We start from the raw sequence: 56921 nt of genomic DNA, 5'->3' as shown, positions 1-56921 counted from the left end.
TGCGAGGCTGAGAGCCAATACAGTTAGAGCACGACGGCACGTTCGCATGACGAATTACTTACGCAGTTCGACGCGACGGTTCTGAGCCCACGACTGCTCGTCGTTGCCAGTTGCAACTGGACGCTCTTTACCGTAGGAAACCAGTTCCAGTTGGCCTGGAGCAACACCTTGCAGTACCAGGTAGCGCTGAACGGCTTTCGCACGACGCTCGCCCAGTGCCATGTTGTACTCACGAGTACCACGGGCGTCAGTGTTACCTTCCAGAACAACGCGAGCGCCGTTAGCTTTCAGGTCCTTGGCGTGAACGTCCAGAGCGCGCATGGCTTCTGGCTTCAGGTCCGAACTGTCGTATTCGAAGTAGAAAGTGGTGATAGCGCGCAGAGCAGCTTCTTCGCTCAGGGAGCCGTCAACTGCACCAGTGTTAGCGCCGTAACCAGCGTTTGGATCAACAGCAGCGCCTTCACCGGCATTGTCGCCGCCTTTAGAGGAGCAACCAACGGCTACGGACAGAGCCAGAGCCAGAGCAGCAAACTTACCAAACTTCAGCATTTCCATCGTGAAACTCCTAATGAACCCCAGTGTGTTAAGTACTTCTTTTTGTAGCGCCGCGTCAGTTCAGGTAAGGGGACCAGGATGGTTCTCTGACTTCGCCTTGTGCGGTAGGAAGCGGGAGCCTTACGCGTCCGTTAATGGACACGAGCATCAAGACTCCCCGGCCCTGCTGGCGGGTGGCGTAGATTACCATGGTGCCGTTGGGCGCAACAGTGGCTGACTCATCAAGGTTGGTATCTGTAAGGATTTTCACGGTTCCGCGCTGCAAATCCTGGGCCGCAACCCGGAAATTAGTGAAACCATCCTGACGGTGAATCATCACCAACGTCTTTTCATCGGCCGAAAGCTTAGGGTTGGCGTTGTAGTTACCGATAAAGGTCACACGCTCAGCACCCCCACCGTTCACGTTTGCCTTGTAGACCTGAGGCTTGCCGCCACGGTCGGAGGTGAAATAGATGGTGGAACCATCTTTACCCCAGAACGGTTCGGTGTTGATACCCGGGCCGCTGGTCACGCGACTCAGTTGGCGCGAGGCCATGTTCATCACGTAGATATCCGGGTTGCCGTCCTTGGACAGTACGAAAGCCAGGCGCGAACCATCCGGCGACCAGGCCGGGGCACCGTTGAGGCCTTCAAAGTTGGTGATCTGCTCACGGCGGCCGGTATCGATGTGCTGGACGAAGATACGCGGACGGCGCTGTTCGAACGATACATAAGCGATACGCTTGCCGTCCGGCGCAAAGCGCGGCGACAGGATCGGCTCACGGGACTGCAGCAACGTCACTGCACGTGCACCGTCGTAGTCCGAGCGTTGCAAGGTGTAGCGGGTGTTGTCCACCGAGAAACGCTCAGCCGTTACATACAGCAGGCGTGTCGAGAAAGCGCCCTTGATGCCGGTGAGTTTTTCAAACGACTGGTCCGAGATGTAGTGGGCCATGTCGCGCAGTTGCTCGGCGGTACCCGATACGCTGCCGGTCAGGACCTGCTGCTCGGTAGCCACGTTGAACAAGGTGTACTGGATCTGCAGGCGACCGCCGGCCGGCGTGATGTTGCCGACCATCAGGTACTGCGCGCCCACGGCTTTCCAGTCACGGAACACGACTTCGCTGGCCTGGTTGGGCTGGCTGATCATGTTGCCTTTGGGAATCGGCGCGTAGTAACCGGAGTTACGCAGGTCGTCGCTGACGATCTGGGCCATGTCGTCCGGCAGCACGCTGCCGCCCTGCCAACCGAAGGGTACGACGGCGATCGGGGTGGCCCGATCGCTGCCGCTGGTTACCAGGATGTTCTTTTCATCCGCCGCCGCTATCCCTGCCATACAGCAAATAACGACAAGCATTCCTCGAAGAAGGTTTCTCACAAGGCTAGATCCTCAGGTGTGAATGTCATCTTGAATGAACGATAGGGAGCGAAGTCACTTGGTTTCATTCCCTGCATCTCGGTCAACCGGCCAATATTCTTGACCGCGGCAACCGCCGAACTGTCGAACGAACCGTCACCACTGGACTTGGCCACGCTGACCGAAGTCACCGTACCGTCCGGCAACATGCCGATCTGCAGCACTACTGTCATGCCTTTACGTGCCGAAGGTGGACGTGTCCAGCCTTCCGCTGCCCGCGCCCGAATCAGGTCGTCGAAACTGCCCGCGACTTCATCACCACGCTCATCGGCCAAGGCTTGCTGACGCTGCGGCGTGTCGGAAAGCAAATCTGCCAGGGCCTGGGCCTTTTTCTCTTCGGCGGATTTGCGTGCTGCTTCCTGGGCCTTCTTCTTGGAGGCGTCGGCGGCAGCTTTCTTCTTCGCTTCGTCGGCGACTTTCTTTTTCGCCTCGTCTGCTTCAGCTTTTTTCTTGGCGTCTTCGGCGGCTTTCTTCTTCGCGTCTTCGACTATCTTTTTCTTGGCTTCTTCAGCGGCCTTCTTCTTGGCCTCTTCCTCGGCAGCCTTCTTGGCTTCTTCTTCAGATTTCTTCTTGGCTATATCAGCCAGTTGTTTCTCTTCGGCCTTTTTCGCTTCGGCAGCTTTCTCGGCTTTCTTGGCTTCATCAGCCTTTTTCGCCTCGTCAGCTTTCTTGGCTTCGTCAGCCTTTTTCGATTCCTCGGCCTTTTGAGCCGCCTCTTCTTTCTTTTGTTCCGCAGCAGCCTTCACCGCTTCCTGCTCGACCTTCTTCTGTTCCATCTGCTCGACTTCAGTCTGGCGCGCAGCCGACTTCTGGGCCTCACCCGCAATCTTCTGATTGGTCTGGGTGGTGGCCTGGCTTTTCGATTTCAGCTGATACAGGGTCGCCTGCACGATCGGCTTGGCTGGCGGCAGGTCCGGGGTCATGGCGAAGCTGACGAACAGCATGCCGAACACCAGCACGTGCAGGGCAATCGCCCACACGCCAGGCCAGAAGTAGCTTTCCGAGGCGGACGGCTCTCGCTGTTGCTGCATCAGGGCGCCTCGGTAATCAAGCCAACGTTACCGACGCCGGCCTTCTGCAGCCCGCCCATGGCGCCCATGACGGAACCGTAGTCGACCGATTTGTCGCCGCGGATGAACACCTGGGTGTGCTTGCCGCCTTCGTTGCCGGAGCGAATGATCTTGGTCACCGCATCGGTCATCGCCGGCAAGGTCAGGGCCTTGTCCTGCTGCTTCTGGGTATCGACTTCGCTGCCAAGGTTCCAGTAGTAGGTCTTGTCAGCCTTGATCGAAATGGTCAGGACCTGAGTGTTGTTGTCCTGCGGCAAGGCTTCACTGGAAACCTTGGGCAGATCAACCTTCACGCCCTGGTTGAGCATCGGCGCGGTCACCATGAAGATCACCAGCAGCACCAGCATCACGTCGATGTAGGGCACTACGTTCATCTCGGCGACCGGCTTGCGCTTTTTGCGAGCTCGAGCGATTAAAGCCATTGGGAATTACCTGCTTATTCTTCGCTGGTGTGCACTTTACGGTGCAGGATCGCCTGGAATTCATCGGCGAAGGTGTAGTAACGGCCGATCAAGGTTTCGCTGGTTGCAGCAAAACGGTTGTAGGCGATTACTGCGGGGATCGCGGCGAACAGGCCGATCGCGGTGGCGATCAGGGCTTCGGCAATACCCGGGGCCACGGTGGCCAGTGTGGCTTGCTGGGCCTGGGCCAGGCCGCGGAAGGAGTTCATGATCCCCCACACGGTACCGAACAGGCCGATATACGGGCTGACGGAACCTACGGTGGCGAGGTACGGCAGGCCTTGCTCGAGCTTTTCTTCCTCACGGGAGATGGCCACGCGCATGGCACGGGCCACACCTTCCATCACGGCTTCCGGGTCAACCCCAGGCTGCTGGCGCAGACGCGAGAATTCCTTGAAGCCGGCGCGGAAAATCTGCTCGACACCCGAATCCGGGTCCGGGTTGCTGCCGGCCTGGCGGTACAGCTTGGACAGATCGATACCCGACCAGAAGCGCTCTTCAAAGCTCTCCAGGGCACGTCGACCGGCGCGCAGCATATTGCTGCGCTGAAAAATCATGACCCAAGAGGTAACCGATGCGGCTACCAGGGTCAGCATGACCAGTTGAACCACGACACTGGCATTGCTGACCAGGCTCCACATGGAGGAATGGTCGACGACGGTAGGTTCCACGCTAAATCTCCTGCTTTGATTGTTGACCCGCGCCGCTCACGGCAGCAAAGGCCGCACGTAGAGTTTCGGGAATGGCCCGAGGTTTCAAGCTGTTGGTGCGCACACACGCCACCAGGAACTGCCCCTCGCAGAGCAGCGTTGCATCCGTAGCCCGCCTGACCTGCTGTTTGAAGCGCAGGCTGGCACGGTTCAATTCGATGACTTCAGCGCTGACCAGCAACTCGTCGTCCAGTCGCGCCGGTGCGTGGTAACGCGCCTCGCTGGAATGCACGACAAATAACAGGTCCTCCCCTGCCAGCGTGGATTGGGCAAAGCCCAGCTCCCGTAGCCGCTCGGTGCGAGCCCGCTCCATGAACTTGAGGTAGTTGACGTAATACACGATGCCGCCGGCATCGGTGTCCTCGTAATAAACGCGACAGCGATGTGCGAACGACTGATCCCCGTTTTGCGCGCGCATACTCTAGTGCTTACTCCTCAGGTTGCCAATTGGCTGGGCAACTGTTTTTTCAATGCCTGACAACATTTTCCACTGCCTGAATGACGACACCAGACACTGGGACAGCACAAACTTCAGATAAATCGTCTGGCGTGACCTTTTTAATCGTCCACTGCATCGAGGAATTCGTCTACAGCAGGCATCTCCCCCAATCGTGACGGAATATTTAACCCGAAGTGCAGGTAAGCGTGGCGCGTGACCACCCTGCCCCGCGGCGTCCGCATGATGTAGCCCTGCTGGATCAGATATGGCTCCAGCACATCCTCGATGGTATGGCGCTCTTCACTGATGGCCGCGGCCAGGCTGTCCACGCCAACCGGGCCACCGTCGAATTTCTCGATCATGGTCAAGAGCAGGCGCCGGTCCTGGTGATCGAAGCCATGTTCGTCCACGTCCAGCAGGTTCAATGCCAGGTCCGCCACCGCCTTGGTGATATGGCCCTTGGCACGCACCTCGGCAAAGTCGCGCACCCGACGCAGCAAGCGGTTGGCAATCCGTGGCGTACCGCGGGCGCGGCGGGCGATTTCAAACGCGCCTTCCGGGTCCAGGGGCAAGCCCAGGATGCTCGCCGAACGGCTGACGATGGTCGCAAGGTCGGCAGTGCTATAGAACTCTAGACGTTGAACAATGCCGAAACGGTCTCGCAACGGGTTGGTCAGCATGCCCGCGCGGGTGGTCGCCCCGACCAGGGTGAACGGTGGCAAATCCAGCTTGATCGAACGGGCCGCCGGGCCTTCGCCAATCATGATGTCGAGCTGGAAATCCTCCATCGCCGGGTACAGTACTTCCTCGACAATCGGCGACAATCGATGGATCTCGTCGATAAACAGCACATCGTGAGGTTCAAGATTGGTCAATAGCGCCGCCAGGTCGCCAGGACGCTCCAGCACCGGGCCGGAGGTGGACTTGATCGACACGCCCATTTCCTGGGCGATGATATTGGCCAGGGTGGTCTTGCCCAACCCCGGCGGGCCGAAGATCAAGGTGTGGTCCAGGGATTCACTACGCCCGCGCGCAGCCTGGATGAACAGCTCCATCTGCTCGCGCACGGTAGGCTGGCCGATGTAGTCGGCCAGGCTCAGGGGGCGGATGGCCCGGTCCTGGACTTCTTCACGGTCACGCGGGCCGGTGGCCGCGATCAGACGATCAGCTTCAATCACTTAAATCATTCCCTTCAGGGCTCGGCGGATCATGTCTTCGCTGCTCAGGTTCTTGTCCTTGATGGCCGATACCGCCTTGCTCGCTTCCTGGGGCTTGTAGCCCAGGGAGATCAACGCACTGACTGCATCGCTTTCGGCGCTCGCGACCTGGCCTGCCGGCATATCCGGCTGGTTCGGTACCAGGGCGAACATGTTCGGCACCACCTCCCAGGCCTTGAAGCGGTCCTTGAGTTCCACCAGCAGGCGCTCGGCGGTTTTCTTGCCCACGCCCGGCACCTTGGTCAGGGCCGAGGTGTCCTGGGCGGAAACGGCACGTACCAGCTCATCCACTTCCAGGCTCGACATCAATGCCAGGGCTAGTTTTGGCCCCACGCCATTGAGGCGAATCAGCTCGCGGAAGAAATCGCGATCACGCTTGCCGATGAAACCATAGAGCAGTTGCGCGTCTTCACGCACCACTAAATGCGTGTGCAGGGTTATCGGCTCGCCGACCGACGGCAGCCGATACAAGGTGGTCATGGGCACTTCCAGCTCATAACCCAATCCATTCACATCCAGAATCAGGTGCGGCGGCTGTTTTTCAGCCAGGGTGCCGCGCAAGCGTCCAATCACGGTTCAGATCCTTAAGGCTTGAGGGTCAGGTCAGGGCCTGACCGCAAATAACGAATGCGCTGATGCTATCAGAGACGTAGCCGCCCGCCACGACTACGTGCGGTGCCCAAGCCGTGAGGCAACAGGCTGGAGCGGGTGTGCGCATGGCAAATGGCGATGGCCAGGGCATCGGAGGCGTCGATCTGCGGTTTTGAAGTGAGCTTGAGCATGTGCATGACCATCATCTGCACCTGCTCCTTGTTCGCTGCACCAGTGCCAACGACGGCCTGCTTGACCTGGGTCGCGGTGTATTCGGCGATCTCCATGCCCTCCTCGGCCCCCGCCACGATCGCCGCGCCACGGGCCTGGCCGAGTTTCAACGCAGAGTCGGCGTTCTTGGCCATGAACACCTTTTCGATGCCCATGGTGACCGGGCCGTAAGTCTGGATGACTTCACGTACGCCGCGATAGACGATCTGCAAACGCTCGGCCAACTCGCCGGCGCCGGTGCGGATGCAACCCGAGGCCACATAGATACAGCCGCGCGGGGTGTGCTGCACCACGCCAAAACCGGTGATGCGCGAACCGGGGTCGATACCTAGGATTAAAGTCATAACGCCTGCGGTTGGGGTAAACACATTTTTTGATACACAGAGACTCTAATGTGGGAGGGGGCTTGCCCCCGATGAGGGAGTGTCAGTAAGTAAATTTGTGACTGACTCCCCGCCATCGGGAGCAAGCCCCCTCCCACACAAGCCCCTCCCACATTGGGATCTACATCGTTCTTCAGCCTAGCTGTTCAGCCACCGATTCCGGGATGTCGGCATTCGAGTAGACATTCTGCACATCATCCAGGTCTTCAAGCATATCCAGCATCTTCAACACCTTCTGCGCTCCCTCCAGGTCCAGTTCGGCACTGGTGGTCGGCAGCATCACGATTTCTGCATCGGTGCCGTTGAAACCAGCGGCTTCCAGGGCATTACGCACGGCGTAGAAGCTGGCGAACGAGGTAAACACGTCGATGGAACCGTCTTCGTTGGTAACCACGTCGTCGGCGTCCGCTTCCATTGCGGCTTCCATCAGTGCGTCTTCATCGGTGCCGGGGGCGAAGGTGATCTGCCCTTTGCGTTCGAACAGGTACGCGACCGAACCATCCGTGCCGAGGTTACCACCGCACTTGCTGAACGCATGGCGTACAGCTGCGGCGGTCCGGTTGCGGTTGTCGGTCATGCACTCGACCATCACCGCCACGCCGCCTGGGCCGTAGCCTTCGTAGGTCAACTCGACCATGTCGTCGGTATCGGCCGCACCAGCACCACGGGCCACGGCGCGGTCAATGATGTCGCGGCTCATGTTCGCGCCCAAGGCTTTGTCCAGCGCCAGGCGCAGGCGCGGGTTGGAGCCAGGATCACCGCCACCCTGGCGGGCAGCGACGGTCAGTTCGCGAATCCACTTGGTGAAGATCTTGCCCTTCTTGGCATCCTGACGCTCTTTGCGGTGCTTGATGTTCGCCCACTTGGAATGGCCAGCCATAACACAACTCCGAATTCTCTAGAAACCTTATCAATCCCGCACCAGGCAGGACTTCCTTCTTTCTAAACGCAAAGGCGCATCCGAAGATGCGCCTTTTTGACTGCGTACAACCTTATCGCGCTTTCACGCCGCAGCCTTACTCAGCCTTCGGCGTCTCGCGCAGGCGAATGTGCAGCTCGCGCAGTGCCTTGGCATCCACCACACCCGGAGCCTGGGTCATGACGTCCGCAGCGCTCTGGGTTTTCGGGAACGCAATCACTTCACGGATCGACTGGGCGCCGGTCATCAGCATGACCAGACGGTCCAGGCCGAAGGCCAAGCCACCGTGGGGCGGTGCACCGTACTTCAGGGCGTCGAGCAGGAAGCCGAACTTCTCTTCCTGTTCCGCTTCGTTGATGCCCAGCAGGCGGAACACCGCTTGTTGCATCTCTTTGCGGTGGATACGGATCGAACCGCCACCCAGCTCGGTACCGTTCAACACCATGTCGTAGGCACGGGACAGCGCGCCTGCCGGGTTGGCTTCCAGCTCCTGCGGGGAGCACTTAGGCGCGGTGAACGGGTGGTGCAAGGCGCTGAAGCTGCCGTCGTCGTTCTCTTCGAACATCGGGAAGTCGACGACCCACATCGGTGCCCATTCGCAGGTCAGCAGGTTCAGGTCGTGACCGAGCTTGATACGCAGGGCGCCCAGGGCTTCGCTGACGATCTTGGCCTTGTCGGCACCGAAGAACACGATGTCGCCATCGACCGCACCGACGCGATCAAGGATCGTGTTCAGGTTGGCTTCAGGAATGTTTTTCACGATCGGAGACTGCAGGCCGTCAACGCCGTTGGCGCGCTCGTTGACCTTGATGTACGCCAGGCCCTTGGCACCGTAGATGCCGACGAACTTGGTGTAGTCGTCGATCTGCTTGCGCGGCATGCTCGCGCCGCCAGGCACGCGCAGGGCTGCAATGCGGCATTTGGGGTCGTTGGCCGGGCCGCTGAACACCTTGAAGTCGACGTCCTTGAGCTGGTCGGCCACGTCCACCAGTTCCAGCGGGTTACGCAGGTCTGGCTTGTCGGAACCGTAGCGGCGCATGGCCTCTTCGAAGGTCATGTGCGGGAATTCGCCGAACTCCAGGTCCAGCACTTCCCTGAACAGGTTGCGGATCATCTGCTCGGTCAGGCCCATGATCTCTTTTTCATCGAGGAAACTGGTCTCGATGTCGATCTGGGTGAATTCAGGCTGGCGGTCGGCACGCAGGTCTTCGTCACGGAAGCACTTGGCGATCTGGTAGTAACGGTCGAAGCCGGCCACCATCAGCAGCTGCTTGAACAACTGCGGCGATTGCGGCAAGGCAAAGAAGCTGCCCGCGTGGGTACGGCTAGGCACCAGGTAGTCACGTGCGCCTTCCGGGGTAGCCCGGGTGAGGATCGGCGTCTCGACATCGAGGAAGCCGTTCTCATCCAGGAAACGGCGAATGCTGGTGGTCATGCGCGAACGCAGGCGCAGCTTCTCGGCCATTTCCGGACGACGCAGGTCCAGGAAGCGGTAGCGCAGGCGGGTTTCTTCGCCCACGTCGGAGTATTCGTTGAGCGGGAACGGCGGGGTTTCCGATTCGTTCAGCACTTCCAGCTCGTAGCCCAGCACCTCGATGCCGCCGGAAGCCATGTTCTTGTTCACGGCACCGGCCGGACGCAGGCGTACCTTGCCGGTGATCTTCACCACGTATTCGCTGCGCACACGGTCGGCGGCGGCGAAGCTCTCGGCGCGGTCCGGGTCAAACACCACCTGGGCCAGACCATCACGATCACGGATATCGAGGAAGATTACCCCGCCGTGGTCGCGGCGACGGTGAACCCATCCGCAAAGGGTGATTTCCTGACCTTCCAGGGTCTCGTTCAGTTGGCCGCAATAGTGGCTGCGCATCATGGTCGTGGTTTCACTTCTCGTAATTCGAATTTCGGTGGCAGGCTTGCCTCGTCACCGTACATTAAAGCAGGGGACGGATAATGCAGGAGCCTGCGCGTAGAGTTCAACTCAGTCTGCTTTGTCGCCGCCCGCCAGGTTCTTCTTGGCGCCGGTCTTGAAATCGGTCTCGTACCAGCCGCTGCCGCTCAGGCGGAAGCCCGGCATGGACAACATCTTCTTCAACTCAGGTGCCTGGCAGGCAGGGCAATCGACCAGCGGCGCTGCGCTGATCTTCTGAATGGCTTCCAACTGGTGACCACAGGAAGCGCATTGATAGTCGTACATGGGCATGGGGATGTCTCGGCGATCAGAACGTTACAGCGCCACGCCCTGCCCTGTGCATAAAGCCCGGCATGCGCAGCAAAGCGCGGGATTATATCTGGTAAATCGAGGCAGCGCAGCCGGCTTTCTGCCCCTGGCCCGGCCCGCGAGGTTGAAGGGCCGGCCCCGAAGCCAGCGGGCTATTGCGCAAGCGTGTCCGCAGACGCGGCGGCGGCGCGGCCCTTGAGTACATGAACCACGCATACCACCCTCACCAACCCACTGAAGTTCTTCACTCCTCCGTAGCGCAAATGCACTTCCCGATCGACATAGGACAACAAGGCACTGACTGAGCAGGTATTGATCCTGGCGATCTCCGTCAGGATGTTCCAATAGATCTGCTCAAGCCGCAGGCAGGTAGAGAACCCGTTGAGCCTGACCGACCGTGACAATGGCTTGGCCATCCCCATATCGAACCCCTTATCGAAGGGGTCGATCTTTATCTTGTGAAAACCACCGGTTTCCATCACTCCCTTACCTATTCCACATGACATACACCTGACACTCCCTTGCCAAACAGCAGCCAATGGGCTTCTCCCATTGGGCGATGGGCCTATAAAACCGCAGGACGCGCGGAGCAGCCAGAAGACGGAGAGTTGTTAGTCGTAGGACAACGCCAGGAAGCGCAGGGAAACAAGCAGGCAGCGCCCAGAAGGCGCCGCCAGGGTTCGACAGTTACTGGTTTTCGAGCAGGGAACGCAGCATCCACGCGGTTTTTTCGTGGACCTGCATACGCTGGGTCAACAGGTCCGCCGTCGGCTCATCACTGACCTTGTCGAGCAATGGGAAAATGCCACGGGCGGTACGCGTGACCGCTTCCTGGCCTGCCACCAGTTGCTTGATCATCTCTTCGGCGCTCGGCACACCCTCTTCTTCCTTGATCGAAGACAAGCGGGCGTAGATCGAATAGGCGCCAGGTGCCGGGAAACCCAGGGCCCGGATGCGCTCGGCGATGGAGTCCACTGCCAGCGCCAGTTCGTTGTACTGCTCCTCGAACATCAGGTGCAGCGTACGAAACATGGGGCCCGTGACGTTCCAGTGGAAGTTGTGGGTCTTCAGATAAAGAACATAGGTATCGGACAGCAGCCGCGAGAGTCCGTCGACGATGGATTTACGGTCTTCTTCACTGATACCAATATCGATTGCCATGTTTTTCCCCTTCAATTGACGAGCATTCATTGATCAGGTGCAGGACCACTCTAGCAAGAGAGCGGGCCTCGTGCAGCCCCACACACCCGGGCAGCGTGCGGCAAATCGCCCCTGCACCGCCTGCAGACGTGAATTGGCAAGCCTTTCTCCCCGTAGGAAGCGTCTCTGTAGGCCACCAAAAAAACCTGCACCTGTCTAGGACAAGGGTTTGCCGCAGAAATGCCGTACCCGGCGCAACACGCCGAAATGCTTGATTTGAGTAGGCACGGCCTTTGCTGTTAAATAGACGCCGTGTGGCTGCCGTTTATTTCTGCGGCACGCCGCATAGGCTGATACCCGCGTACGTGCTCAACGCCTCCCATTGTTCAGAAGCGAACCGTGCCAGTCAGCTCTTCCTTGTGATCCGTCTTAACGTGAGTTAATCAAAATGTTGAAAATCGTCCACCTGCTAACGGGCGTTGCGGCTTTGCTGCTGTCCTTTATCCCGAGCCTGCAGCCTGAAAGCCTGCCCTACCTGCAACAACACGACGCTCTGTACCTGGCCTTGTTCGGCCTTCTTAACCTGACGCTCGCACCGGTAATCCCTTACTGGAACAAAGGCACGCGTCATCAACTGCAAAACCTGGTCAGTGCGCTGCTGGTGCTGACTGTTGTCGTACAAACCCTCACCCTCCTGGCGCCCATGCCTGAAGTCGGTGGCCATCCGGCTATCCTGCTCAGCCTGGTGATTGCTGTGGTTGCCATCGTTCTTCACCTGGCCATCAGCTTCTACCGTTCGTCCCCAGCGGCCGCGTCGCAAAGCTACGACATGACCAACCGGGATACCGGGACCGTCAAGTGGTTCAACACCTCCAAAGGCTTCGGCTTCATTTCCCGCGATTCGGGCGACGACATCTTCGTCCACTTCCGGGCTATCCGTGGCGAAGGCCACCGCGTCCTGGTCGAAGGCCAGCGCGTGGAGTTCTCGGTGATGAACCGGGACAAGGGTCTGCAAGCCGAAGATGTCATCGCTGCCCTGCCGCGTCGCTGATCCCAGCCTTCGCAGCAAAAAAAACCGCGATCCAGCGTTGCCTGGATCGCGGTTTTTTATTGCCTGCCGTTTCAATAGTGCGGCGGCGGCGCTTCTTCTTCGGACGACTCGAACTGCCCGCCCATTTCTTCCTGACGCTTGAGCAATGCCGTCATCTGCAATTGCAGGCGCTCGACCGCCCGCTGCTGGGTGACCAGGATGTCATTGAGGGTCTCGATGGTGTCGTCCTGGAAGGCCAGGCGGCTTTCCAGGTCGGTGACGCGATCTTGCAGGTCCATGGTTCAGTCCTGGGTAAAGATGAAGTCGGCGGGCAATAGCTCACGCAAACGGGCGCGCATCGCCGACACTTGCTCGTGGTTATAAGGTTGAGCGGGATGTTTGCCCCACACCGGAGCCGGCCAGGCGGCGTCATCGCGTTTGCGCACGATCACGTGCACATGCAACTGGCTGACCACGTTGCCCAGCGCGCCGATGTTCATCTTATCGGCGGCCAGCCCTTCATTAAGCAGCTGCGCCAGGGCCGTCGTCTCTTGCCACAAGGTTTGTTGATCTGCGACATCCAGTTGAAACACTTCGCTGATACCGTCGATGCGCGGTACCAAGATGAACCAGGGGTAGTTCGAGTCATTGGACAGCAGCAGGCGACACAACGGGAAGTCCCCAATGGCCAAGGTATCTTGTTGCAGGCGTTGATCTAGGGCGAACACGTGGGCACTCCGTTCGGCAGGTCAGTTTCAGGCGCCCAGCATACCTTCGAATGCCTACGCGTTCACGGCGAATGGGCACAAGCCTTGAGGCAATCGGATAAAAACTACGCACCCTTTCGAGGCAGGCGCACGGTCGAACACGCTACCTCGGGCCTCGGCGGCACGCACCAAAATGACTCGCTTGTGCATCAAAGGGATCCGCCAAGTACCCACTGATGGGGTGGACCGGTAACGTTTTACCCAGGCGAACGCTTTTGTGAATGAACGCACAGGTGTAACAGCCCGTCGCCAAGCTCGAACCAAAGGGTCTAAATGCCCCGTGTTTATGCGGTTTTTACACTCCCTTCACGCTTTTCACGAAAAAATGACATTCGGCTACCAGTTTGAGCACGCTTGTTGCATTCACCCTCATATCGTCGGCAACGGCACCCGTTTGGAAGCAGGTGTTTCGCGATAAAAACCAGCGGCGGTTCAATGCGCATCAAGGAAGCCTTCAAAGTTAGAAAGATGTAGGAAAAGAGCATTGAAGTTGTCAGCCCGGTTACATTCGGGCTGTGAATTTGCGACATGGATCTAGCGATTTACGACAGCCTCGTAAAGAAGCTGAAAGGAAAGATGGGTAAGTATCGTCATTAGAGTCTGCGTGATATAACTTTGCGCCGACACAAATAAAGAAAGAGCCGCCCAGATAAAAATACAGGTGGGACGGCAGTACTCTTCCTAAAACCAAAGGAGCAAATCACGATGCGCGTGATGAAGTGGAGCATGATCGCCCTGGCTGTTTCAGCAGGCACCTCGCAGTTCGCAATGGCGTCCGCCCAGGACGATTCCAAGGGCTTTGTTGAAGATAGTACTTTCAGCATCAACACCCGCTTGCTGAACTTCCGTCGGGACTTCCGCAACAACGACTCCGGCAAGAGCTACACCAACGAGACAGGTCTGGGTTTCAACGGTCTGTATCAGTCGGGCTTCACTCAGGGTACCGTCGGTTTCGGCGTTGATGTCATTGGCCTCTTGGGCGTGAAACTGGACAGCGGTAAAGGCCGTTCCGGCACCGGTCTGTTCCCAACCGGCTCCGATGGTCGTTCGCAGGATGAATACTCCAAAGGCGGCGGAGCGGTTAAATTCCGCATCTCCAACACTGTGCTGAAGGTCGGTGATCAATACACCACCGCGCCAGTGTTCGCCTCCGATGACAGCCGCTTGCTGCCGGAACTGCCTCAAGGCATCTCCATCACCAGCAACGAAATCAAGGATCTTAAGCTGGAGGCCGGTCACTTCACCTCGATTGTTGCTCAAGATCACACCTACAAAGACAGTATCTCCAGCGCCGAACCCGGTACCAGTACTGGCCTGCGAGACGCCAACTTCGTCGGTGGCGTGTATTCCTGGACACCAGAATTCACCACCAGCCTCTACTACTCGAAAGTAGAAGACTACTGGAAGAAACTCTACGCCAACGTGAACTGGACTCACGCCCTCAGCGATGACCAATCCGTTGCTGTCGATTTCAACATATACAGTACCAAAAGCGATGGTGCGGGCCTGACCCGCGCAGAAAAAGATGGCACCACCAAGCTCGACAACCGTGCGTTCAGCTTGCAAGGCGCATACACCCTTGGCGCCCACACCTTCACCCTGGCAGCCCAAAAGGTCAGCGGTGACGGCGATTACGCATACGGCGTAGACGGTGGCGGCACTGTTTTCCTGGCTAACTCCATCGCCCGTTCCGACTTCAACGCCGAGGGCGAGAAATCGTTCCAGGCGCGCTACGACATCAACATGGCAACCTTCGGCATTCCTGGCCTGAGCTTCATGACTCGTTACGTAACCGGTAGCGGCGCCAACACTGGCACCACGTCGAACGGTAAAGAGTGGGAACGCGATATCGAAGGCAAGTACGTGATCCAGAGCGGCCCAGCTAAAGACCTGAGCCTGCGTATCCGTCAGGCAACCTATCGTTCGTCTGATGGCGTTTACTATGGTTCCGCCTCTATCGACGAACTGCGTCTGATCGCGCAATACCCGTTGAACATCTTGTAATGACAGGTTTCGTTACAGCGATGACTTGAGGCTTCGGCCTTAAACAAAAAAGCCGCTCCCTGTTTAAACAAGGAGCGGCTTTTTTATTGCAGTTTTGTTTCAACCAAAAAAACAACTAGCAAGCTAAGTAACTAGTTTACCGAAGCTGACCTATCGGCCAAGTTCGGCAGCTTCACGCCAAATTATTTCGCCGCACTTTCCTGCATCACACGAATAACACGCTGCGGAAACGGAATATCAATCCCCGCTGCTTTCAAACGATCACGCGCCAGTTCATTAAACATGAACATCACGTCCCAATAATCCGGGGTACTGGTCCAGCAGCGCAGGGAAACCGTAATGGAGCTGTCGCCCAAGGTCGAAACAACCGCCACCGGTGCAGGGTCGGCCAGCACCCGTGGGTCCTTGGCCAGTTCCAGCAGCACTTCGCGAGCTTTTTGCAGGTCAGCCTCGTAATCCACACCGACATCAAACACCACCTTGCGGGTTGGCTGGCGGTTGGTGTTGGTGATGATGCCGTTGGAGAGGATGCCGTTGGGCAGGATCACCGTCTTGTTGTCGCCGGTACGCAGCACGGTGTGGAAAATCTGGATGCTGTCGACAGTGCCGGAGGTGCCTTGGGCTTCAATCCAGTCGCCAATGCGGAACGGGCGAAACAGCAGGATCAGCACGCCACCAGCGAAGTTGGCCAGGCTGCCTTGCAGTGCCAGGCCGATGGCCAGGGTCGCGGCGCCGATAGCGGCGACGAACGAGGTGGTTTCCACACCGATCATCGAGGCCACGCTGACCACCAGCATGACTTTGAGCACGATGTTTGCCAGGCTGGTAATGAAGTGCTGCAGCGCCAGGTCAGCGTTGCGCACCGCCAGCAAGCGGCCCACGCGATGGGTCAGTTTGTTGATCAGCCACCAGCCGATGGCCAGGGTCAGCACGGCCAGCAATACACGGCTGCCGTACTCCATGATCATCGGGATCCAGGACTGGGAGGCCTTGATCAAATGATCCACTTCTGCGTTTAAATCCATGTAGCTTCTCCTGTCTTCGCGGATATGCGGCTTGATTGACTGCCTGAAAACGCAATTGAGCCCCGTAGGGCTCAATTGTAGGCGCTGAGTCTGGGGCGTGGGACGTCAAAAAACCCCACAGGTTCCCCAAAGTGCCATCAGTCGCGGAAGTTATTGAACTGCAGCGGCATGTCGAAGGTCTTGGCGCGCAGGGCCGCGATGGCCTCTTGCAGGTCGTCGCGCTTCTTGCCGGTGACACGCACCTGCTCGCCCTGAATGGCGGCCTGGACTTTCAGCTTGGCATCCTTGATATGCGCGACGATCTTCTTCGCCAGCTCCTTGTCGATGCCTTCCTTGAGCACGGCTTCCTGCTTCATCAGCTTGCCGGAGGCGTAGGCGTCCTTGACTTCAAGGCACTGCACGTCGATCTTGCGCTTGACCAGGGCCAGCTTGAGGATCTCGATCATCGCTTCCAGCTGGAAATCGGCTTCAGCGGTCAGGTTGACGGTCAGTTCCTTTTCCTTGAATTCGAAGCTGCCCTTGCCTTTCAAGTCATAGCGACGGTCCAGTTCCTTGACGGCGTTCTCGACGGCGTTGGTGACTTCGTGTTTGTCCAGTTCAGATACCACGTCGAACGAAGGCATGTGATTTCTCCAATATAAGGGGCGGGCTCAGTAAAGATGGAGCGCGCCCGAGCTAAAATGCCGAGGCATTATAGCGGTTCTTTCGCCTCGTTCACTGTGAGCGACCCTACGGAGCACAAACTGATGTCGACCCCCTGGCATATTCTCGGCGCTGGCAGCCTGGGCACCCTATGGGCCACGCGGCTGGCGCGTGCCGGCGTACCGGTCAGGCTGATCCTGCGTAATGAGGCGCGCCTGGCCAGCTATCGCGCCGGCCAGGGCCTGACCCTGGTTGAGCACGGTGTGGAACACACCTATGCGGTGATTGGCGAAACAGCCGAAAGCCCGGAGCCGATTCATCGCCTGCTGGTGGCATGCAAAGCCTATGACGCCCAACGCGCTATCGCCCAGTTGCAACCTCGACTGGCGCCGGATGCCGAACTGATCCTGCTGCAGAACGGTCTCGGCAGCCAGGACGCCGTGGCTGCACAAGTGCCGTCGGCCCGCTGCATCTACGCGTCCAGCACCGAAGGCGCATTTCGCGATGGCGATTGGCGGGTAGTGTTTGCCGGCCATGGCTACACCTGGCTGGGCGACGCAAACCATCCCACCCCGCCGCTATGGTTGGATGACCTGCAAGCTGCGGGCATCCCTCACCAATGGGCCACCGATATCCTCACGCGGCTGTGGCGCAAGCTGGCGCTCAATTGCGCCATCAACCCGTTGACCGTGCTTTACCAATGCCGCAACGGCGGCTTGCAAGACCATCAGTGTGAGGTCGCCACGCTCTGCGCCGAACTGGCCGAACTGCTGGAGTGCTGCGGCCAGCCTGCGGCCGCACAGGACCTGCACAGCGAAGTGGAGCGTGTGATCCAGGCCACCGCCGCCAATTACTCGTCCATGTACCAGGATGTCGCCAACGCCCGGCGTACCGAAATCAGCTACCTGCTGGGCTACGCCTGCCAGGCCGCGGCCCGCCACCGGTTGGCATTGCCGCATCTGCAACAGCTGCAAGCGCGGCTGGTCGAACATTTGCTGGCACGCGGATTGGCCAGCGACTGAGGCACGCGCTACCCTGCCTACCTGTCTATCACCTGGGAAAACCCTGATGCCACTGCGCCAGCGTCTTGAAAATCTACCGGTAGGGCAGAAACTGCTGGTGGCCCTGCTGGTGCTATTGACCACGGTGTTGCTGGTGGCCAATCTCACATTTATCAGCGCCGCCTACTGGATCTCCCAGGAAAGCATGGCGCCCCAGGCATTGCAGGCCATTGGCCGACTGGTGTCCAACCCATCGCTCGCCGCCGACGCGCTCGAATCCCCGGCCAAGGCCGAGGCGCTGCTCAATGAACTGACCAGCTACTCACCCCTGCGCGCCGCCGCACTCTACGACGGTGAAGGCAACCGTCTGGCGCAGATGCAGCACGGCGACCGCCTGCACCTGCCGGACAATTACCGGCATATCGAGGCCTGGCGCCTGACCGAGTTTCGCAGCAACCAGGTCATCACCCTGCCCCGCGGCACCCAGCCTTCCGGGCATTTACTGCTGGTGGCCAGCAGTGAGCTGCCGGTGGCCTTCTATACCGGCACGCTGACCGCGAGCCTGGGCATCCTGATTTTCAGCGTGCTGTTGTGGCTGGTCATCGCCCGGCAAATCAAACGTCTGATCACGCGGCCCATCCATGAACTGGAAGAACTGTCGCGGCAGGTCACCCGTGAAGAGAACTACGCCCTGCGCGCCGGGCGTGGCAACCATGACGAGATCGGCAGTCTGGCCGAAGCCTTCAACACCATGTTGTCACGTATCGAAGCCCGCGAGCAGCAGCTCAAGCGTGCGCGTGACGATTCCCAGGCCGCTTACGACCAGGCCCAGGGGCTGGCCGAAGAAACCCGGCATACCAACCGCAAGCTGGAACTGGAAGTCCAGGTGCGCAGCAAGATCGAGAAAAAACTCACGGGCTTCCAGAACTACCTCAACAGCATTATCGACTCAATGCCCTCTGCGCTGATCGCCCTGGATGAACAGCTCTATGTCACCCAGTGGAACCAGGAAGCCACCGCCCTTTCCGGCACGCGCCTGGACGAAGCACTGAACCAGCCGATCTTCCTTGCCTTCCAGCCGCTCAAGCCGTATCTGCCGCAAATCAAGGCTACCGTGGAGCAACATACGGTGGAGCGGATCGAGCGGGTCACCTGGATCAAGGACGATGAACCCAAGCATTACGCCCTGACGTTTTACCCATTGATGGGTGGTGCCGGGCGTGGCGTGGTGATCCGAATCGACGACATCACCCAACGCCTGTCCCTGGAAGAAATGATGGTGCAGTCGGAAAAAATGCTCTCGGTGGGCGGCCTGGCCGCCGGGATGGCCCACGAAATTAACAACCCACTGGGCGCGATCCTGCATAACGTGCAGAACATCCGTCGCCGCCTGTCTCCGGAGCTGCCCAAGAACCTGGAGTACGCCGAGCAGGTGGGCATCGAGCTGGACACGGTCAATCGTTACCTGCAAGGCCGCGAAGTGCCGCAGTTGCTCGACGGTATTCAGCAGGCCGGGGCGCGGGCGGCGAAAATCGTCACCCATATGCTCAGTTTCAGCCGCCGCAGTAATCGCCAGATGGCACCCTGCGACTTGCCGGCCTTGATCGACCAGGCCGTGGAAATCGCCGGCAACGATTTCGACCTGACCATCGGCTTCGACTTCAAGGGCCAGGCGATCATCCGTCAGTTCGACCCGCAATTGGGCCCTGTGCCCGGCACCGCCAACGAGCTGGAACAAGTGCTGCTCAACCTGCTGAAGAACGCCGCCCAAGCCATTCACCTGCGCGAAGACGACAGCGAGCCGGGGCGTATTATCCTGCGCACCCGCCTCAACCCGCCGTGGGCAGAAATACAGGTGGAAGACAACGGCATCGGCATGAGCGAAAACGTGCGCAAGCGCACCTTCGAACCGTTCTTCACCACCAAGGAAATTGGCCAGGGCACCGGGCTTGGGTTGTCGGTGTCGTATTTCATCATCACCAACAACCACAAGGGCCAGATGGAAGTGCATTCCACCCCAGGCCAAGGCACCTGCTTTACCTTGCGCCTGCCCCTGGCCGGCAGCCAATTGTCCCCCACAGAACTCACCCAACTGGAGCACTGACCATGGGCTTTCGCCTGTCGAAAATCTACACCCGTACCGGCGACAAGGGCGAAACGGGCCTTGGTGACGGCCGCCGCGTGCCCAAGGACCACCCGCGCGTGGAAGCGATCGGCGAGGTGGATACGCTGAACAGCCAGTTGGGCCTGTTGCTGGCCAACCTGGAAGAACAAAGCGGCAAGCACCCGGCGTTAAATGATGTGATTGAAGTGCTCACGCCGTGCCAGCACCGTCTGTTCGATCTGGGCGGCGAGCTGGCGATGCCGGTGTACAAGGCACTGAACGCAGCGGAGGTGGATCGGCTGGAAGCGGCGATTGATCGCTGGAACGAAGAAGTGGGGCCGCTGGAGAACTTCATCCTGCCCGGTGGTTCGGCGCTGATCGCCCAAGCCCATGTGTGCCGTAGCCTGGCGCGCAGCGCTGAGCGGCGGTGTCAGCACCTGAATGCGCTGGAGCCGCTGGAAGGGGTGGGTTTGGCGTATATCAATAGGTTGTCTGACTTGCTGTTTGTGGCGGCCAGGGTGATTGCCCGGCGCCAAGGTGTTGCCGAAGTGTTATGGCAGGCCGCTGCCAAGCCACACTGAGATTTTTCAGGTGACTGACGGGGCCTCATCGGGAGCAAGCCCCCTCCCACATTTTGAATTGTGAATATATTCAAGTGTGGGAGGGGGCTTGCTCCCGATAGGGCCAGTTAAAAGACCATCAAACCTGTGGCCAGAACGCCCTGATACCTGCCACACCCTGGGCGCCGGCTTCCCAGGCTTGCTCCCGCTGCGAAGGCCCAACCCCGCCCAGCAGGAATACCGGTTTACTGAACCCGGCAATCAACTGCGCCGCCTGCTCCCAACCCAACGGCTGCGCATCCGGATGGGTCTGGGTCGGCTGCACCGGCGAGAGGGTGACAAAGTCCACGTCCATCATCTCTGCCAGCGCCAGCTCTTCAGCATTGTGGCAAGAAGCCGCCAACCAACGGTCTTTCGGCAGCGGGCGGCCCTTGCTCGCGTATTTGCGCAATTGCGCCGAGGTCATGTGCCAGCCAGCAGCAGGGAAATCCCCCAGCCACTCGAACGGCCCCTTGAGCATCAATTGCGCCTTGCCGGCACACAGGCCAACCGCATCCACCGCCAGATCACGGTATTTAGGGTCGTAGCCGTTGGGCGCACGCAGTTGAACCAGCTTGATACCCCCTGCAATGGCCTTCTGGATGCCGCGCAACAGCGTTGGGGTTTCCAGCTCGCCTGGGGTGATCAGGTACTCGGCGGGCAAGCGCGCAGCGGCAACAATCGGCGCATTTGCCGCCGGGAACTCATAGTTGACCAGGTCCCGTGGCGTCACCCATTCCAACGGCTGCCCTTCGGCCCCATGGGGCTCGCCGGTAAAGGCCGAGACTTCCCAGACGTCCAGCAACACCTGCTTGTCCGGGTAATCATGCCGCACCTTGATCAACGGCCGCGCCGTAGTGACCTGAATACCCAGCTCTTCCTGCAGTTCTCGTGACAAGGCCGTGGCGACCGACTCATCGGCCTCCACCTTGCCGCCGGGAAACTCCCAGAGCCCGCCCTGATGCTGGGTATCGGCACGGCGCGCCAGCAGGATCCTGCCATCGACACCGCGGATCACCGCTGCTGCTACATGCACTCGTTTCACCGCCAGTTTCCTCTTGGTATCAGGTACGGTATTCCGCATTGATCTTCACGTACTCGTGGGACAGGTCGGTGGTCCAGATGGTTTCGCTGCACGCGCCGCGCCCCAATTCGATGCGGATGGTGATTTCTTCCTGCTGCATCACCGCCGAGCCCTGGGCTTCGGTGTAGGTTTCGGCGCGAGCACCCCGGCTGGCGATGCACACGTCGCCGAGGAACACGTCGATCTTGCTCACGTCCAGGTCCGGCACGCCGGCACGACCGACAGCCGCCAGGATACGGCCCCAGTTCGGATCCGAGGCAAACAGCGCGGTCTTGATCAGCGGCGAGTGCGCCACGGTGTAGCCCACGTCCAGGCATTCCTGATGGTTGCCGCCGCCGTTGACTTCAACCGTCACGAACTTGGTCGCGCCCTCGCCGTCACGCACAATGGCCTGGGCCACGTCCATGCACACTTCAAACACCGCCTGCTTCAATGCCGCGAACAGCGGGCCGCTGGCTTGCGTGATGGGTGGCAGGTCGGCCTGACCAGTAGCAATCAGCATGCAGCAGTCGTTGGTCGAGGTGTCGCCATCGATGGTGATGCGGTTGAACGACTTGTTGGCCGCGTCCAGGATCAGGCTCTGCAGCACGTCGCGGGAGACTTTGGCATCGGTGGCGATATAGCCGAGCATGGTGGCCATGTTCGGGCGGATCATGCCCGCGCCCTTGCTGATGCCGGTCACGGTGACCGTCACGCCGTCGTGCACAAACTGACGGCTTGCGCCTTTTGGCAAGGTGTCGGTGGTCATGATGCCAGTGGCCGCAGCCGCCCAGTTATCCACAGACAGGTCATCCAGCGCGGCTTGCAGGGCGCCTTCGATTTTTTCCACAGGCAGTGGTTCACCGATCACGCCGGTTGAGTAAGGCAGCACTTGGCTGGCGTCCACGCCGGTCAATTGGGCCAGCTTGGCGCAGGTGCGCGCCGCGGCCACCAGGCCAGGCTCGCCGGTGCCGGCGTTGGCATTGCCGGTGTTGGTCAGCAGGTAACGGATGGTGCCGGCCACGCGCTGCTTGGCCAGGATCACCGGCGCGGCGCAGAAGGCATTGAGGGTGAACACACCGGCGACGGTCGAGCCTTCGGCACAGCGCATCACTACCACATCCTTGCGCCCCGGGCGCTTGATGCCGGCCGAGGCGATACCTAGCTCAAAACCGGCAACCGGGTGCAATGTGGGCAAAGGACCAAGACCAACAGCCATGAATGCGCTCCTCAAAAATAGGTGATGTCTGTGCCGTCGCGATCGACGGTGGGAATTAATGGCAAAACGCCGCGACGGCTAGTGCCGGTCGCGGCGCGGGGTGTTGCAGCGTCAGGGGAAAATCTTAGTTGATTTCGCCGTGGCAGTGTTTGAACTTCTTGCCCGAACCGCACCAGCACAGCTCGTTGCGGCCCAGTTTCTGATCGTTGCGCACCGGAGTTTGCGCCAAGGCCACATCGACCTCTTCGCCCAATGCCTCAGGCGCTTCCAGGCCCGGTGCTTCGTCATGCTGGAACTGCATGCGCGCAGCCAGTGCCTCAGCTTCCTGGCGCAGGCGTGCCTCTTCCTCGACTGGGTCTTCGCGACGCACCTGAACGTGGGACAGCACACGGATCGAATCGCGCTTGATCGAATCCAGCAGCTCGGAGAACAAGGTGAACGACTCGCGCTTGTACTCCTGCTTCGGGTTCTTCTGGGCATAGCCACGCAGGTGGATGCCGTGACGCAGGTGGTCCATGGTCGACAGGTGGTCTTTCCACAGGTCGTCCAGCACGCGCAGTACGATTTGCTTCTCGAAGGTGCGCAGTGCTTCGGCACTCGCCTGCTCTTCTTTTTCGTTGTACGCGGCCAGCAGTTCGGCCATCAGTTTTTCGCGCAGGGTTTCTTCGTACAGGTGATCGTCTTCGTCCAGCCACTGCTGGACCGGCAGATCAACCCCGAAGTCGCTCTTCAACGCCGCTTCCAAACCGGCGACGTCCCACTGCTCAGGCAGGGACTGTGGCGGGATGTGGGCGCTGACGGTGGCGTTGAGCACGTCCTGACGGAAATCGGCGATGGTCTCGCCAATATTGTCGGCGGCCAGCAACGTGTTACGCATGTGATAGATCACTTTACGCTGTTCGTTGTTGACGTCATCGAACTCGAGCAATTGCTTACGAATGTCGAAGTTGCGGCCTTCGACCTTGCGCTGGGCCTTCTCGATGGCGTTGGTCACCATGCGGTGCTCGATCGCTTCACCGGACTGCATGCCCAGGGCCTTCATGAAATTCTTCACGCGGTCCGAGGCGAAGATGCGCATCAGGCTGTCTTCCAGCGACAGGTAGAAACGGCTGGAACCGGCGTCACCCTGACGACCAGCACGGCCACGCAGCTGGTTGTCGATACGACGCGATTCGTGGCGCTCGGACGCGATTACCTGCAAGCCACCGGATTCGAGCACGGCCTGGTGGCGTTTCTGCCAATCAGCCTTGATCTGGGCGATCTGCTCGGGGGTCGGGTTATCGAGGGAGGCCACTTCCACTTCCCAGTTACCGCCCAACAGGATGTCGGTACCACGACCGGCCATGTTGGTGGCGATGGTCAGCGCGCCTGGGCGACCGGCCTGGGCGATGATCTCGGCTTCTTTCTCGTGGAACTTGGCGTTGAGGACCTTGTGCTCGATACCTTCCTTGTTGAGCAGGTTGGACACGTGCTCGGACGTCTCGATGGTGGCGGTACCCACCAGGATCGGACGGCCCTTGGCCATGCCATCCTTGATGTCGTTAATGATCGCCGCGTATTTCTCTTCGGCGGTCAGGAACACGAGGTCGTTGTAGTCTTTACGGGCCAGCGGCTTGTTCGGCGGGATGACCACCACCGACAGACCGTAGATCTGATGGAATTCGAACGCTTCGGTGTCGGCCGTACCGGTCATGCCGGACAGTTTGTTGTACAGACGGAAGTAGTTCTGGAAAGTAGTGGACGCCAACGTCTGGCTTTCAGCCTGGATGTTGAGGTGTTCCTTGGCTTCGATGGCCTGGTGCAGGCCTTCGGACAGGCGACGGCCCGGCATGGTACGGCCGGTGTGTTCGTCGACCAGTACGACCTGGCCGTCCTGGACGATGTATTCGACGTTGCGATGGAACAGCTTGTGGGCGCGCAGGCCGGCATACACGTGGGTCAACAGGCCCAGGTTGTGCGCCGAGTACAGGCTTTCACCTTCTGCCAGCTCGCCGATCTGGGTCAGCATCTCTTCGACGAACTGGTGACCGGCTTCGTTGAGTTCGACCTGGCGGGTCTTCTCGTCGATGGTGAAGTGACCTTCTTTGGTCACCACGCCTTCGACTTCTTCGATGTGCTGTTCCAGGCGCGGGATCAACTTGTTGATCTCGGTGTACAGGCGCGAGCTGTCTTCGGCCTGGCCGGAGATGATCAGCGGGGTACGGGCTTCGTCGATGAGGATGGAGTCGACTTCGTCGATCACGGCAAAGTTGAGTTCGCGCTGGAATTTTTCTTCCATGCTGAACGCCATGTTGTCGCGCAGGTAGTCGAAACCGAATTCGTTGTTGGTGCCGTAGGTGATGTCGGCGGCATAGGCGGCGCGCTTTTCTTCCGGCGGCTGGAACGGCGTTACCACGCCGACGGTCAGGCCGAGGAATTCATACAGCGGGCGCATCCAGTTGGCGTCCCGGCGGGCCAGGTAGTCGTTCACCGTCACAACGTGCACGCCCTTGCCGGACAGTGCGTTGAGGTAGACACCCAGGGTGGCTACCAGGGTCTTGCCTTCACCGGTACGCATTTCGGCAATCATGCCTTCATGCAAGGTCATGCCGCCAATCAACTGCACGTCGAAGTGGCGCATGCCCATCACACGCTTACCGGCTTCACGGGCGACCGCGAAGGCTTCGGGGAGCAGCTTGTCGAGGGTTTCACCTTTGGCTATGCGGGCCTTGAACTCTTCGGTCTTGGCGCGCAATTGCTCGTCCGACAGGGCAACCATCTGCTCTTCGAAGGCATTGACCAGCTGCACCGTCTTGAGCATGCGTTTGACTTCGCGCTCATTCTTGCTTCCAAAAAGTTTCTTTAACAAAGGCGCAAACATATCGGCAGGTTCTTCCACACATAGGGATGGAGGGCGCACCGTCAGTGGCCCGAGCAGCCCTCACGGCCGCATGCGAACGCGCATTCTACCCGGAATCGTGGGTGAGGAAAGTGGCGTTGTTCCCCGATGCTGGCATGGGCCTGTGAGAGGGCTTGTTTAAAATAAGGGCTTTTGCTGGAACTTCAACCCATGAAGTGAAGAAGTTACCTATTGATTTCATGGGAAAAGCCCTGCAGAAGCATGGCTCCGGGCCGTACCGGCGCTTTCTGTTAAGATGAGCGCTCTGTTACTTAAGGTGTCCAGACATGGCATTTCGCCCTCTTACAGCCCGCGCTCCCGGCGTGTTGCTCCGCGAAGCCAAGCCGTTGAAAGCCATCTTCGGCCAGGCGCAACGCTTGGGTCATTTGCAACGCCTGCTTGAAAGTCAATTGCAACCAGCCGCCCGTGAACACTGCCACGTGGCGTCCTGGCGAGAAGGCAACCTGCTGTTAATTGTGACCGACGGCCATTGGGCGACCCGTTTGCGCTACCAGCAAAAACGCTTGCAGCGGCAATTGATGGTACTCGATGAATTCGCCGGTTTGACGCGCATACAATTTAAGGTACAGCCGCCCTCCGTGCCGCAGCGCACGGTGGGACACACGCTGGACCTGTCGGTAAATGCGGCCGAAACCCTGCAGGCAACGGCCGAAGGGATCAGCGACCCGGGCCTGCGTGCAGCCCTGGAACGGCTGGCCGCCCACGCCCGGCCCAAGCCCTGAAACGCTATTTGCGTTTGCTGCCGCCCAACAGCGAGCCCAGCAAGCCACGCACCAACTGGCGCCCCATCTGATTGGCGGCCTGCTGCATCGCTGACTTCAACGCCTTGCCTGCGGTGGTGCCGAGGAATGCACCGGCCTTGTCGGTAAAGCTCGGTTCTTCGGCGGTCGGTGCAGTCTCGCCAGTAGGCCCAAGTTCCTTGCGCGCCATCAGCACCTCATAGGCCGACTCACGATCAACCGGCTTGTCATAGCGACCCAGCAGCGGCGAACTGGCGACCAAGGCCGCACGTTCGGCTTCGCTGAGCGGCCCGATCCGCGATTGCGGGGGGGCAACCAACACACGCTGGACGACTTCTGGCGTGCCTTTTTCCTGCAAGGTGCCCACCAACGCCTCACCGGTGCCCAGCTCTGTCAGTACCGACAAGCTATCGAACGCCGGGTTGGGCCGAAAACCATCCGCCACCGCCCGCAGGGATTTCTGTTCTTTTGCGGTAAAGGCGCGCAAACCGTGCTGGATACGCAGGCCCAGTTGCGCCAGCACCGTATCAGGCAGGTCGCCCGGCGATTGGGTGACGAAGTACACGCCGACACCTTTGGAGCGGATCAAGCGCACCACTTGCTCCAGGCGCTCCTGCAAGGCTCTGGGCGTATCGGCGAACAACAAATGGGCCTCGTCGAAAAACAGCGCCAACAGCGGCTTTTCAGCATCGCCGCGCTCCGGCAACTGTTCGAACAACTCGGCCAGCAGCCACAATAGGAAGGTCGCGTACACCTTGGGCGCTTCATGCACCAGGCGGCTGGCGTCCAACAGGTGGATGCGCCCACGGCCATCGCTGGCGGGCTGCAGAATATCTTCGAGTTGCAGGGCAGGCTCGCCAAACAGGGCTTCAGCGCCTTGCTGCTCCAATACCGCCAGGCGCCGCAACAGCGCCTGGCTGGAACCCGTGGTCATCAATGCCGCGTCTTCGCCCAGCAGTTCCGGGTGATAACGCAGGTGGTTAAGGAGCGCCTTGAGGTCCTTGAGGTCCAGCAGCAACAGGCCTTCGCGGTCCGCCACCTTGAAGGCCGCGTAGAGCGCCGATTGCTGGCTGTCGGTGAGTTCCAGCAGGCTGCCAAGCAATAACGGGCCCATTTCGCTGATGGTGGTACGCAGCGGATGACCGGACTGGCCATGGATATCCCAAAGGGTAACGGGGTACGCCTGGGCCTTGTAGTCAAGGAATGGCATGCCGGCAATCCGCTCGGCGACTTTGCCCTGCGGATTGGCAGCGGCACCCAGGCCGCAAAGGTCGCCCTTGATGTCGGCGGCGAACACCGCCACACCCGCATCACTGAAGGCTTCGGCCAGGCGCTGCAAGGTGACGGTCTTGCCGGTGCCCGTGGCGCCGGCGATCAACCCATGACGGTTGGCCAGGCGCATGGACTGGGCGATGGGCTGGCCGTCTGGGCCGGCACCGATAAGCAGTTGTGTGGAGTCAGGCATTTCGTCACCTATGGTTAATCTTTAGTGCCGCAAGGTCGATATAGACAGATGTAAGCCCGACAAAGACTAAAAAATGGTCAGATAATTCCGATATGGACCGACGGAGCTATCACCAGAAATACCACACCTTTTTTGACGCTGCCATTTTGCGCCTCCCGTCCAGGAAGCGCCTCGGATATTAAGACCTTAGCGGACCCTACAAGCCATGAATAAAAATCTGCGCTTCAGCCACAAAATCCTGCTTGCAGCCTCCCTTATCGTCATCGCCGCCTTCGCGTTGTTCACCCTCTACAACGACTACCTGCAACGCAATGCGATTCGCGACGACCTCAATAACTACCTGCATGAAATGGGCGAGGTCACCGCCGGCAATATCCAGACCTGGCTCACCGGGCGTATCGCGCTGGTGGAAAACGCAGCACAAAATATTGCCATCAACCCAGAACCGTCCGTGGTCGCCAGCCTGCTGGAACAGAAAGCGCTGACCTCTTCATTCATGGCAACCTACGTCGGCGACAGCCAGGGCACTTTCACCATCCGCCCTGATACAAAGATGCCCGACGGCTTCGATCCGCGTGTTCGCCCCTGGTACAAGGGCGCCCAGGCCAGCAACGGCTCAACCCTGACCGAACCCTATATCGACGCGGCCACCGGTCAACTGATCATTTCTGTAGCCACCCCCAGCGCCAAGGCCGGCCAGAGCATCGGCGTGGTAGGCGGCGACCTCAGCTTGCAAACCCTGGTGGATAACATCGGTGCGCTGGACTTCGGCGGCATGGGCTATGCGTTCCTGGTCAGTGCCGACGGCAAAGTGCTGGTGCACCCGGACAAGACCCTGGTGATGAAGACCCTGGCTGACGTGTATCCAAAGGACACGCCGAAGATCAGCGGCGACTTCAGCGAAGTACAAGCCAACGGCAAAACCAACATCGTGACCTTCACCCCGATCAAGGGCCTGCCATCGGTGAACTGGTACCTGGGTGTGTCGGTGGATAAAGCCAAGTCGTTCGCCATGCTCAGTGAATTTCGCACCTCGGCCGTGATCGCCACGATCATTGCGGTGGTGATCATCATCGCCCTGCTGGGCATGTTGATCCGTGTCTTGCTGCAACCGCTGCACCTGATGACCCGCGCCATGCAAGACATCGCCGACGGCGAGGGCGACCTGACCCGACGCCTGGTCATCCAGAACAACGACGAGTTCGGCACCCTCGGCAATGCCTTCAACAGCTTCGTCGAGCGTATCCATACCTCGATTCGCGAAGTGTCTTCGGCCACCGAACAGGTCAATGAAGTGGCACTGCGCGTGGTCAGCGCCTCCAACTCGTCGATGGTCAACTCCGACGAGCAGGCCAACCGCACCAACAGCGTCGCCGCCGCCATCAATCAACTCGGTGCCGCCGCCCAGGAGATCGCCCGCAACGCCGCCCAAGCCTCCAACCAGGCCAGCGATGCGCGCCACTTGGCCGAAGACGGCCAGCAGGTGGTTGAACGCAATATCAAGGCGATGACACAGCTATCGAGCATGATCAGCGCCTCGAGCAGCAATATCGAAGCACTTAATAGCAAAACCGTGAATATCGGTCAGATTCTTGAAGTGATAACCAGCATTTCCCAGCAAACCAACCTGCTGGCGCTCAACGCGGCCATTGAAGCGGCACGCGCCGGAGAGGCCGGACGCGGCTTTGCGGTAGTGGCCGATGAAGTGCGCAACCTGGCCCACCGCACCCAGGAGTCGGCGCAACAGGTGCAGAAGATGATCGAGGAGCTGCAGGTCGGCGCACGAGACTCGGTGAGTACCATGAGTGAAAGCCAACGCCACAGCCTGGACAGCGTGGAAATCGCCAACCTGGCCGGCGAGCGCTTGAACAGCGTGACCCAGCGTATTGGCGAGATCGACGGCATGAACCAGTCGGTCGCCACTGCTACCGAAGAACAGACGTCGGTGGTGGAGTCGATCAATATGGACATCACCGAGATCAACACCCTCAACCAGGAAGGCGTGGAAAACCTGCAATCGACACTGCGCRCCTGCTCGGACCTGGAACGGCAAGCGTCACGCCTGAAGCAATTGGTGGGCAGCTTCCGTATCTGATAGACAGAGGGGCCTGGCGGTACTCAGTCAAAATGTGGGAGGGGGCTTGCCCCCTTCCGACATTCGCCAGCATTTCAAACTTGAACATGCAGCACGGCATCAATCCCAATCGAACATCTCTGCGCGTCTCAGGTCCACGTTAATGAGAGCAATGGATCGGAGGGATGTTTATCGTGCATATCGCTGACATAACCATGTTCTACGCCCCGGCGAGTGGCGGCGTACGCACCTATCTCGACGCCAAGCACCGACGCCTGGCGCTCAAGCCTGGGATTCGCCACAGCCTGCTGGTGCCTGGCGCGCACTTGAGCGAGCACGATGGGATCTTCAAGGTGCCGGCTCCTGCCCTGCCCTTTGGCAAGGGCTATCGCTTCCCCCTCCGCTTGGCGCCCTGGCGAAATGTGCTGCACGATCTACAGCCCGATCTTATCGAAGTCGGCGACCCCTACCTCACCGCCTGGGCCGCGCTCGATGCCCGGCGCCAGCTGGACGTGCCGGTGATCGGCTTTTACCACTCCGACCTGCCGCTGCTGGTAAGCAACCGCATGGGGCCCTGGTTTACGCCCAACGTCGAGGCCTATGTCAGCAAGCTCTACGGGAATTTCGATCGGGTACTGGCCCCCAGTAAGGTGATGGCCGACAAACTCACCGGCCTCGGGGTCAGAAATGTCTTCGTCCAACCGCTGGGGGTGGACCTGCAAACCTTCACCCCCGACGTGCGCGACCATGGCCTGCGCGCCGAGCTGGGGATTGGCGAAGACACCCGATTGTTGATCTTCGCCGGACGCGGTTCCAAGGAGAAAAACCTGCCGGTGCTGCTCAATTGCATGAAGCGCCTGGGCGACGGCTACCACTTGCTGCTGGTGGGCTCGGGCATGCCGGCCAACGTGCCGGATAATGTCACCGTGGTCGATGGATTCCGCCCTGCCCAGCATGTCGCCCGGCTGATGGCCAGCGCCGACGCCTTGCTGCATGGCGGCGACCAGGAAACTTTCGGCCTGGTGATCCTGGAAGCCATGGCCTGTGGCATCCCGGTCGTCGCCGTTGCGGCCGGGGCCTTCACTGAAATTGTCGACGAGCGCTGTGGCCTGCTGTGTGCGCCCAACAACCCCAAGGCGATGGCTGACGCGGTGCGCGAACTGTTCGGTGCCGACAGCCGACGCCTGGGCGCCCAGGCGCGGCAGCACGTTGAGCAGCATTATGCGTGGGACACCGTAGTCGATAGCCTGCTCGGCCATTATCACGCCGTGCTGGGCACGCACAAACCGATGCTCGCCCATGGCTGAGCGTTCGGTCATGCTGGTGTTGCACGATGTAGCACCGAGCACCTGGGCTGACTATCGCCCGTTTGTCCAAGCCGTGGATGCGCTGGGCAACGTGCCCATCACCTGGCTGGTGGTGCCAGACTTCCATCACCATGACGACCTGGCCGCCCACGCCGACTTTCGCCGCTTGCTCGACAGCCGCGTGGCCAAGGGCGATGAACTGACCTTGCACGGCTACTATCATTGCGACGACCAGCCCAGGCCACGTACACCAAAAGACTGGTTCATGCGGCGCATCTATACCCATGAAGGCGAGTTTTACCAGTTGTCCCAGGCCGAAGCCTTAAAGCGGCTTACTGCCGGCATCGAGATATTCCAGCGCAATGACTGGCCGCTGCACGGGTTTGTCGCCCCCGCCTGGTTGATGAGCGACGGCACCCGCCAGGCATTGCGCCAGTTGCCGCTGAGTTACACCAGCGACCCGCAGCATCTTTATCGACTGCCTGACTTCACGCGCATCGACGCCCCAGGCCTGGTCTGGAGCGCCCGCAGCGCATGGCGCCGCGGCCTGTCCAAAGTCCTCAGTGACCAACGGGAGCAGCGCTGGCAGACCGCCCCGGTGATCCGGTTGGGGCTGCACCCGGTTGACATGCGCCACGAGTTTTCTCGTCGTGCCTGGCTACAAACTCTGCAACGCCTGCTCAGTGCTGGGCGCACTCCACAGACCAAGGCCGCCTGGCTGGCGACGCAGCCATGAGCCGGCTGATCTGGTTATTGCTGGCCCTGCTCATCGCGCTGGTGATTCCCGTTTGGCTGGGCGGCGGAGAAACCCTGTTGCGCCTGCGGCAGTTCCCCTTGCCCCAATTGCTGGGGATGTTTGCCATGATTATCGGCTGCTGGCTGATCAACAGCCTGCGCATCCGTCTGCTGCTCGGCGAGCAGCGCGGCCAGTTGGGGCCGCTCAAAAGCCTTGGCGTGGTGATCTCCACCGAGTTCGCAATGTGCGCTACGCCCGGGGGCAGCGGTGGCCCCCTGACACTGATGGCGCTGCTGGCGCGCAATGGCATACGTCCTGCCCATGGCAGTGCGGTGTTTGCCATGGACCAGTTGAGCGACTTGCTGTTTTTTCTCTGCGCGCTGGCGGGCATTCTCTTGTATGCGCTGTTCCATAGCCTCAACCCACGAATGGAGTGGCTGCTGGGGCTCAGCGCGGTATCGATGGTCGGCGGGATCATCAGCGGCTGGCTGGTCGTGCGTTTTCATCGCCGTCTGATTCGCCTTACGGGCCTGGCGCTCAAGACCCTGAAAGTACGCGCCAGCACCCGCCGACGCTGGGCGCGCAAGTTACTGCGCTTTCTCGCAGCCTTTACCCAAACCCTGAAATTGCCTTGGCACACGCTGTTACGAGTGTTTGCGCTGACCAGCCTGCATTGGTTATTGCGCTACAGCGTGTTGTACCTGGCGCTGCGTGGCCTGGGCGGCGATGTGCAGTGGGCCTGGAGCTTCCTGATCCAGATGCTGGCATTGACGGCGGGGCAATTCAGCCTGTTGCCGGGCGGGGCCGGGGCGGCCGAGCTGACCTCGGCGGCACTGTTGGCGCCCATGGTAGGCAAATCCACGGCCGCGGCGGCGATTCTGATCTGGCGGGCGGTGACCTATTACTTCTACCTGCTGGCCGGCGCACCGGTGTTTCTATTAATGGTCGGCAAACCACTGCTCAAACGTCTTTTTCGGGGGGCACGCAAGGTTCGTCCTGCTGCAGCTGTTCCCACAAGCGGGCAGCCCCGGGGAAATCAGTACCATCCTCGGCATCCAGCGCATCCGGGTCGTAGCGACTCAGACAGCCCTCGCCCAAGGTAGCGGGCGCCCTGGAGGTGGCTTTATCGAGGGGGTCGGTCATGTGGGTGTCCTACAAATAAAAAGGGCCTGGGGAGTTGTACCCCCAGGCCCTTTCTTATTCAACTATTCAACCCAACGGGCTGATCAGAACACCACGGTCTTGTTGCCATGCACCAAGACGCGATCTTCCAGGTGATAACGCAGGCCACGGGCCAGCACCATCTTCTCGACGTCACGGCCGAAACGCACCATGTCTTCGATACTGTCGCTGTGGCTGACGCGTACCACGTCCTGTTCGATGATCGGGCCGGCATCCAGCTCTTCAGTGACGTAGTGGCAGGTCGCGCCAATCAACTTCACGCCGCGCAGGGAAGCCTGGTGATAGGGCTTGGCCCCGACAAACGACGGCAGGAAGCTGTGATGAATATTGATCACCTTGCCGGCGTATTCACGGCACAGTTCCGGCGGCAGGATCTGCATGTAGCGCGCCAGCACTACCACGTCTGCGTCGTGCTGCTTGACCAGGCGCGATACCTCGGCGAACGCAGGCTCCTTGTCCTGGGGATTGACCGGCACGTGGTAGTACGGGATGCCATGCCATTCGACCATGCTGCGCAGGTCGTCATGGTTGGAGATCACGCAGGCAATCTCGCAGTCCAGCTCATCGCTGTGCCAACGGTGCAGCAGGTCCGCCAGGCAGTGGGATTCGCGGCTGGCCATCAGCACCACACGCTTCTTCTGCTCCGTGTCGGTGATGTGCCAGGTCATCGAAAACTCTTCGGCGATCGGCGCAAACGCCTCGCGGAAGGCTTCCAGGCCAAAGGGCAGTGTATCGGCACGAATTTCGTGACGCATGAAAAACCAACCGCTGAGATCGTCCGAGTGATGGCTCGCCTCGGTGATCCAACCATTGTGGGAAGCCAGAAAGTTACTGACCTTGGCAACGATGCCAACCCGGTCCGGGCAAGCAATCACCAGCCGAAAAGTGCGCATTAGGGGGAAACTCCAGAACTTCGCAAAGGCCGCTATTCTAGCGATTGCGCAGAAAAACTGCAGTATTCCTGATGCCTTATTCGCGGTGCTGGTCCTGGCAACACCCCTTATTCGCGTAAGGTTTTTACCACCGCTGTTTGACCGTATAAGGCAAACTCGAGCAGTTAACAGGAAATTAACGCGATTATCTTTCTGCCCAGCGCCTATTAATTAACTCGTTTGCATCGCTTTGCCACAAACATTCAATGTAATTCACACAAATACCGTCTTAAATGTTTACTTGGCGAAATTGCCTGACTATTATTGGGCCACTCACCCTGCCAATCAGCGTTCTACATAAGGTAGTCCACATGTCACTGATCAACGAATACCGCGCCACCGAAGAAGCCATCAAAGAGCTGCAAGCTCGTTTGAAGAACCTGTCCCAAGACGACAAGCTGCAAACCGAGCTGGAATTCGAAGGCAAATTGCGCACCCTGATGGGTGAATACTCCAAATCCCTGCGTGACATCATCGCGCTGCTGGATCCAGAGTCGAAAGTTAAAGCACCACGCGGCGCTGTGAAAACTACCGGTACCAAGCGTGCTCGCAAGGTCAAGCAGTACAAAAACCCGCACAACGGTGAAGTGATTGAAACCAAAGGTGGCAACCACAAGACTCTGAAAGAGTGGAAAGCCAAGTGGGGCGGTGATGTGGTTGAAGGTTGGGCTACCCTGCTGGGCTAAGCCTGGTCAGACCTTCGGCCGATACGCAACACATTAAAAACGCCAGCTTGCTGGCGTTTTTTATTGTCAGGATATTCTGTAGTTATCCACCTACAGATTCAGTCGAGCGGCTAAAGAGTCGGCATAGTCCTGCCATTGCTCGAGTACCCCACACTGAAACGATGTAGCACTAACTGCCAACTCCTCACGCGCCTGCTTAAATGCCAGCAAGGTATTCGGTGCTCCCCACTGCGGATCCGACAAGCGTTGCTGACAGAAAAGTTTCCAGCGCTGTTGCTCCTCATTGTTCAAGGTTTCAGGAAAGTTACGTGCGCGGTAGCGAAATAATAATTCCGGCAAACGATGATCATCGAACGGCCACTGCTGGCGCGCTAACTGCGCGGGCTCTGCCATCCGAACTTGTTCACATAAACGCCGGTCACGGTCGCCAATAAAGCTATCGTAGAGCTGCTGCTCCGGGTCTTGGTTCGCCGCAAAGTCTTCCTCGGCGTAAATGGCCGCCAACTTGTCACGCCAAACTGCTTGTGCGTCAGTTAGCCGCAGCGCCCGTGCCTGAAAAGTATCCATATCCAATTGCAGACGCTCGCGATCTTGCGGGCGCAGCACCTTCAACGGCGCGACCACCGGGCAGCGGTTGATATGCAACAACTTGAGAGGCACCGGCAGTTCACCTTCGGCCAACTCACCACGGCGCGTGTAAAGGCGCTCGCGCAGGGTCTCGGCGTCCAGATCCAGCAACCCCTGTGGGTCGAGCCCCAGGTCGCAGACAATCAAGGCATTGCGATTGCGCGGGTGCCAGGCCAGGGGCAACACCACCCCCAGGTAATGGCGCTCGGCAGAAAAGCGCCCGGAGATATGCACCATCGGTTGCAGCAACCGCACCTGGTCCATGACCCGCTGCTTGCTGCGCAGTTGAAACAACCATTCATATAGCTTGGGCTGTTTCTCCCGGACCAACCGCGCCAGGGCGATAGTCGCTCGCACATCAGATAACGCATCGTGGGCCTGGCCATGCTCGATGCCGTTTGCTTCGGTCAACCGCTCGAGCTTGAGCGTCACGCGCCCGTCTTGCTCTGGCCAGGTAATGCCCTCGGGCCGCAGTGCATAGGCCGTACGCATCACATCGATCAAGTCCCAGCGGCTGTTGCCGCCCTGCCATTCCCGCGCATAAGGATCGAAAAAGTTGCGATACAAGCTGTAGCGCGTCATTTCATCGTCAAATCGCAGGGTATTGTAGCCGGCGCCGCAGGTGCCTGGCGCCGCCAGCTCGGCGTGCACCCGGGTCATGAAGTCGGCTTCGGCAAGACCCTTCTGCGCAAGAACACCCGGGGTAATCCCCGTGATCGCGCACGCAGCCGGGTGGGGCAGGATATCGTCGCTGGGCTGGCAATAAAGGTTGATCGGCGCACCGACCTCGTTGAGGTCCAGGTCAGTGCGGATACCGGCTACCTGAAGCGGGCGATCATTACGCGGGTTGATACCGGTGGTTTCATAGTCGTACCAGAAAATCGAGGTCACGGGCTATTCCTGTGCTGAAGACCGACAAAGTCTAGGCGCTGCAAGGCGCTCGGGGCCAGCGATACCTTTACTGTATAAATATCCAGCAAAACCTTGAAGGGTTGCTTCCACCGTCGACACTGCTAGCATCCGTGTCTCTTAGTCGTAATGCAAAGGACCGCAATGGCATCAACACCCCTGGATACCCACTACCAGATCGAGACGCCGGAAGGTATCGACCTGCCCTTGCGTCCTGCCGGCCTGCCGCCTCGGGCATTGGCCTTTGCTTTCGACTTGGGTGTACGTGGGATCATCATGGGTATCCTGCTGGTGCCCCTGGCGCTGCTTGGCAACATTGGCGTCGGGCTAGGCTCGCTGCTGCTGTTTGTGGTGAGCTGGTGGTACATGGTGCTGTTCGAAGTGCTCAACCAGGGTTGCTCCCCGGGCAAACAGGTGATGGGCCTGCGGGTGGTACAGGACGACGGCACGCCCATTGGCTGGTCGGGGTCGTTGATCCGCAACCTTTTACGCTTTGTCGACATGCTGCCCTTCGGTTACTTCCTCGGTGCGATCAGTTGCCTGCAACACCCGCATTTCAAGCGGCTTGGCGACCTGGCCGCGGGCACGCTGGTGGTCTACCGCGAACTGCCGCTGTTACGCCCGCGAATCCCTCAAGCCTCCGCGCTGCGCCTGCCCTTCGCACTGCAACTTAGCGAACAGCGGGCCATCCTCGGTTTCGCCGAGCGCCAGGCCGAGCTCTCTGCCGAACGGGTGCATGAACTGGCCGCGATCCTCGCCGAGCCCCTGCAAGTACCCCCGGCCCGCGCCGTGGAGCAACTCAACGGTGTGGCCCGTGGCTTGTTGGGGCCGACATGAAGCAGAGCCTTTTTGAAAGCCGCCACCAGCCACAATGGCAAGCCTTCGCCGAACAGCTCAAGCAACTGGAGCAAGGCAAAGCCAAGGCCGCCGATGTCGCGGGCTTCCCCCATCAATACCGGCGCCTGTGCCAGCACCTGGCCCTGGCCCAGGAGCGCGGCTACAGCAGCTACCTGGTAGACCCGCTGCAACAACTGGCGCTGCGCGGCCACCAACAACTGTACCGCCATCGCAGCCAGCTGCCGGCAAACGTGCTGGCGTTCATCCTCGCCGACTTCCCACGCCTGGTACGCCAGCAGTGGCGCTTCGTGCTGATCGCCGGCCTGCTGTTCTTTGGCAGCCTGGTGGGGATTGCGCTGCTGGTCTACCTGTTTCCCGACCTTATCTACAGCATCGTCAGCCCCCAACAAGTAGCTGAGATGCAGGGCATGTACGACCCCCAGGCCAGCCGCCTGGGCCGGGCCGCCGAGCGGGCCGCCAGCGAAGACTGGATGATGTTTGGCTACTACGTGATGCACAACATCGGCATCGCCTTCCAGACGTTTGCGGCCGGCCTGCTGTTCGGTCTGGGCAGCGTGTTCTTCCTGATTTTCAACGGCTTGGTCATCGGCGCGGTCTCCGGGCACCTTACGGATATTGGCTATGGCCAGACCTTCTGGTCATTTGCCATTGGCCATGGCGCATTCGAGCTCACCGCCATCACCCTGGCCGGTGCCGCGGGCCTGCAATTGGGCTGGTCACTGGTCGCGCCGGGGCGATTGGCACGCGGCGAGGCCCTACGCCTGGCGGCCCGTAAAAGTGTGCGAATGCTCTGCGGTGTCATGATGCTCCTGCTCATCGCTGCGTTTATCGAAGCCTACTGGTCCTCCACCACCAGCATTGCCCCCTGGATCAAATACCTGGTGGGCGCCGCGCTCTGGCTGCTGGTGGCCGCCTACCTGATATTCGCCGGGCGGACTCATCATGCGCCTGACTGACTCCAGTGTGATGATTCGCCCGCGTACCGCCTGGGAAGCCATGGACCTGGGTGTGTTGATGGCCAGGCAACACCGCCTCTTGCTGATGGGCAGTTGGGCACTGGTAAGCCTGCCGGTATTTATGGTGCTCACTGTGCTGCTGTGGCGTTACCCGTCGCTGGCGATGTTCCTGTTCTGGTGGCTCAAGCCGGCCTTTGACCGCTTGCCGCTGTACATCCTGTCCAAGGCCCTGTTTGGCGAAACACCCAGCCTCAAACAGGCCGTTCGCCATTGGCCGCACCTGCTGAAGGGGCAATTGTTCGCCAGCCTGACCTGGCGGCGACTGAGCCTGAGTCGCAGCTTTACCCTGCCGGTGAGCCAACTTGAAGGCCTCGATGGTCATGGGCGCCAACAGCGCCTGGGGGTATTACTGCAACGCAATGCCGGGGCCGCACGCTGGCTGACGATCATCGGCGTACACCTGGAAATCGGCCTGTGGTTCGGCGCCATGGCCCTGTTCTATCTGTTCATTCCGCAAAACGTGGAACTGGACTGGGATTGGCAACGGATGGGCTTGGCAACGGGCTCGGACGTGCTATGGCTGGAACACCTGGGCAACGCGTTCTATGCCATGGTGCTGGTGTTCTGGGAACCCATCTACGTCGCCTGCGGTTTCAGCCTGTACCTCAATCGGCGTACGGTCCTGGAGGCCTGGGACCTGGAGTTGGTATTCCGACGCTTGCGCCAGCGCCTGAGCAGTGTTGCGCCAGCATTGTTGCTGGTCGTGGGCCTGACACTGCTACAGCTCAGCCCATCTGCCATGGCGCAGGAACCGCCTGGTCCCAAATCGCTTAGTACCCAGGCCSCCAGCCAATCCATCAAAGCGGTGTTGGAAAAGCCACCGTTCAAGAACCCGGAAACCGTCACACGCTACCGGTTTGGCGAAGAAAAGGCGCCGGTTGGAAACCAAGGCCATGGCGATGGCAAACTACCCCGCTGGCTCCAGGCCTTGCTCGACAACCTCAACAGCGATGCCTTCAAGCACGTCGCTAAAGCCTTGGAAATACTGCTATGGAGCCTGGTGATTGGCGGGCTGGCCCTAGTGGTGTGGCGTTACCGCGAATGGTTACGCACCTTTGTCAGTCGCAGCCGACGGCCTCGCCCGAAAACGGCCAGTGCCATGCCCACCCAGCTGTTCGGCTTGGAATTGGGCACCGACACATTGCCCGATGACCTTGCCGGCGCCGCCGAACAGCTATGGCCCACCCAGCCACGGGAAGCCCTCGGCCTGCTGTATCGCGGCCTGCTCAGCCGGCTATTGCACGAATACAACCTGCCGCTGAAAAGCGCCGACACTGAAGGCCAGGTGCTGGAGCACGTGCATCGCTTGCAGCAGCCGCAGTTACTGGCATTCAGTGACGAACTGACACGGCACTGGCAAAACCTCGCCTATGGCCATCGCCTGCCTCCCTCCTCTGCCCAGCAGAAGCTGTGCGACGACTGGCGTGCACTGTTCAGCGACGGAGCGAGCCAATGAACCGCCCGCTGGTGTGGGTGGCGCTGCTGCTGGCGTGCCTGCTGGGCATGGGCGGCGTGTATGCCTGGCACAAGGCAATTCCCTACGACGAAGTGGTGGATCGCGGCCCATCGCCGGTTGCACGGGCCAACCCCTATCTGGCTGCCGAGCATTTCCTGCACAAGCAAGGCCTCACGGTGGAGCATGCCAACGGTCTTGAACGCCTCGCCGACCTGCCCGCCAAAGGCCATAGCCTGTTGCTGCTGGGGGAACGCAGCAACATGACTCCACGCCAGGTCGAGCAACTGCTGCAGTGGGCCAAAGCCGGGGGCCACCTGCTGCTGGTCGCCGAGGCCTTGTGGGACGAAGAAACCGGCAAAAGTGGCGATCTGTTGCTTGATCGCCTCAATATCCGCCAAACCTTGAGCGAAACCTTCGATGAACCGCCACGGCCTCGTAAAAAGCCGGCACCGGACCTGACCAAACTCTATGTCGACAACGAAACCGCCCCTGCGCATTTCAGTTTTGACACCGACTTCAACCTCATCGACCCCAGGCACCTGGCACAGTTCTCTGCCAACAGCGCGCAGTCCAGCCACCTGATGCAGCTGAACCTGGGGCAAGGCCGTGTCACGGTGATGACCGATAGCGACCTGTGGAAAACCCCTGGCATCGGCAACCACGATAACGCCTGGCTGCTCTGGTACCTTAACCAGGGCACCCAGGTAACCTTGTTGTTCAACAGTGACGTGGACGATCTGTTTACCCTGTTGCTGCGTTTTTTCCCCCAGGCCCTCGTCGCTCTCGCAGCATTGGTTGCCCTGGCGCTGTGGCACGCTGGCATGCGCCACGGCCCGGTCCAGGCACCAGCGCCCAAGGCTCGTCGGCAATTACAGGAACACTTGAAGGCCAGTGCCGATTTCCTGCTACGCCGCAGCGGCCAGGGCACCTTGCTGCAAGCCTTGCAGCTCGACCTCCTGCGCGCCGCCCGGCGACGCCACCCAGGCTTTGAACACCTCGACAGCGCAGAGCAACGGCAGGTGCTGGAACACTTGACACGGCAACCTTCCCATATCATCAGCCAGGCGCTTGAACCACTTGCGCTGAAACGGCTCTCCAATGCCGATTTCAGCCGACAGGTAGCGTGCCTGCAAACCCTCAGGAATGCCTTATGAGCGACTCTCCAATGGCCACCCCCCTGACCGCAGACAACCTTGGACATGCCAGCCAGCAGGCCCAGGCCCTGCGTGTGGAATTACGCAAGGCCGTGATAGGCCAGGACCAGGTGATTGACGACGTGCTCACCGCCTTGATCGCAGGTGGTCACGTCCTGCTCGAAGGCGTGCCAGGCCTGGGCAAGACCTTGCTGGTACGTGCCCTGGCCCGTTGCTTTGGCGGTGATTTCGCACGTATCCAGTTCACCCCGGACCTGATGCCCAGCGATGTCACCGGCCATGCGGTGTACGACCTGCAGACCGAACAGTTCAAGCTGCGCAAAGGGCCGCTGTTCACCCACCTGTTGCTGGCCGATGAAATCAACCGTGCCCCGGCCAAGACCCAGGCGGCACTGCTCGAAGCCATGCAGGAGCGCCAGGTTACCCTGGAGGGCGAGGCGTTGCCCATCGGCCAGCCCTTCATGGTGCTGGCGACCCAGAACCCCATCGAGCAGGAAGGCACCTACCCGCTGCCCGAGGCCGAGCTGGACCGGTTTATGCTCAAGGTGCGCATGGGCTACCCCGACGCCCGGCAGGAACTGGAGATGGTCCGCGAAGTGACCCGCTCGTCCAGGGCCGACATGCTGGATGTACAGCCGTTGCGCACCGTGCTGCAAGCCGAGGACGTGGTGCTGATGCAGGAAATTGCCAGCGCACTGCCCCTGGATGAACAGGTACTCGACTACGCGGTGCGGCTGGCGCGGGCCACACGCAGTTGGCCGGGGCTGACCATCGGCGCCGGTCCCAGGGCCTCCATCGCCCTGGTACGCGGCGCCCGCGCCCGGGCGCTATTGCGCGGTGGCGAGTTCGTGACGCCCGATGACATCAAGGGCTGTGCGCTGGCAGTGCTGCGTCACCGGGTGCGCATTGCGCCGGAACTGGACATCGACGGCCTGGAAGTTGACCAGGTGCTCCAGCAGCTACTTGACCAGATTGCTGCACCAAGGCAATGACGCAGCCATGAAGCCGACCCGTCTGTTGCTGATCTGGCTGGGTGTGCTACTTGGCCTGAACACCCTGTTGGGCGCTTCGATGGCGCTGCAGGTCAAGCTACCTCAAACCTTGCATTCCATCGCTTGGGGCCTGCTTCTGGCCCTGCTGCTATTGGCGACGCTGGATGCGGCACGCTTGCACCGCCGGCCCTCGGCGCGCGTAACCAGGAAACTGCCCGGCAGCCTGGCGCTGGGGCGCTGGGAAGAGGTGCGCCTGTGCCTGGAGCATGACTATCCTCAACCACTGACCGTAGGGGTGTTCGACCACGTGCCTGACGGCCTGAGTGTGGATAACCAGCCCCAATCCATCCTACTGCGCCCCGGCGAACGTGCTGAGCTGGGCTATCGCGTTCGCCCCTTGCGCCGCGGGCATTTCAGCTTCAGTCGCTGCGAACTGCTGCTGCCCAGCCCATTGGGGCTGTGGTCGGCGCGCAGACTCGTCGAAACCCATGATGCCACCCGGGTTTACCCGGATTTCGCCCGTTTATACGGCGCGCAGTTGCTGGGTGTGGATAACTGGCTGAGCCAACTGGGCGTGCGCCAACATCAGCGGCGAGGGTTGGGCCTGGAATTTCATCAACTGCGCGAGTTTCGTGAAGGTGACAGCCTGCGCCAGATCGACTGGAAGGCCACCGCTCGCCAACGCACGCCGATTGCCCGTGAATACCAGGATGAGCGCGACCAGCAAATCGTGTTCATGCTCGATTGCGGCCAGCGCATGCGTAGCCAGGATGATGAACTGTCCCATTTCGACCACGCCCTCAACGCCTGCCTGCTGCTCAGTTATGTCGCCTTGCGCCAGGGCGATGCCGTAGGGATGTGCACCTTCGCCAGCGACCAGCCGCGCTACCTCAAGCCGGTCAAGGGCAGTGGCCAATTGAACAGCTTGCTCAATGCGGTCTACGACCTGGACACCACCCGTAGAACCGCTGACTACCAGGCTGCCGCCAGCCAATTACTGGCGCGTCAAAAGCGCCGGGCACTGGTGATCATCGTCACCAACCTGCGAGATGAGGATGATGAAGCGCTGATGACCGCCGCCAAACGTATTGGCCGGCAACATCGGGTACTTGTGGCAAGCATGCGAGAGGAAATCCTTGACCAGTTACGCCAAGCCCCCGTGCAGACCTTGCCCGAAGCCCTGGCTTACAGTGGCACGGTTGATTACCTCAACACCCGCAATCAACTCCATGATCGTTTGACCGCCCATGGGCTTGCAGTATTGGATACGTTGCCGTCGGAACTGGGCGCCACACTGGTGACGCGCTACCTGGGGTGGAAAAAAGCCGGTGCGTTCTAAATTGCCTGCATTCAGACGGAGGCCTGCTGGGGATCAAAGCTGAAGTACTGCACCAGCGCGTTGATCAATTGCCCATACGCTTCGGGTGGCTGATGCACCGTGAACCCGGAATCGTATTGCTGCGGGTTGACATCTTCATGGCTCCACAAGCAGGTCGCCGTCAGATCAATCGTCTGGAATTCACCTTGGGCCACCGGAATTTTCAAGCACAGCTGAAAATCCACATCGACCATCATGGGTAATTGGCTGATCAGCATCAGCCCATTTTCAGACACATTGCCCAAGAACCCAATCGGCTTGTCGGTAACACGATTGAACACCTGCAAAAAATAAGGCAGTTGATGCCGTTCGATCCGTCGCTCGGTAAACATGATGAAGTCGCCATCCAATGGCCAAGAGTCTGGCCGTGCCAGTGATTCGGAACGAGCAGTCGCTCGCTCTCCCTGGATCTCGGTGTGACAACGGTACTGTTTGTCACCAGACAGCTGCCGAATCCAGGCCCTGCATCCGTTCGAATAGAAACTTGTACAAACGAACATTCAAAGAATAGCCCAGGACTGGCGACGGGCCAGCTCTAAAATGACAAATTTCATTACAAAGATGCAGGCCGTGGTTTTACGGCGGCTGCACTCGGGAAATGCCCCAGTTGCTGCAAGGTATCGAGCCGCGCACGGGCGCGATAGGCGTACTCACTTGAAGGGTATTGGCTGATGATGAACTGATAGGTTTGCGCGGCATCAACAAACAGTTTCTGTCGCTCCAGGCACTGCCCGCGCAGCATCGAAACCTCCGGTTGCACATAACGACGGGTACGGCTTTCGCGATCCACCTGGGACAACTCCAGGGTGACGCGCGCGCAATCGCCCACCCCATAGGCACGGTAAGCGTTGTTCAAATGGTGGTCCATCGACCAGCGAGTACAGCCGACAACACTGACGGCCAGGGCAGCAACGAGCAAAATTCGCATGGGGGTTCTCCTGTCTTGTGCAGTGTATCGACCCCTGGTCGAAAATCTTCAAGGATGTTTGCCCAGTCAAGCGCAGCAAAAACAAGCCAATCGTCGATAAGTAGTGCAAACGAACAATGACTACAACGAAAGAGCATAGTAGCCTTCTCCAGCGCTTGAACTCAGGAGTCTGTGCATGTCCGTCCGTCGCACCAAAATCGTCGCCACCCTTGGCCCGGCCAGCAACTCGCCGGAAGTCCTCGAACAGCTGATTCTGGCTGGTTTGGACGTCGCCCGTCTGAACTTCTCCCACGGCACCCCGGACGAGCACAAGGCTCGCGCCAAGCTGGTGCGTGACCTGGCCGCCAAGCATGGCCGCTTCGTCGCACTGCTGGGAGACCTGCAAGGCCCGAAAATCCGTATCGCCAAATTTGCCAACAAGCGGATCGAGCTGAAGATTGGTGACAAATTCACCTTCTCCACCAGCCACCCGTTGACCGAAGGCACCCAGGACGTCGTGGGTATCGACTACCCGGACCTGGTCAAGGATTGCGGCGTCGGTGACGAACTGCTGCTGGACGATGGCCGCGTGGTCATGCGCGTCGACACCGCGACCCCGACCGAGCTGCACTGCACCGTGATCATCGGCGGCCCGCTGTCCGACCACAAAGGTATCAACCGTCGCGGCGGTGGCCTGACGGCGCCAGCCCTGACTGAAAAAGACAAGGCCGACATCAAACTCGCTGCCGAAATGGAAGTCGACTACCTCGCTGTGTCCTTCCCACGCGACGCCGCCGACATGGAATACGCCCGTAAACTGCGCGACGAAGCCGGCGGCACCGCCTGGCTGGTGGCGAAGATCGAACGCGCCGAAGCCGTGGCCGACGACGAAACCCTCGACGGCTTGATCAAGGCCTCCGACGCCGTGATGGTTGCCCGTGGCGACCTGGGTGTGGAAATTGGTGACGCCGAACTGATCGGTATCCAGAAAAAGATCATCCTGCACGCACGCCGCCACAACAAGGCCGTGATCGTTGCGACCCAGATGATGGAGTCGATGATCCAGAACCCGATGCCGACCCGTGCCGAAGTGTCCGACGTGGCCAACGCCGTGCTCGACTACACCGACGCCGTGATGCTCTCGGCTGAAAGTGCCGCCGGCCCGTACCCGCTCGAAGCCGTGCAGGCCATGGCGCGCATCTGCGTCGGCGCTGAAAAGCATCCGACCAGCAAGACCTCCAGCCACCGCATCGGCAAGGTCTTCGAAAGCTGCGACCAGAGCATCGCCCTGGCCGCCATGTACACCGCCAACCACTTCCCGGGCGTGAAGGCGATCATTGCCCTGACCGAAAGTGGCTATACGCCGCTGATCATGTCGCGCATCCGTTCCTCGGTGCCGATCTACGCGTTTACCCCTCACCGCGAAGCCCAGGCCCGTGCGGCGTTGTTCCGTGGTGTGTACACCATCCCGTTCGACCCGGCTTCGCTGGCACCAAACGAAGTCAGCCAGAAGGCTATCGACGAGCTGGTCAAGCGCGGCGTGGTAGAGAAAGGCGACTGGGTCATCCTCACCAAGGGCGACAGCTACCACACCACCGGTGGCACCAATGGCATGAAGATCCTGCACGTGGGCGACCCGCAGGTCTGATTGACACGCTGCAAACAAAAGCCCCGTTATGTGAATGACGGGGCTTTTTGCATTTCAGGCACACCGAGCCTGGGCGGGGTGCCGAGTGGTGGGGCCCACATTGGAATGCGGTCAACTGTGGGAGCCGGGCTTGCCCGCGATGGCGCCAGAACAGCCAACACCGTTTTATCGCCGGGTGATAAACCCCGACAACGCCGCAATCGCCTCCGGCGATCTCAAGCGCTGGGTAAACAACGCCCCCTCCTCCTCGATTACCTGCCGCAACTGCTCGCGATCAACGCTTTTCATCAACTGCTTGGTGACCTGCACCGCCCCCGGCGCCAGGCTTTCAAAACGTTCGACCATTTCCCGCGCCTTGGCCAAGGCCGCCTCGCCACTGCCCAACGCCTCGGTGGCAATCCCCCACGCTGCGGCTTGTTCGCCAGTGAACCCCTCGCCCAACAACAGTAGTTCAGCCGCCTTCGCATGCCCCAGCAACCGCGGCAGGATCAGGCTCGAGCCAAACTCCGGACACAAACCCAGGTTAACGAACGGCATGCGCAAGCGTGCATCGCGGCTGATATACACCAGGTCGCAATGCAGCAACAGCGTGGTGCCAATGCCCACCGCCGCTCCAGCCACGGCGGCGATCACCGGTTTGCGGCAGTTGAGCAGGCTTTTCATAAAGTGAAACGGTGGGCTGTCGAGGTCGTTGGGTGGCTGTTCGAGAAAATCGCTGATGTCATTGCCGGCGGTAAAACACTCGCTGCTGCCCTGTAGCAGTACGGCGCGAATATCCGAGTTTGCATCGGCCTGTTCCAGCGCCTCGGCCAGTTGCGTATACATGGCACGGGTCAGGGCGTTTTTCTTGTCAGGGCGATTGAGCTGCAAGGTCAGCAACCCGCGTTCGCGTTGCTGCAGGATGGCGTCGGTCATGGCGAATCTCGCGGCAAAAGGTTTCAGCGCTCAACCACGGGGCAGGAACACATCGGCCAGCAGTTGATTGCGCGGCAGCCCGGCCAGGAACAGGCGCTTGGAAAAAGCCTCGACGCTGACAGGGTGACCGCAGAGTAAAGCCAGCGTTTGCCGCGAAACAAGCCGCAGTTGCGCCAATGCCTGGTTCAACTCTGCCGCCGTCCATAGCTCCACCGTCAGGTTCCCATGCTGCGTGGCCAGCGCCGCCAGGGGTTCGGCCAGGTAATGAGCCTCGGCATCATGGGCCAGGTGAATGACACGGATGGCACCTTGATGATCCTGGCGCAGCGCTTCGCGCAATATGCCCCACAACGGGCCCAGGCCGGTGCCGGCGGCCAGCAGCCACAACGGTCGCGATTGCCAGTCGGGGTCATAGTGCAGCGCCCCGCCCCGCAACTCGCCCAGGCGCAGAGGCTCACCAACCTTGAAATGGCGAGCGGCATCGCTGAATTCACCGGGTTGACGGCAATCAATATGAAACTCCAGGTATGCATCCTCCTGGGGCAAGCTCGCCAGGGAATACGGGCGCGCCACCTGCCCTGCCCACAACACCAGATGCTGCCCGGCCCGATACCGCAGGCTACGCTCCGGTAGCAGGCGCAGGCAAAGCACCGTGGAACTCAGCCAATCAGCGCCCACCACCTGGGCCGCCACGCCGTCATGCAGCGGATCAAATGCTTCGACCTGGAGGTCGCCGACGACCCGGCACTGACACGCCAGGCGCCAACCCTGCTGACGTTGCGTCGGGCTCAGGGCTTCGGGCTGCTGGTCATCGACCTCGCCCTGGCAACGCACCAGGCACGCATGGCAGCTGCCGGCCCGGCAACTGTACGGCACGGCGACTCCCGCCTGGTTCAAGGCATCCAGCAGGTTAGTGCCGGTGGGCACCGACCAATGGCGTTCGCCGACGTGCAGTTCAGGCATAACACCGTTACCTCTATTGGTAGGAGCGAGCTTGCTCGCGAAGATCGCTAACGATAACGCGGACAACCTGATGAAACCCACCAGATTCACGCTTTTCGCGAGCAAGCTCGCTCCTACAGATAACCGGGCCGGGCATTCGTGACCATAGTCGGGTGTATCGGCCACCGCGCCGGGTTATACTGCCGCGCCTTTTTAGCGTCGCGCCTGCACCACTTTGGCGTGCCTTGGAAAGATGGTTTCAGCCGACCGACGCAATACTGAAGCCACCTTTATTGAATGTTCCCTTATAGAGGAGCGCGACTCATGACCGTGATCAAGCAAGACGACCTGATTCAGAGCGTTGCCGACGCCCTGCAATTCATTTCCTATTACCACCCCGTTGACTTCATCCAGGCCATGCACGAAGCCTACCTGCGCGAAGAATCGCCGGCAGCCCGTGACTCCATCGCCCAGATCCTGATCAACTCGCGCATGTGCGCCACCGGCCACCGCCCGATCTGCCAGGATACCGGTATCGTCACCGTGTTCGTGCGCGTAGGCATGGATGTACGCTGGGACGGCGCCACCATGGGCCTGGACGACATGATCAACGAAGGCGTGCGTCGCGCCTACAACCTGCCGGAAAACGTCCTGCGTGCATCCATCCTCGCCGATCCGGCGGGCGCGCGGAAAAACACCAAGGACAACACCCCGGCGGTGATCCACTACTCCATCGTCCCGGGTAACACCGTGGAAGTGGACGTGGCGGCCAAGGGCGGTGGTTCCGAGAACAAGTCGAAAATGGCCATGCTCAACCCGTCCGACTCCATCGTCGACTGGGTGCTCAAGACCGTTCCAACCATGGGCGCCGGCTGGTGCCCACCGGGCATGCTCGGCATCGGCATCGGCGGCACCGCCGAGAAAGCCGCGGTGATGGCCAAGGAAGTGTTGATGGAATCCATCGACATCCACGAGCTGAAAAAGCGCGGCCCGCAGAACCGTATCGAAGAGATGCGCCTGGAGCTGTTCGAGAAGGTCAACCAACTGGGCATCGGCGCCCAGGGCCTGGGTGGCCTGACCACCGTGCTCGACGTGAAGATCATGGACTACCCGACCCACGCCGCGTCCCTGCCGGTGTGCATGATCCCCAACTGCGCCGCCACCCGTCATGCGCACTTCGTGCTCGACGGTTCCGGCCCGGCGTCGCTGGAAGCGCCATCGCTGGACGCCTACCCGGAAATCGTCTGGGAAGCCGGCCCGTCGGCCCGCCGCGTCAACCTCGACACCCTGACCCCGGAAGAAGTGCAAAGCTGGAAGCCGGGCGAAACCGTGTTGCTCAACGGCAAGATGCTCACCGGTCGCGACGCCGCGCACAAGCGCATGGTCGAGATGCTCAACAAGGGCGAGACCCTGCCGGTGGACCTCAAGGGCCGCTTTATCTACTACGTCGGCCCGGTTGATCCGGTGCGCGAAGAAGTGGTTGGCCCGGCTGGCCCGACCACCGCGACGCGGATGGACAAGTTCACCCGCCAGATCCTCGAGCAGACTGGCCTGCTGGGCATGATCGGCAAATCCGAGCGCGGTCCGACCGCCATCGAAGCGATCAAGGACCACAAGGCCGTGTACCTGATGGCCGTGGGCGGCGCCGCTTACCTGGTGGCGCAAGCCATCAAGAAGTCGCGCGTGGTAGCGTTCGCCGAACTGGGCATGGAAGCCATCTACGAGTTCGACGTAAAAGACATGCCGGTCACCGTTGCAGTGGACAGTCAGGGCGAGTCGGTACACATCACCGGTCCTGCCATCTGGCAGAAAAAGATCAGTGAGAGCCTGGCGGTAGAAGTACAGTAAGTCGATGTGGGAGGGGCTTGCCCCCTCCCACACAAGTTCCAGACAGCTCATGGTATGGTGCTCGCCCTTACCGTGCCTGTTCATCATCGTATGATCGTGATCCCTCGCCCCCTGCGCCTGACCTTTTACTCGTTATTGATCATCGCCGGTGCGGTGATGGCCGCTGCCTTGGCCACACGCCATGCCGAACGCCAGGCCCTGGTGGATGACGCCGCTCGCGCCAATCAGCAGCTTGCGCTGTATGCCAACTCCCTGCACACCCTGATCGAACGCTACCGCGCCCTGCCCGCCGTGCTGGCCCTGGACTCGGAAATGATCCGCGCCTTGAAGGGCCCGCTGGATAGCACCACCCAGGACGTGCTCAATCGCAAGCTCGAACGCATCAACGGCGCCGCTCAATCATCCACCTTGGAGCTGATGGACCGCAGCGGCCTGGCGGTGGCCGCCAGCAACTGGAATTTGCCCAGCAGCTATGTCGGCCACAACTACGCATTTCGCCCGTATTTCAGCCAGACCCTGAGCCAAGGCACCGGGCGTTTTTACGCGGTGGGGGTGACTACTGGCATTCCGGGTTACTTCCTTTCCAGCGCGGTGGTCGATGAGCACGAGCAGTTCCTCGGCGCCATGGTGGTCAAGCTGGAATTCCCTGAGCTTGAACGCGAATGGGCCCAGGGTAATGACTTGCTGTTGGTCAGCGATGCGCGGGGCATTGTGTTTATCGCCAACCAGCCGGGCTGGCGTTATCGCAACCTGCGGCCGTTGTCCGAAACCGACCTGGCTGAACTCAAGGCCACCCGCCAATACGACAAGAAACACCTGCAGCCGCTGGAGACCAGCGTCTTGCAGCGCTTCGACGACAACAGCCATTTGATGCGCGTCAATGGCCCCGACGGTAATGCCAACTACATCTGGGAGTCCCTGCCGCTCAAGGCAGAAGGCTGGAGCCTGCACCTGCTGCGCAAACCTCAGTTCCCGTTTGAAGACCAACGCAACGCTGGCCTAGCCGCCGCGGGTTCCTGGCTGGCGCTGGTATTCCTGGTGCTGTTCCTCAGCCAACGCTGGCGCCTGGCCCGCTTGCGTCAGCGCAGCCGCGAAGAGCTGGAACAGTTGGTCGAGGAACGCACCCAGGCGCTGCGCACCGCCCAGGATGGCCTGGTGCAGTCGGCCAAGCTGGCGGCGCTGGGGCAGATGTCCGCCGCCCTCGCCCATGAAATCAACCAACCGTTGACGGCCCAACGCATGCAACTGGCAACACTGCGGCTGTTGCTCGACCACGGCCGCGTCGACGATGCCTACAAGGCACTCACGCCGCTGGATGACATGCTCACGCGCATGGCCGCGCTCACCGGGCACCTCAAGACCTTCGCCCGCAAGAGCCCCAGCGGCCTGCGTGAACGCCTGGACCTGGCCACCGTGGTCGATCAGTCCCTGCACTTGCTCGACGCGCGCCTGCGTGATGAAGCCATCGGCGTCGTGCTCGACCTGACGCGCCCGGCCTGGGTACGCGGCGACGCGATCCGCCTGGAACAGGTATTGATCAACCTGCTGCGCAACGCGCTGGACGCCATGGCCGACAAGCCGCGCAAGCGCCTGGAAATCCGCCTGCATGCCGATCAGCAGCTGTGGCAGTTGACGGTCAGCGACAGCGGCGGCGGGATCGCCGAAGAACACCTGAACAACGTGTTCGATCCGTTCTTCACCACCAAGCCGGTCGGCGACGGCCTCGGCTTGGGGCTGGCGGTGTCCTACGCTATCGTGCATGAATTGGGCGGGCGCCTGAGCGCCGGCAACCGTGGCGACGGCGCAGTGTTTACCCTGACCTTGCCGATTGCATTGGAGACGCCAGCGCCATGTTGAACGCTGTAATTGTGGTCGATGACGAAGCCAGCATTCGCACCGCCGTCGAGCAATGGCTGAGCCTTTCGGGGTTTGAGGTGCAATTGTTCAGTCGCGCCGAAGAATGCCTGGCGCATCTGCCCAAAGACTTTCCCGGTGTGATTTTGAGCGATGTACGCATGCCCGGGCTCGGCGGCCTTGAGCTGCTGGCCGAGGTAAAGCGTCGCGATGCCGACCTGCCGGTGATTTTGCTCACCGGCCATGGTGACGTGCCGATGGCCGTCGAAGCCATGCGCGACGGTGCCTACGATTTCCTGGAGAAACCCTTTAGCCCCGAGGCACTGCTCAACAGCCTGCGCCGGGCATTGGACAAGCGTGGCCTGATCCTGGAAAACCGCCGCCTGCATCAACAGGCCGATCACCGCGCACAACTGGAGTCCAGCCTGCTGGGGGTGTCGCGCAGCTTGCAGAACCTGCGCCGCCAGGTGCTGGACCTGGCGACCCTGCCGGTCAACGTGTTGATCCGGGGCGAGACCGGCAGTGGCAAGGAATTGGTTGCTCGCTGCCTGCATGACTTCGGCCCCAGGGCGAAAAAGCCGTTTGTAGCACTCAACTGTGCCGCCATCCCCGAGCAGCTGTTTGAAGCCGAGTTGTTCGGCCACGAAAGCGGCGCCTTTACCGGCGCCCAGGGCAAACGCATCGGCAAGCTGGAATACGCCCATGGCGGCACGTTGTTCCTGGATGAGATCGAAAGCATGCCCCTGGCCCAACAGGTGAAATTGCTGCGGGTGTTGCAGGAACAGAAGCTGGAGCGGCTGGGTTCCAACCAAAGCATCCACGTGGATCTGCGCATCATCGCCGCCACCAAGCCTGACCTGCTGGAAGAGGCCCGCGCCGGGCGTTTTCGTGAAGACCTGGCCTATCGCCTGAACGTCGCGCAACTGCGCCTGCCGCCGTTGCGCGAGCGCCGCGAAGATATTCCGTTGCTGTACGACCATTTCGCGCAGAGTGCTGCTGAACGTCTGGGTCGTCATGTCGAGCCCTTGAGTGGGCCACAGCTGGGGCGCCTGCTCAGTCATGACTGGCCGGGGAACGTGCGTGAGCTGGCCAACGTCGCCGAGCGCCAGGTGTTGGGGCTCGGCGATACGGAACCGGACGGCATCGAGGCCGGGCAATCGTTGGCGGCGCAACAGGAAGCGTTCGAGGCACATTGCCTGAAAGCTGCATTAACTCGGCATAAAGGCGATATCAAGGCAGTGCTGGCCGAGCTGCAACTGCCGCGCCGGACCCTCAATGAAAAGATGCAGCGGCATGGGTTGGCGAGGGAGATGTTTCTCTAGCGACCTTCCGATCGCCATCAGGGCTTGCCCCAGATGGCGCCAGCAACCATAAGCGGATTTCCGCTTACCAGCCGAAAATCATCGGCAACTTTCCGCTCAAAAAAATCCTGCAACCCTTCTATTCCGGGCCTTCATCTACCTGGCACAGCTCCTGCTATAGCCCGAACCAGGCAGTGCTCAAGCACGCTCCATAAAAACAACTAGATGAAGGATCCTTCAATGGATAACTCCAATACCTTGCCTCTGGGGTCGGCGGCTGCGCCGGCAAAAGAACGCACCACTTCCAGTCGAATCAAATCGATCTTCAGCGGGTCGGTGGGCAACATGGTCGAGTGGTACGACTGGTACGTCTACGCCGCCTTCTCGCTGTACTTCGCCAAGACCTTCTTCCCCAAGGGCGACACCACCGCCCAATTGCTCAACACCGCCGCGATCTTCGCCGTGGGCTTCCTGATGCGCCCGATCGGTGGCTGGCTGATGGGCCTGTATGCCGACAAAGTCGGACGTAAAAAAGCCCTGATGGCCTCGGTCTACCTGATGTGCTTCGGCTCCCTGCTGATTGCCCTGAGCCCAAGCTATGAAGTCATTGGTATCGGCGCGCCGATCCTGCTGGTGTTTGCCCGTTTGCTGCAGGGCCTGTCGGTCGGTGGCGAATACGGCACCTCTGCCACTTACCTCAGTGAAATGGCGACCAAGGAACGCCGTGGCTTCTACTCCAGCTTCCAGTACGTGACCCTGATCTCCGGCCAGCTCATCGCGCTGGCGGTGCTGATCGTGCTGCAACAACTGCTGACCACCGAGCAGCTGTATGCCTGGGGCTGGCGTATCCCGTTCGCCATCGGCGCCTTGTGTGCAGTGGTCGCGCTGTACCTGCGTCGTGGTATGGAAGAAACCGAGTCGTTCACCAAGAAGGAAAAAGCCAAGGAAAGCGCCATGCGCACCTTGATGCGCCACCCCAAGGAACTGATGACCGTGGTCGGCCTGACCATGGGCGGCACCCTGGCGTTCTACACCTACACCACCTACATGCAGAAATACCTGGTGAACACGGTCGGCATGAGCATCTCCGACTCCACCACCATCTCGGCGGCCACGCTGTTCCTGTTCATGTGCCTGCAACCCCTGGTCGGCGGGCTGTCGGACAAGATTGGCCGGCGGCCGATCCTGATCGCCTTCGGTGTCCTCGGTACCCTGTTCACCGTGCCGATCCTCACCACCCTGCACACCATCCAGTCCTGGTGGGGTGCGTTCTTCCTGATCATGGCGGCGCTGATCATCGTCAGCGGCTACACATCGATCAACGCCGTGGTGAAAGCCGAACTGTTCCCCACCGAAATCCGCGCCCTGGGCGTGGGCCTGCCGTATGCCCTGACCGTGTCGATCTTCGGCGGTACCGCTGAATACATCGCGCTGTGGTTCAAGAGCATCGGCATGGAAACTGGCTACTACTGGTACGTGACCGCGTGTATCGCAGTGTCGCTGATGGTCTACGTGACCATGAAAGACACGCGCAAACATTCGCGGATTACCACGGACTAAAAAATGTGGGAGGGGCAAGCCCCCTCCCATATTGGATATGATGTGGGCTTCAGAACTGAGAGCAGAACAGGTCATGTCCGACGATATCCACTTCTACGAACCCGCCAACGGCCACGGCCTGCCCCATGATCCGTTCAACGCGATTGTCGGCCCGCGACCGATTGGCTGGATTTCGTCACACGACCGCGAAGGTCGCCTGAACCTGGCGCCCTACAGTTTCTTCAATGCGTTCAACTACATTCCGCCGATCATTGGTTTTTCCAGTGTCGGGCGCAAAGACAGCCTGAACAACATCGAACAGACCGGCGAGTTCGTATGGAACCTGGCCACCCGCCCGCTGGCCGAGCAGATGAACCAGAGCTGCGCGGCCGTATCGCCCGAGGTGAATGAATTCGAACTCTCCGGCTTGACGCCGGTGGCTTCGAAAATCGTTGGCGTACCACGGGTGGGCGAGAGCCCGGTGTCGTTCGAGTGCAAGGTGACGCAGATCCTCCAGCTGCAACGTGCCGACCAACAGTTGGTGCCAAGCTGGCTGGTGCTGGGCGAGGTGGTTGCGGTGCACATCGCCAAATGGTTGCTCAAGGACGGGATTTACGACACCGCTGCCGCCGAGCCGATTTTGCGTGGGGGTGGCCCGGCGGATTATTTCCAGCTGGGGCCTGAGGCCCTGTTCAAAATGCACAGACCTCAATAACCCCTGTAGGAGCGAGCTTGCTCGCGAAGATCGTCAACGATAACGCGGGGCACCAGGCTGAACGCGGTGCTCTTGAGTTTTTCGCGAGCAAGCTCGCTCCTACAGTGCGGCGGGGGCCCAGGTCAGTTGGCCTTCTGCATCCACATCGACCAGACGCTCAAGTTGCAACGTCGCCGCATCATCGGCATCGGACGCCGTCTTGAACGTCTGCCCTTCAAGGATCTTGTGGAACTGCGGGGCGCCCATGCCATCCAGTGCCTTGACGGCGACGGCGGCGCTGTAGCCACCTTCTCCCGGTACTACGGCGGAAACGGCTTCGTGGTGGGCAAATTGTCTACGTGCCATGTTGCAGGTCCTGGCCAATGGAAAGTCGACCATTGTAACCCTCAACCGGCCAGTTGCAGGTACTCGCCGTAGGCATGGGCGGCAGATGCATCGGTGAAGGTCTGGAAGTCCATGCTGCGGATCACCATGTCGTTCAACAGCTCGGTGAGGATCATCAGGGCCGGAGAGTTGAAGTAGGCGCTCATGGCCTGCTCGCTGCTCCAGAACCCCGAGACCAGCCAGACATCGGGGTCGACCTGGGAATGCTGCAACGAGAATTGCAGGCAACCCTCGGCCTGGCGTCCTGGTTCGATCAAACTGCTCAAGCGTGCACCGAGTTCGGTGCTGCACCCGCTACGGGCGCGGATAAAGGCCATATGGCTCGCGGGAATGGGGGTGGACATGTTCGACTCTCCCGTTGAGAAGTGATGCTCGGCAAGCACTGTGGGGGCGTGTTGCCACAGGATCAAAGATAACGGCGCGGGTGTGGGCGCGGTTAGTCGATTCCTGCAGGCTTATTGCACAATCCTGCGAAAAGCGTAGATAGGACGTTCGGCCCCAGGATTTATTCCACGCGCCTGCCCAGTGTTTCAGGGAGATGACAGGCCTGGCGCTTGCCTGATTCACGACAGATCGCAGGATCAGGCAAGGATCAGGCAGAATCGACGTAACACTATTTGAAAAGCCGCCGCTAAGCTGAGCCCATCAAAGCAGCGTGTAGAGGACGCCCCATGCCGTCGCCCGATCCAAAGTCCACTCCCCTCGATGCCGAGATGGAAAAGCAACGCGCCGAGTTGGCCAGTATCGTGCACCGCCATACCTGGGAAGACGGCTCCTATGGCACCGCGATTACCTCGCTGTACCTGAACCGCCACAACACACCGCGGGATTTCATGCCGGTGCTGGTGGAACCTGCGCTGTGCATCCTGGCCAGCGGCAACAAGGAAGTGCGCCTGGCCGACGAAATTTTCGCCTACGACCCGCTCAACTACCTGGTCTTCTCGGTGGCGATGCCGGTGGCCGGGCGGATTATCGATGCCACCGCCGAGAACCCTAACCTCTCGGTGCGTATCAACATCGACCCGACGCAACTGACGGCGCTGATCGCAGAGGCCGGGCCCATGGGCGTGCCCTCACGCCCGTCGACCCGGGGAATGTACGTCGACCGCATCGACCACCAATTGCTCGACGCCGTGCTGCGTCTGACCCGGCTGCTGGATACGCCCAAAGATATCGCCATGCTCGCGCCGTTGATCAACCGTGAAATCCTCTACCGCTTGCTGCGTGGCCCACAGGGTTATCGCCTGTATGAAATCGCCGTGGCCAACAGCCAGAGCCATCGGGTCAGCCAGGCGATCAAATGGTTGAACGGCAACTATGAACAACCGCTGCGCATCGACGACCTGGCCAAGGAAGTGAACCTGAGCGTCTCGACCTTGCATCATCGCTTTAAGGCGATCACCGCCATGAGCCCGCTGCAGTACCAGAAACAACTGCGTTTGCAGGAAGCCCGACGACTGATGATTGCCGAAGGGTTGGAAGCCTCGGCTGCGGGCTATCGGGTGGGATATGAAAGCCCGTCGCAGTTCAGTCGGGAATACAGCCGGTTGTTTGGCGCGCCGCCGCTAAGAGACCTGGCCCGGCTGCGCCAAAGTATCTAAACGGATGGAGATCAAAATGTGGGAGGGGGCTTGCTCCCACATTTAATCAGCGTGTGTTCAATCAAGTCC

Annotated in this window: 56 protein-coding genes and 1 pseudogene (2 of these 57 running past the window's edge); 25 read left to right on the top strand and 32 right to left on the bottom strand. The window is 60.2% G+C overall.

Annotation, left to right across the window (positions count from 1 at the left end; translation table 11 throughout):
- The 15 genes from ybgF to ASD70_RS24250 all read right to left on the bottom strand — a co-directional run.
- A protein-coding gene (gene ybgF / locus ASD70_RS24320) for a tol-pal system protein YbgF (RefSeq protein ID WP_046069314.1) crosses the window boundary here: on the bottom strand, window positions 1-48 show its start. 783 nt of this gene lie to the left of the window's left edge; the window shows 48 of its 831 coding nt (coding positions 1-48); the start codon lies at window positions 46-48; the stop codon falls past the left edge of the window.
- Window positions 49-54: 6 nt separating this feature from the next.
- Window positions 55-555: a peptidoglycan-associated lipoprotein Pal gene (gene pal, locus ASD70_RS24315; RefSeq protein ID WP_003193861.1), complete on the bottom strand. Its 501-nt coding sequence runs from the start codon at window positions 553-555 to the stop codon at window positions 55-57.
- 55 nt (window positions 556-610) lie between these two features.
- The gene (gene tolB, locus ASD70_RS24310; protein ID WP_034115766.1) at window positions 611-1891 is read right to left on the bottom strand and encodes a Tol-Pal system beta propeller repeat protein TolB; all 1281 of its coding nucleotides are present in this window, start codon (window positions 1889-1891) and stop codon (window positions 611-613) included.
- Between the two features lie 17 nt (window positions 1892-1908).
- Window positions 1909-2982 carry a cell envelope integrity protein TolA gene (gene tolA / locus ASD70_RS24305; RefSeq protein ID WP_003193863.1) on the bottom strand — a complete coding sequence of 358 codons (1074 nt, stop codon included), beginning with the start codon at window positions 2980-2982 and terminating at the stop codon, window positions 1909-1911.
- Entirely contained in the window at window positions 2982-3434 is a 453-nt protein-coding gene (tolR, locus tag ASD70_RS24300) for a protein TolR (protein WP_161793227.1), read from the bottom strand. The genes tolA and tolR overlap by 1 nt, the downstream gene beginning before the upstream one ends.
- A gap of 23 nt (window positions 3435-3457) precedes the next feature.
- Window positions 3458-4153, bottom strand: a complete 696-nt coding sequence (tolQ, locus tag ASD70_RS24295; RefSeq protein WP_043049112.1) for a protein TolQ — start codon at window positions 4151-4153, stop codon at window positions 3458-3460.
- A 1-nt stretch (window position 4154) separates the two neighbouring features.
- The gene (gene ybgC, locus ASD70_RS24290) at window positions 4155-4610 is read right to left on the bottom strand and encodes a tol-pal system-associated acyl-CoA thioesterase (RefSeq protein ID WP_005790903.1); all 456 of its coding nucleotides are present in this window, start codon (window positions 4608-4610) and stop codon (window positions 4155-4157) included.
- A gap of 140 nt (window positions 4611-4750) precedes the next feature.
- Window positions 4751-5809, bottom strand: a complete 1059-nt coding sequence (gene ruvB / locus ASD70_RS24285; RefSeq protein ID WP_017529216.1) for a Holliday junction branch migration DNA helicase RuvB — start codon at window positions 5807-5809, stop codon at window positions 4751-4753.
- Entirely contained in the window at window positions 5810-6421 is a 612-nt protein-coding gene (gene ruvA / locus ASD70_RS24280; protein ID WP_046069316.1) for a Holliday junction branch migration protein RuvA, read from the bottom strand.
- A gap of 68 nt (window positions 6422-6489) precedes the next feature.
- A complete protein-coding gene (gene ruvC / locus ASD70_RS24275) occupies window positions 6490-7014 on the bottom strand; it encodes a crossover junction endodeoxyribonuclease RuvC (RefSeq protein WP_032862494.1) in 525 nt (174 codons plus the stop codon).
- A 172-nt stretch (window positions 7015-7186) separates the two neighbouring features.
- Window positions 7187-7933, bottom strand: coding sequence for a YebC/PmpR family DNA-binding transcriptional regulator (locus ASD70_RS24270; protein ID WP_043051417.1), 747 nt, complete (start codon window positions 7931-7933; stop codon window positions 7187-7189).
- Between the two features lie 136 nt (window positions 7934-8069).
- Window positions 8070-9845, bottom strand: a complete 1776-nt coding sequence (gene aspS, locus ASD70_RS24265; protein WP_056847619.1) for an aspartate--tRNA ligase — start codon at window positions 9843-9845, stop codon at window positions 8070-8072.
- A 108-nt stretch (window positions 9846-9953) separates the two neighbouring features.
- Window positions 9954-10175 carry an FmdB family zinc ribbon protein gene (locus tag ASD70_RS24260; protein WP_003193872.1) on the bottom strand — a complete coding sequence of 74 codons (222 nt, stop codon included), beginning with the start codon at window positions 10173-10175 and terminating at the stop codon, window positions 9954-9956.
- A gap of 170 nt (window positions 10176-10345) precedes the next feature.
- Window positions 10346-10699, bottom strand: coding sequence for a ribbon-helix-helix domain-containing protein (locus ASD70_RS24255; protein ID WP_046069318.1), 354 nt, complete (start codon window positions 10697-10699; stop codon window positions 10346-10348).
- A 181-nt stretch (window positions 10700-10880) separates the two neighbouring features.
- Window positions 10881-11354: a Dps family protein gene (locus tag ASD70_RS24250; protein ID WP_003193874.1), complete on the bottom strand. Its 474-nt coding sequence runs from the start codon at window positions 11352-11354 to the stop codon at window positions 10881-10883.
- A 427-nt stretch (window positions 11355-11781) separates the two neighbouring features.
- On the opposite strand from ASD70_RS24250, the gene ASD70_RS29850 reads away from it, so the two are divergent.
- Window positions 11782-12384, top strand: a complete 603-nt coding sequence (locus ASD70_RS29850; protein ID WP_046069319.1) for a cold-shock protein — start codon at window positions 11782-11784, stop codon at window positions 12382-12384.
- Between the two features lie 71 nt (window positions 12385-12455).
- Here the strand turns inward: ASD70_RS29850 and ASD70_RS24240 are convergent, their stop codons facing one another.
- Window positions 12456-12662, bottom strand: a complete 207-nt coding sequence (locus ASD70_RS24240; protein ID WP_017847119.1) for a SlyX family protein — start codon at window positions 12660-12662, stop codon at window positions 12456-12458.
- A gap of 3 nt (window positions 12663-12665) precedes the next feature.
- The gene (locus ASD70_RS24235; protein ID WP_046069320.1) at window positions 12666-13091 is read right to left on the bottom strand and encodes an HIT domain-containing protein; all 426 of its coding nucleotides are present in this window, start codon (window positions 13089-13091) and stop codon (window positions 12666-12668) included.
- A gap of 744 nt (window positions 13092-13835) precedes the next feature.
- Between ASD70_RS24235 and ASD70_RS24230 the strand changes: the two genes are divergently transcribed.
- A complete protein-coding gene (locus ASD70_RS24230; RefSeq protein WP_056847618.1) occupies window positions 13836-15134 on the top strand; it encodes an OprD family porin in 1299 nt (432 codons plus the stop codon).
- Between the two features lie 182 nt (window positions 15135-15316).
- Here the strand turns inward: ASD70_RS24230 and ASD70_RS24225 are convergent, their stop codons facing one another.
- Window positions 15317-16159, bottom strand: a complete 843-nt coding sequence (locus ASD70_RS24225; protein WP_046069322.1) for a mechanosensitive ion channel family protein — start codon at window positions 16157-16159, stop codon at window positions 15317-15319.
- A 137-nt stretch (window positions 16160-16296) separates the two neighbouring features.
- Window positions 16297-16782: a YajQ family cyclic di-GMP-binding protein gene (locus tag ASD70_RS24220; RefSeq protein ID WP_003193880.1), complete on the bottom strand. Its 486-nt coding sequence runs from the start codon at window positions 16780-16782 to the stop codon at window positions 16297-16299.
- 123 nt (window positions 16783-16905) lie between these two features.
- Between ASD70_RS24220 and ASD70_RS24215 the strand changes: the two genes are divergently transcribed.
- The 3 genes from ASD70_RS24215 to ASD70_RS24205 are packed head-to-tail and all read left to right on the top strand — an operon-like array spanning window position 16906 to window position 20487.
- Window positions 16906-17823, top strand: a complete 918-nt coding sequence (locus ASD70_RS24215; protein WP_056847617.1) for a putative 2-dehydropantoate 2-reductase — start codon at window positions 16906-16908, stop codon at window positions 17821-17823.
- 46 nt (window positions 17824-17869) lie between these two features.
- Window positions 17870-19906, top strand: a complete 2037-nt coding sequence (locus ASD70_RS24210) for a sensor histidine kinase (RefSeq protein ID WP_046069324.1) — start codon at window positions 17870-17872, stop codon at window positions 19904-19906.
- Between the two features lie 2 nt (window positions 19907-19908).
- On the top strand, window positions 19909-20487 hold the full coding sequence (locus tag ASD70_RS24205) for a cob(I)yrinic acid a,c-diamide adenosyltransferase (protein ID WP_046069325.1): 579 nt from the start codon (window positions 19909-19911) through the stop codon (window positions 20485-20487).
- 118 nt (window positions 20488-20605) lie between these two features.
- Here ASD70_RS24205 and ASD70_RS24200 read toward each other — a convergent pair whose 3' ends face one another.
- The 3 genes from ASD70_RS24200 to secA all read right to left on the bottom strand — a co-directional run bounded on the left by ASD70_RS24200 (window position 20606) and on the right by secA (window position 25647).
- Window positions 20606-21550 (bottom strand): Nudix family hydrolase, encoded by a 945-nt coding sequence (locus ASD70_RS24200; RefSeq protein WP_056847616.1) that lies wholly within the window; start codon window positions 21548-21550, stop codon window positions 20606-20608.
- A 19-nt stretch (window positions 21551-21569) separates the two neighbouring features.
- Window positions 21570-22787: a bifunctional glutamate N-acetyltransferase/amino-acid acetyltransferase ArgJ gene (gene argJ / locus ASD70_RS24195; protein ID WP_056847615.1), complete on the bottom strand. Its 1218-nt coding sequence runs from the start codon at window positions 22785-22787 to the stop codon at window positions 21570-21572.
- A gap of 124 nt (window positions 22788-22911) precedes the next feature.
- Window positions 22912-25647 carry a preprotein translocase subunit SecA gene (gene secA / locus ASD70_RS24190; RefSeq protein ID WP_056847614.1) on the bottom strand — a complete coding sequence of 912 codons (2736 nt, stop codon included), beginning with the start codon at window positions 25645-25647 and terminating at the stop codon, window positions 22912-22914.
- A 305-nt stretch (window positions 25648-25952) separates the two neighbouring features.
- Here secA and ASD70_RS24185 point away from each other — a divergent pair, with 305 nt between their 5' ends.
- A complete protein-coding gene (locus ASD70_RS24185; RefSeq protein ID WP_056847613.1) occupies window positions 25953-26408 on the top strand; it encodes a DUF721 domain-containing protein in 456 nt (151 codons plus the stop codon).
- A gap of 4 nt (window positions 26409-26412) precedes the next feature.
- Here the strand turns inward: ASD70_RS24185 and ASD70_RS24180 are convergent, their stop codons facing one another.
- Window positions 26413-27891, bottom strand: a complete 1479-nt coding sequence (locus ASD70_RS24180) for a helicase HerA-like domain-containing protein (RefSeq protein WP_046069330.1) — start codon at window positions 27889-27891, stop codon at window positions 26413-26415.
- 205 nt (window positions 27892-28096) lie between these two features.
- Between ASD70_RS24180 and ASD70_RS30055 the strand changes: the two are divergent.
- The 5 genes and pseudogenes from ASD70_RS30055 to ASD70_RS24160 form a co-directional block, all read left to right on the top strand.
- Window positions 28097-29128 (top strand): annotated as a pseudogene (locus ASD70_RS30055) (HAMP domain-containing protein); the annotation flags it as partial.
- 93 nt (window positions 29129-29221) lie between these two features.
- Window positions 29222-29986 carry a methyl-accepting chemotaxis protein gene (locus ASD70_RS30050; protein ID WP_442965929.1) on the top strand — a complete coding sequence of 255 codons (765 nt, stop codon included), beginning with the start codon at window positions 29222-29224 and terminating at the stop codon, window positions 29984-29986.
- Between the two features lie 164 nt (window positions 29987-30150).
- Window positions 30151-31272, top strand: a complete 1122-nt coding sequence (locus tag ASD70_RS24170; protein WP_056847611.1) for a glycosyltransferase family 4 protein — start codon at window positions 30151-30153, stop codon at window positions 31270-31272.
- Window positions 31265-32008, top strand: a complete 744-nt coding sequence (locus tag ASD70_RS24165; RefSeq protein WP_046069333.1) for a DUF2334 domain-containing protein — start codon at window positions 31265-31267, stop codon at window positions 32006-32008. The genes ASD70_RS24170 and ASD70_RS24165 overlap by 8 nt, the downstream gene beginning before the upstream one ends.
- Window positions 32005-33111 (top strand): lysylphosphatidylglycerol synthase transmembrane domain-containing protein, encoded by a 1107-nt coding sequence (locus tag ASD70_RS24160; RefSeq protein ID WP_056847610.1) that lies wholly within the window; start codon window positions 32005-32007, stop codon window positions 33109-33111. Before ASD70_RS24165 ends, ASD70_RS24160 begins: the two co-directional genes overlap by 4 nt.
- Before the next feature lie 123 nt (window positions 33112-33234).
- Here the strand turns inward: ASD70_RS24160 and purU are convergent, their stop codons facing one another.
- Window positions 33235-34083: a formyltetrahydrofolate deformylase gene (gene purU / locus ASD70_RS24155; RefSeq protein ID WP_019821236.1), complete on the bottom strand. Its 849-nt coding sequence runs from the start codon at window positions 34081-34083 to the stop codon at window positions 33235-33237.
- Between the two features lie 350 nt (window positions 34084-34433).
- Between purU and mvaT the strand changes: the two genes are divergently transcribed.
- Window positions 34434-34808 carry a histone-like nucleoid-structuring protein MvaT gene (mvaT, locus tag ASD70_RS24150; protein WP_005790963.1) on the top strand — a complete coding sequence of 125 codons (375 nt, stop codon included), beginning with the start codon at window positions 34434-34436 and terminating at the stop codon, window positions 34806-34808.
- 90 nt (window positions 34809-34898) lie between these two features.
- On the opposite strand, the gene sbcB is transcribed toward mvaT, so the two are convergent.
- Window positions 34899-36326, bottom strand: coding sequence for an exodeoxyribonuclease I (gene sbcB, locus ASD70_RS24145; protein WP_056847609.1), 1428 nt, complete (start codon window positions 36324-36326; stop codon window positions 34899-34901).
- 162 nt (window positions 36327-36488) lie between these two features.
- On the opposite strand from sbcB, the gene ASD70_RS24140 reads away from it, so the two are divergent.
- The 6 genes from ASD70_RS24140 to ASD70_RS24115 are packed head-to-tail and all read left to right on the top strand — an operon-like array spanning window position 36489 to window position 43159.
- Complete coding sequence (locus ASD70_RS24140; RefSeq protein ID WP_046069336.1) at window positions 36489-37181, top strand: RDD family protein; 693 nt, start codon at window positions 36489-36491, stop codon at window positions 37179-37181.
- Window positions 37178-38158 carry a stage II sporulation protein M gene (locus ASD70_RS24135; RefSeq protein WP_046069337.1) on the top strand — a complete coding sequence of 327 codons (981 nt, stop codon included), beginning with the start codon at window positions 37178-37180 and terminating at the stop codon, window positions 38156-38158. Before ASD70_RS24140 ends, ASD70_RS24135 begins: the two co-directional genes overlap by 4 nt.
- Window positions 38145-39674 (top strand): DUF4129 domain-containing protein, encoded by a 1530-nt coding sequence (locus tag ASD70_RS24130; RefSeq protein ID WP_056847608.1) that lies wholly within the window; start codon window positions 38145-38147, stop codon window positions 39672-39674. The genes ASD70_RS24135 and ASD70_RS24130 overlap by 14 nt, the downstream gene beginning before the upstream one ends.
- Window positions 39671-40828, top strand: a complete 1158-nt coding sequence (locus ASD70_RS24125; protein ID WP_056847607.1) for a DUF4350 domain-containing protein — start codon at window positions 39671-39673, stop codon at window positions 40826-40828. Before ASD70_RS24130 ends, ASD70_RS24125 begins: the two co-directional genes overlap by 4 nt.
- Window positions 40825-41820 carry an AAA family ATPase gene (locus ASD70_RS24120; protein WP_056847606.1) on the top strand — a complete coding sequence of 332 codons (996 nt, stop codon included), beginning with the start codon at window positions 40825-40827 and terminating at the stop codon, window positions 41818-41820. Before ASD70_RS24125 ends, ASD70_RS24120 begins: the two co-directional genes overlap by 4 nt.
- A gap of 7 nt (window positions 41821-41827) precedes the next feature.
- Window positions 41828-43159, top strand: a complete 1332-nt coding sequence (locus ASD70_RS24115) for a DUF58 domain-containing protein (RefSeq protein ID WP_056847605.1) — start codon at window positions 41828-41830, stop codon at window positions 43157-43159.
- Window positions 43160-43170: 11 nt separating this feature from the next.
- Here ASD70_RS24115 and ASD70_RS24110 read toward each other — a convergent pair whose 3' ends face one another.
- Together ASD70_RS24110 and ASD70_RS24105 are read right to left on the bottom strand one after the other, a co-directional pair.
- Window positions 43171-43530, bottom strand: a complete 360-nt coding sequence (locus ASD70_RS24110) for a PilZ domain-containing protein (RefSeq protein ID WP_056847604.1) — start codon at window positions 43528-43530, stop codon at window positions 43171-43173.
- Window positions 43531-43751: 221 nt separating this feature from the next.
- Complete coding sequence (locus ASD70_RS24105) at window positions 43752-44126, bottom strand: tetratricopeptide repeat protein (protein WP_046069360.1); 375 nt, start codon at window positions 44124-44126, stop codon at window positions 43752-43754.
- Window positions 44127-44301: 175 nt separating this feature from the next.
- Between ASD70_RS24105 and pyk the strand changes: the two genes are divergently transcribed.
- Window positions 44302-45753 (top strand): pyruvate kinase, encoded by a 1452-nt coding sequence (gene pyk, locus ASD70_RS24100; protein WP_043050041.1) that lies wholly within the window; start codon window positions 44302-44304, stop codon window positions 45751-45753.
- A 165-nt stretch (window positions 45754-45918) separates the two neighbouring features.
- Here the strand turns inward: pyk and ASD70_RS24095 are convergent, their stop codons facing one another.
- The gene (locus ASD70_RS24095; RefSeq protein WP_056847603.1) at window positions 45919-46668 is read right to left on the bottom strand and encodes an enoyl-CoA hydratase-related protein; all 750 of its coding nucleotides are present in this window, start codon (window positions 46666-46668) and stop codon (window positions 45919-45921) included.
- 30 nt (window positions 46669-46698) lie between these two features.
- Window positions 46699-47631: an iron-sulfur-binding ferredoxin reductase gene (locus tag ASD70_RS24090; protein ID WP_046069362.1), complete on the bottom strand. Its 933-nt coding sequence runs from the start codon at window positions 47629-47631 to the stop codon at window positions 46699-46701.
- Window positions 47632-47934: 303 nt separating this feature from the next.
- Here ASD70_RS24090 and ASD70_RS24085 point away from each other — a divergent pair, with 303 nt between their 5' ends.
- From ASD70_RS24085 to ASD70_RS24065, 5 genes are all read left to right on the top strand, one after another.
- Window positions 47935-49458 carry a fumarate hydratase gene (locus tag ASD70_RS24085; RefSeq protein ID WP_046069363.1) on the top strand — a complete coding sequence of 508 codons (1524 nt, stop codon included), beginning with the start codon at window positions 47935-47937 and terminating at the stop codon, window positions 49456-49458.
- Window positions 49459-49548: 90 nt separating this feature from the next.
- The gene (locus tag ASD70_RS24080; RefSeq protein WP_046069364.1) at window positions 49549-51315 is read left to right on the top strand and encodes an ATP-binding protein; all 1767 of its coding nucleotides are present in this window, start codon (window positions 49549-49551) and stop codon (window positions 51313-51315) included.
- Window positions 51309-52634: a sigma-54-dependent transcriptional regulator gene (locus ASD70_RS24075; protein ID WP_046069365.1), complete on the top strand. Its 1326-nt coding sequence runs from the start codon at window positions 51309-51311 to the stop codon at window positions 52632-52634. The genes ASD70_RS24080 and ASD70_RS24075 overlap by 7 nt, the downstream gene beginning before the upstream one ends.
- 219 nt (window positions 52635-52853) lie before the next feature.
- Window positions 52854-54173, top strand: coding sequence for an MFS transporter (locus ASD70_RS24070; protein ID WP_046069366.1), 1320 nt, complete (start codon window positions 52854-52856; stop codon window positions 54171-54173).
- A 73-nt stretch (window positions 54174-54246) separates the two neighbouring features.
- A complete protein-coding gene (locus tag ASD70_RS24065; protein ID WP_046069367.1) occupies window positions 54247-54867 on the top strand; it encodes a flavin reductase family protein in 621 nt (206 codons plus the stop codon).
- 99 nt (window positions 54868-54966) lie between these two features.
- On the opposite strand, the gene ASD70_RS24060 is transcribed toward ASD70_RS24065, so the two are convergent.
- Together ASD70_RS24060 and ASD70_RS24055 are read right to left on the bottom strand one after the other, a co-directional pair.
- Window positions 54967-55212: a hypothetical protein gene (locus ASD70_RS24060; RefSeq protein WP_046072556.1), complete on the bottom strand. Its 246-nt coding sequence runs from the start codon at window positions 55210-55212 to the stop codon at window positions 54967-54969.
- A 41-nt stretch (window positions 55213-55253) separates the two neighbouring features.
- A complete protein-coding gene (locus tag ASD70_RS24055; protein ID WP_043050050.1) occupies window positions 55254-55595 on the bottom strand; it encodes an antibiotic biosynthesis monooxygenase family protein in 342 nt (113 codons plus the stop codon).
- A gap of 327 nt (window positions 55596-55922) precedes the next feature.
- Between ASD70_RS24055 and ASD70_RS24050 the strand changes: the two genes are divergently transcribed.
- On the top strand, window positions 55923-56852 hold the full coding sequence (locus tag ASD70_RS24050; RefSeq protein WP_046069368.1) for an AraC family transcriptional regulator: 930 nt from the start codon (window positions 55923-55925) through the stop codon (window positions 56850-56852).
- Window positions 56853-56909: 57 nt separating this feature from the next.
- Here the strand turns inward: ASD70_RS24050 and ASD70_RS24045 are convergent, their stop codons facing one another.
- On the bottom strand, window positions 56910-56921 hold the 3' portion of the coding sequence (locus ASD70_RS24045; protein ID WP_046069369.1) for an ATP-binding protein. Its footprint extends 1458 nt past the window's final position; only the last 12 of its 1470 coding nucleotides appear in the window; its start codon lies beyond the right edge, outside the window; it ends in the stop codon at window positions 56910-56912.

Source organism: Pseudomonas sp. Root569 (genome assembly GCF_001427465.1).
Classification (GTDB): Bacteria; Pseudomonadota; Gammaproteobacteria; order Pseudomonadales; family Pseudomonadaceae; genus Aquipseudomonas; species Aquipseudomonas synxantha.
The sequence above is the reverse complement of the archived record's forward strand: the minus strand, read 5'-3'. Positions and strand labels throughout refer to the sequence as shown.

Coding starts and splice junctions, on each gene's coding strand:
- pal (WP_003193861.1), bottom strand. CDS start 555: ATGGAAATGCTGAAGTTTGGTAAGTTTGCTGCTCTGGCTCTGGCTCTG.
- tolB (WP_034115766.1), bottom strand. CDS start 1,891: ATGCTTGTCGTTATTTGCTGTATGGCAGGGATAGCGGCGGCGGATGAA.
- tolA (WP_003193863.1), bottom strand. CDS start 2,982: ATGCAGCAACAGCGAGAGCCGTCCGCCTCGGAAAGCTACTTCTGGCCT.
- ybgC (WP_005790903.1), bottom strand. CDS start 4,610: ATGCGCGCGCAAAACGGGGATCAGTCGTTCGCACATCGCTGTCGCGTT.
- ruvC (WP_032862494.1), bottom strand. CDS start 7,014: ATGACTTTAATCCTAGGTATCGACCCCGGTTCGCGCATCACCGGTTTT.
- ASD70_RS24270 (WP_043051417.1), bottom strand. CDS start 7,933: ATGGCTGGCCATTCCAAGTGGGCGAACATCAAGCACCGCAAAGAGCGT.
- aspS (WP_056847619.1), bottom strand. CDS start 9,845: ATGATGCGCAGCCACTATTGCGGCCAACTGAACGAGACCCTGGAAGGT.
- ASD70_RS24260 (WP_003193872.1), bottom strand. CDS start 10,175: ATGCCCATGTACGACTATCAATGCGCTTCCTGTGGTCACCAGTTGGAA.
- ASD70_RS24255 (WP_046069318.1), bottom strand. CDS start 10,699: ATGTCATGTGGAATAGGTAAGGGAGTGATGGAAACCGGTGGTTTTCAC.
- ASD70_RS24250 (WP_003193874.1), bottom strand. CDS start 11,354: ATGGCAATCGATATTGGTATCAGTGAAGAAGACCGTAAATCCATCGTC.
- ASD70_RS29850 (WP_046069319.1), top strand. CDS start 11,782: ATGTTGAAAATCGTCCACCTGCTAACGGGCGTTGCGGCTTTGCTGCTG.
- ASD70_RS24240 (WP_017847119.1), bottom strand. CDS start 12,662: ATGGACCTGCAAGATCGCGTCACCGACCTGGAAAGCCGCCTGGCCTTC.
- ASD70_RS24230 (WP_056847618.1), top strand. CDS start 13,836: ATGCGCGTGATGAAGTGGAGCATGATCGCCCTGGCTGTTTCAGCAGGC.
- ASD70_RS24225 (WP_046069322.1), bottom strand. CDS start 16,159: ATGGATTTAAACGCAGAAGTGGATCATTTGATCAAGGCCTCCCAGTCC.
- ASD70_RS24220 (WP_003193880.1), bottom strand. CDS start 16,782: ATGCCTTCGTTCGACGTGGTATCTGAACTGGACAAACACGAAGTCACC.
- ASD70_RS24215 (WP_056847617.1), top strand. CDS start 16,906: ATGTCGACCCCCTGGCATATTCTCGGCGCTGGCAGCCTGGGCACCCTA.
- ASD70_RS24210 (WP_046069324.1), top strand. CDS start 17,870: ATGCCACTGCGCCAGCGTCTTGAAAATCTACCGGTAGGGCAGAAACTG.
- ASD70_RS24205 (WP_046069325.1), top strand. CDS start 19,909: ATGGGCTTTCGCCTGTCGAAAATCTACACCCGTACCGGCGACAAGGGC.
- argJ (WP_056847615.1), bottom strand. CDS start 22,787: ATGGCTGTTGGTCTTGGTCCTTTGCCCACATTGCACCCGGTTGCCGGT.
- secA (WP_056847614.1), bottom strand. CDS start 25,647: ATGTTTGCGCCTTTGTTAAAGAAACTTTTTGGAAGCAAGAATGAGCGC.
- ASD70_RS24185 (WP_056847613.1), top strand. CDS start 25,953: ATGGCATTTCGCCCTCTTACAGCCCGCGCTCCCGGCGTGTTGCTCCGC.
- ASD70_RS24180 (WP_046069330.1), bottom strand. CDS start 27,891: ATGCCTGACTCCACACAACTGCTTATCGGTGCCGGCCCAGACGGCCAG.
- ASD70_RS24170 (WP_056847611.1), top strand. CDS start 30,151: ATGTTTATCGTGCATATCGCTGACATAACCATGTTCTACGCCCCGGCG.
- ASD70_RS24165 (WP_046069333.1), top strand. CDS start 31,265: ATGGCTGAGCGTTCGGTCATGCTGGTGTTGCACGATGTAGCACCGAGC.
- ASD70_RS24160 (WP_056847610.1), top strand. CDS start 32,005: ATGAGCCGGCTGATCTGGTTATTGCTGGCCCTGCTCATCGCGCTGGTG.
- purU (WP_019821236.1), bottom strand. CDS start 34,083: ATGCGCACTTTTCGGCTGGTGATTGCTTGCCCGGACCGGGTTGGCATC.
- mvaT (WP_005790963.1), top strand. CDS start 34,434: ATGTCACTGATCAACGAATACCGCGCCACCGAAGAAGCCATCAAAGAG.
- ASD70_RS24140 (WP_046069336.1), top strand. CDS start 36,489: ATGGCATCAACACCCCTGGATACCCACTACCAGATCGAGACGCCGGAA.
- ASD70_RS24135 (WP_046069337.1), top strand. CDS start 37,178: ATGAAGCAGAGCCTTTTTGAAAGCCGCCACCAGCCACAATGGCAAGCC.
- ASD70_RS24125 (WP_056847607.1), top strand. CDS start 39,671: ATGAACCGCCCGCTGGTGTGGGTGGCGCTGCTGCTGGCGTGCCTGCTG.
- ASD70_RS24120 (WP_056847606.1), top strand. CDS start 40,825: ATGAGCGACTCTCCAATGGCCACCCCCCTGACCGCAGACAACCTTGGA.
- ASD70_RS24115 (WP_056847605.1), top strand. CDS start 41,828: ATGAAGCCGACCCGTCTGTTGCTGATCTGGCTGGGTGTGCTACTTGGC.
- ASD70_RS24110 (WP_056847604.1), bottom strand. CDS start 43,530: ATGTTTACCGAGCGACGGATCGAACGGCATCAACTGCCTTATTTTTTG.
- ASD70_RS24105 (WP_046069360.1), bottom strand. CDS start 44,126: ATGCGAATTTTGCTCGTTGCTGCCCTGGCCGTCAGTGTTGTCGGCTGT.
- pyk (WP_043050041.1), top strand. CDS start 44,302: ATGTCCGTCCGTCGCACCAAAATCGTCGCCACCCTTGGCCCGGCCAGC.
- ASD70_RS24095 (WP_056847603.1), bottom strand. CDS start 46,668: ATGACCGACGCCATCCTGCAGCAACGCGAACGCGGGTTGCTGACCTTG.
- ASD70_RS24090 (WP_046069362.1), bottom strand. CDS start 47,631: ATGCCTGAACTGCACGTCGGCGAACGCCATTGGTCGGTGCCCACCGGC.
- ASD70_RS24085 (WP_046069363.1), top strand. CDS start 47,935: ATGACCGTGATCAAGCAAGACGACCTGATTCAGAGCGTTGCCGACGCC.
- ASD70_RS24080 (WP_046069364.1), top strand. CDS start 49,549: ATGATCGTGATCCCTCGCCCCCTGCGCCTGACCTTTTACTCGTTATTG.
- ASD70_RS24075 (WP_046069365.1), top strand. CDS start 51,309: ATGTTGAACGCTGTAATTGTGGTCGATGACGAAGCCAGCATTCGCACC.
- ASD70_RS24070 (WP_046069366.1), top strand. CDS start 52,854: ATGGATAACTCCAATACCTTGCCTCTGGGGTCGGCGGCTGCGCCGGCA.
- ASD70_RS24065 (WP_046069367.1), top strand. CDS start 54,247: ATGTCCGACGATATCCACTTCTACGAACCCGCCAACGGCCACGGCCTG.
- ASD70_RS24060 (WP_046072556.1), bottom strand. CDS start 55,212: ATGGCACGTAGACAATTTGCCCACCACGAAGCCGTTTCCGCCGTAGTA.
- ASD70_RS24055 (WP_043050050.1), bottom strand. CDS start 55,595: ATGTCCACCCCCATTCCCGCGAGCCATATGGCCTTTATCCGCGCCCGT.
- ASD70_RS24050 (WP_046069368.1), top strand. CDS start 55,923: ATGCCGTCGCCCGATCCAAAGTCCACTCCCCTCGATGCCGAGATGGAA.